Annotated in this window: 42 protein-coding genes; 24 read left to right on the top strand and 18 right to left on the bottom strand. The window is 49.1% G+C overall.

The window, feature by feature from the left end; all coding sequences use genetic code 11:
• From ACKFKF_RS19905 to ACKFKF_RS19895, 3 genes are all read left to right on the top strand, one after another.
• Positions 1-384: tetratricopeptide repeat protein (locus ACKFKF_RS19905; RefSeq protein ID WP_446869305.1), on the top strand; the 384-nt coding region annotated here is incomplete at its 5' end.
• A 202-nt stretch (positions 385-586) separates the two neighbouring features.
• Positions 587-880: a hypothetical protein gene (locus ACKFKF_RS19900; RefSeq protein WP_446869303.1), complete on the top strand. Its 294-nt coding sequence runs from the start codon at positions 587-589 to the stop codon at positions 878-880.
• A gap of 12 nt (positions 881-892) precedes the next feature.
• Positions 893-1,345, top strand: coding sequence for an HNH endonuclease (locus ACKFKF_RS19895; protein ID WP_446869301.1), 453 nt, complete (start codon positions 893-895; stop codon positions 1,343-1,345).
• Positions 1,346-1,370: 25 nt separating this feature from the next.
• On the opposite strand, the gene ACKFKF_RS19890 is transcribed toward ACKFKF_RS19895, so the two are convergent.
• Positions 1,371-1,529, bottom strand: a complete 159-nt coding sequence (locus tag ACKFKF_RS19890; protein ID WP_446869300.1) for a hypothetical protein — start codon at positions 1,527-1,529, stop codon at positions 1,371-1,373.
• A 12-nt stretch (positions 1,530-1,541) separates the two neighbouring features.
• On the opposite strand from ACKFKF_RS19890, the gene ACKFKF_RS19885 reads away from it, so the two are divergent.
• From ACKFKF_RS19885 to ACKFKF_RS19870, 4 genes are all read left to right on the top strand, one after another.
• Positions 1,542-1,808: a BrnT family toxin gene (locus ACKFKF_RS19885; RefSeq protein WP_446856508.1), complete on the top strand. Its 267-nt coding sequence runs from the start codon at positions 1,542-1,544 to the stop codon at positions 1,806-1,808.
• 3 nt (positions 1,809-1,811) lie between these two features.
• Positions 1,812-2,069 carry a BrnA antitoxin family protein gene (locus tag ACKFKF_RS19880; protein WP_446856507.1) on the top strand — a complete coding sequence of 86 codons (258 nt, stop codon included), beginning with the start codon at positions 1,812-1,814 and terminating at the stop codon, positions 2,067-2,069.
• The gene (locus ACKFKF_RS19875; protein WP_446869298.1) at positions 2,050-2,172 is read left to right on the top strand and encodes a hypothetical protein; all 123 of its coding nucleotides are present in this window, start codon (positions 2,050-2,052) and stop codon (positions 2,170-2,172) included. The genes ACKFKF_RS19880 and ACKFKF_RS19875 overlap by 20 nt, the downstream gene beginning before the upstream one ends.
• A gap of 220 nt (positions 2,173-2,392) precedes the next feature.
• Positions 2,393-2,989: a Uma2 family endonuclease gene (locus ACKFKF_RS19870; RefSeq protein ID WP_446869297.1), complete on the top strand. Its 597-nt coding sequence runs from the start codon at positions 2,393-2,395 to the stop codon at positions 2,987-2,989.
• A gap of 4 nt (positions 2,990-2,993) precedes the next feature.
• Here the strand turns inward: ACKFKF_RS19870 and ACKFKF_RS19865 are convergent, their stop codons facing one another.
• Positions 2,994-4,187, bottom strand: coding sequence for a glycosyltransferase (locus ACKFKF_RS19865; RefSeq protein ID WP_446856505.1), 1,194 nt, complete (start codon positions 4,185-4,187; stop codon positions 2,994-2,996).
• A gap of 206 nt (positions 4,188-4,393) precedes the next feature.
• On the opposite strand from ACKFKF_RS19865, the gene ACKFKF_RS19860 reads away from it, so the two are divergent.
• The 6 genes from ACKFKF_RS19860 to ACKFKF_RS19835 all read left to right on the top strand — a co-directional run bounded on the left by ACKFKF_RS19860 (position 4,394) and on the right by ACKFKF_RS19835 (position 12,767).
• Positions 4,394-6,664: a PAS domain S-box protein gene (locus ACKFKF_RS19860; protein ID WP_446869296.1), complete on the top strand. Its 2,271-nt coding sequence runs from the start codon at positions 4,394-4,396 to the stop codon at positions 6,662-6,664.
• A gap of 630 nt (positions 6,665-7,294) precedes the next feature.
• Positions 7,295-9,580, top strand: coding sequence for an NACHT domain-containing protein (locus ACKFKF_RS19855; RefSeq protein WP_446869295.1), 2,286 nt, complete (start codon positions 7,295-7,297; stop codon positions 9,578-9,580).
• 30 nt (positions 9,581-9,610) lie between these two features.
• Positions 9,611-9,895, top strand: a complete 285-nt coding sequence (locus ACKFKF_RS19850; RefSeq protein WP_446869294.1) for a ribbon-helix-helix domain-containing protein — start codon at positions 9,611-9,613, stop codon at positions 9,893-9,895.
• Positions 9,896-9,984: 89 nt separating this feature from the next.
• Positions 9,985-10,896 carry an amino acid ABC transporter permease gene (locus ACKFKF_RS19845; protein WP_446869293.1) on the top strand — a complete coding sequence of 304 codons (912 nt, stop codon included), beginning with the start codon at positions 9,985-9,987 and terminating at the stop codon, positions 10,894-10,896.
• The gene (locus ACKFKF_RS19840) at positions 10,893-11,921 is read left to right on the top strand and encodes an amino acid ABC transporter permease (protein ID WP_446869291.1); all 1,029 of its coding nucleotides are present in this window, start codon (positions 10,893-10,895) and stop codon (positions 11,919-11,921) included. Before ACKFKF_RS19845 ends, ACKFKF_RS19840 begins: the two co-directional genes overlap by 4 nt.
• Before the next feature lie 207 nt (positions 11,922-12,128).
• Positions 12,129-12,767: a fasciclin domain-containing protein gene (locus tag ACKFKF_RS19835; RefSeq protein WP_446869290.1), complete on the top strand. Its 639-nt coding sequence runs from the start codon at positions 12,129-12,131 to the stop codon at positions 12,765-12,767.
• 68 nt (positions 12,768-12,835) lie between these two features.
• Here ACKFKF_RS19835 and ACKFKF_RS19830 read toward each other — a convergent pair whose 3' ends face one another.
• The 3 genes from ACKFKF_RS19830 to ACKFKF_RS19820 all read right to left on the bottom strand — a co-directional run bounded on the left by ACKFKF_RS19830 (position 12,836) and on the right by ACKFKF_RS19820 (position 13,744).
• On the bottom strand, positions 12,836-12,976 hold the full coding sequence (locus ACKFKF_RS19830) for a hypothetical protein (protein ID WP_446856497.1): 141 nt from the start codon (positions 12,974-12,976) through the stop codon (positions 12,836-12,838).
• A 46-nt stretch (positions 12,977-13,022) separates the two neighbouring features.
• Complete coding sequence (locus ACKFKF_RS19825) at positions 13,023-13,292, bottom strand: hypothetical protein (protein ID WP_446856496.1); 270 nt, start codon at positions 13,290-13,292, stop codon at positions 13,023-13,025.
• A 128-nt stretch (positions 13,293-13,420) separates the two neighbouring features.
• Positions 13,421-13,744 carry a nucleotidyltransferase family protein gene (locus tag ACKFKF_RS19820; protein WP_446869289.1) on the bottom strand — a complete coding sequence of 108 codons (324 nt, stop codon included), beginning with the start codon at positions 13,742-13,744 and terminating at the stop codon, positions 13,421-13,423.
• A 384-nt stretch (positions 13,745-14,128) separates the two neighbouring features.
• Here ACKFKF_RS19820 and ACKFKF_RS19815 point away from each other — a divergent pair, with 384 nt between their 5' ends.
• Complete coding sequence (locus ACKFKF_RS19815; RefSeq protein ID WP_446869288.1) at positions 14,129-14,500, top strand: hypothetical protein; 372 nt, start codon at positions 14,129-14,131, stop codon at positions 14,498-14,500.
• A gap of 172 nt (positions 14,501-14,672) precedes the next feature.
• Here the strand turns inward: ACKFKF_RS19815 and ACKFKF_RS19810 are convergent, their stop codons facing one another.
• Together ACKFKF_RS19810 and ACKFKF_RS19805 are read right to left on the bottom strand one after the other, a co-directional pair.
• Entirely contained in the window at positions 14,673-16,823 is a 2,151-nt protein-coding gene (locus ACKFKF_RS19810) for a polyribonucleotide nucleotidyltransferase (RefSeq protein ID WP_446856493.1), read from the bottom strand.
• A 228-nt stretch (positions 16,824-17,051) separates the two neighbouring features.
• Positions 17,052-17,624 carry an N-acetyltransferase family protein gene (locus ACKFKF_RS19805; RefSeq protein WP_446869287.1) on the bottom strand — a complete coding sequence of 191 codons (573 nt, stop codon included), beginning with the start codon at positions 17,622-17,624 and terminating at the stop codon, positions 17,052-17,054.
• A 167-nt stretch (positions 17,625-17,791) separates the two neighbouring features.
• Here ACKFKF_RS19805 and ACKFKF_RS19800 point away from each other — a divergent pair, with 167 nt between their 5' ends.
• Positions 17,792-21,028 (top strand): DEAD/DEAH box helicase, encoded by a 3,237-nt coding sequence (locus ACKFKF_RS19800; protein WP_446869286.1) that lies wholly within the window; start codon positions 17,792-17,794, stop codon positions 21,026-21,028.
• A gap of 195 nt (positions 21,029-21,223) precedes the next feature.
• Here the strand turns inward: ACKFKF_RS19800 and psbA are convergent, their stop codons facing one another.
• The 4 genes from psbA to purS form a co-directional block, all read right to left on the bottom strand.
• Positions 21,224-22,306, bottom strand: coding sequence for a photosystem II q(b) protein (gene psbA / locus ACKFKF_RS19795; RefSeq protein WP_446869285.1), 1,083 nt, complete (start codon positions 22,304-22,306; stop codon positions 21,224-21,226).
• 413 nt (positions 22,307-22,719) lie between these two features.
• Positions 22,720-23,661, bottom strand: a complete 942-nt coding sequence (locus ACKFKF_RS19790; protein ID WP_446869284.1) for a GNAT family N-acetyltransferase — start codon at positions 23,659-23,661, stop codon at positions 22,720-22,722.
• A gap of 146 nt (positions 23,662-23,807) precedes the next feature.
• Positions 23,808-24,503, bottom strand: coding sequence for a phosphoribosylformylglycinamidine synthase subunit PurQ (gene purQ, locus ACKFKF_RS19785; RefSeq protein ID WP_446869283.1), 696 nt, complete (start codon positions 24,501-24,503; stop codon positions 23,808-23,810).
• A gap of 33 nt (positions 24,504-24,536) precedes the next feature.
• The gene (gene purS / locus ACKFKF_RS19780) at positions 24,537-24,824 is read right to left on the bottom strand and encodes a phosphoribosylformylglycinamidine synthase subunit PurS (protein ID WP_446856487.1); all 288 of its coding nucleotides are present in this window, start codon (positions 24,822-24,824) and stop codon (positions 24,537-24,539) included.
• Positions 24,825-24,947: 123 nt separating this feature from the next.
• Between purS and ACKFKF_RS19775 the strand changes: the two genes are divergently transcribed.
• On the top strand, positions 24,948-25,346 hold the full coding sequence (locus ACKFKF_RS19775) for a Fur family transcriptional regulator (RefSeq protein WP_446869282.1): 399 nt from the start codon (positions 24,948-24,950) through the stop codon (positions 25,344-25,346).
• Between the two features lie 67 nt (positions 25,347-25,413).
• Here the strand turns inward: ACKFKF_RS19775 and ACKFKF_RS19770 are convergent, their stop codons facing one another.
• From ACKFKF_RS19770 to ACKFKF_RS19755, 4 genes are all read right to left on the bottom strand, one after another.
• Positions 25,414-26,361, bottom strand: a complete 948-nt coding sequence (locus tag ACKFKF_RS19770) for a tetratricopeptide repeat protein (RefSeq protein WP_446869281.1) — start codon at positions 26,359-26,361, stop codon at positions 25,414-25,416.
• A 136-nt stretch (positions 26,362-26,497) separates the two neighbouring features.
• Complete coding sequence (locus ACKFKF_RS19765; protein WP_446869279.1) at positions 26,498-26,806, bottom strand: hypothetical protein; 309 nt, start codon at positions 26,804-26,806, stop codon at positions 26,498-26,500.
• 285 nt (positions 26,807-27,091) lie between these two features.
• Positions 27,092-27,217 carry a ribbon-helix-helix protein, CopG family gene (locus tag ACKFKF_RS19760; RefSeq protein WP_446869278.1) on the bottom strand — a complete coding sequence of 42 codons (126 nt, stop codon included), beginning with the start codon at positions 27,215-27,217 and terminating at the stop codon, positions 27,092-27,094.
• Positions 27,218-27,566: 349 nt separating this feature from the next.
• Positions 27,567-28,745: a tetratricopeptide repeat protein gene (locus ACKFKF_RS19755; protein ID WP_446869277.1), complete on the bottom strand. Its 1,179-nt coding sequence runs from the start codon at positions 28,743-28,745 to the stop codon at positions 27,567-27,569.
• A gap of 92 nt (positions 28,746-28,837) precedes the next feature.
• Here ACKFKF_RS19755 and rpiA point away from each other — a divergent pair, with 92 nt between their 5' ends.
• On the top strand, positions 28,838-29,548 hold the full coding sequence (gene rpiA / locus ACKFKF_RS19750) for a ribose-5-phosphate isomerase RpiA (RefSeq protein WP_446856482.1): 711 nt from the start codon (positions 28,838-28,840) through the stop codon (positions 29,546-29,548).
• Between the two features lie 106 nt (positions 29,549-29,654).
• Here rpiA and ACKFKF_RS19745 read toward each other — a convergent pair whose 3' ends face one another.
• On the bottom strand, positions 29,655-30,248 hold the full coding sequence (locus ACKFKF_RS19745) for a Uma2 family endonuclease (protein WP_446869276.1): 594 nt from the start codon (positions 30,246-30,248) through the stop codon (positions 29,655-29,657).
• 431 nt (positions 30,249-30,679) lie between these two features.
• On the opposite strand from ACKFKF_RS19745, the gene ACKFKF_RS19740 reads away from it, so the two are divergent.
• From ACKFKF_RS19740 to ACKFKF_RS19715, 6 genes are all read left to right on the top strand, one after another.
• Positions 30,680-31,861, top strand: coding sequence for an aldo/keto reductase (locus tag ACKFKF_RS19740; protein ID WP_446869275.1), 1,182 nt, complete (start codon positions 30,680-30,682; stop codon positions 31,859-31,861).
• A 576-nt stretch (positions 31,862-32,437) separates the two neighbouring features.
• Positions 32,438-32,926 carry a pantetheine-phosphate adenylyltransferase gene (coaD, locus tag ACKFKF_RS19735; protein WP_446856479.1) on the top strand — a complete coding sequence of 163 codons (489 nt, stop codon included), beginning with the start codon at positions 32,438-32,440 and terminating at the stop codon, positions 32,924-32,926.
• Positions 32,899-33,612 (top strand): hypothetical protein, encoded by a 714-nt coding sequence (locus ACKFKF_RS19730; protein ID WP_446869274.1) that lies wholly within the window; start codon positions 32,899-32,901, stop codon positions 33,610-33,612. Before coaD ends, ACKFKF_RS19730 begins: the two co-directional genes overlap by 28 nt.
• Positions 33,613-33,790: 178 nt before the next feature.
• Positions 33,791-34,351, top strand: coding sequence for a hypothetical protein (locus ACKFKF_RS19725; RefSeq protein ID WP_446869273.1), 561 nt, complete (start codon positions 33,791-33,793; stop codon positions 34,349-34,351).
• A gap of 132 nt (positions 34,352-34,483) precedes the next feature.
• Positions 34,484-35,902, top strand: a complete 1,419-nt coding sequence (locus tag ACKFKF_RS19720; protein ID WP_446869272.1) for a DUF2157 domain-containing protein — start codon at positions 34,484-34,486, stop codon at positions 35,900-35,902.
• Positions 35,899-36,561, top strand: coding sequence for a GDYXXLXY domain-containing protein (locus ACKFKF_RS19715; protein ID WP_446869271.1), 663 nt, complete (start codon positions 35,899-35,901; stop codon positions 36,559-36,561). Before ACKFKF_RS19720 ends, ACKFKF_RS19715 begins: the two co-directional genes overlap by 4 nt.
• Before the next feature lie 279 nt (positions 36,562-36,840).
• Here ACKFKF_RS19715 and ACKFKF_RS19710 read toward each other — a convergent pair whose 3' ends face one another.
• Together ACKFKF_RS19710 and sppA are read right to left on the bottom strand one after the other, a co-directional pair.
• Entirely contained in the window at positions 36,841-37,080 is a 240-nt protein-coding gene (locus tag ACKFKF_RS19710; RefSeq protein ID WP_446869270.1) for a hypothetical protein, read from the bottom strand.
• A gap of 348 nt (positions 37,081-37,428) precedes the next feature.
• Positions 37,429-39,228, bottom strand: coding sequence for a signal peptide peptidase SppA (sppA, locus tag ACKFKF_RS19705; protein ID WP_446869269.1), 1,800 nt, complete (start codon positions 39,226-39,228; stop codon positions 37,429-37,431).
• A gap of 308 nt (positions 39,229-39,536) precedes the next feature.
• On the opposite strand from sppA, the gene ACKFKF_RS19700 reads away from it, so the two are divergent.
• On the top strand, positions 39,537-41,750 hold the full coding sequence (locus ACKFKF_RS19700) for a phosphoketolase family protein (RefSeq protein ID WP_446869268.1): 2,214 nt from the start codon (positions 39,537-39,539) through the stop codon (positions 41,748-41,750).
• Positions 41,751-41,992: the final 242 nt, after the last annotated feature.

The raw sequence follows: 41,992 nt of genomic DNA, 5'->3' as shown, positions 1-41,992 counted from the left end.
GCAGCCGAACCCCTCTTTCAACAAGCTTTGCTATTGAGACGATCGCTCTTAGGCGAGACTCATCCCCATGTGGCAACCAGCCTCAATAATTTGGCAGGACTGTACTATTCTCAGGGACGCTACGAAGATGCCGAACCTCTCTATCAACAAGCTTTGCTATTGAGACGATCGCTCTTAGGCGAGAACCATCCCGATGTGGCAACCAGCCTCAACAATTTGGCAGTGCTTTACGCAAATCAGGGACGGTATGTTGAAGCAGCACCTTTGCTGGTGCAGGCGCTAGAAATAAATCAGCAGCTTTTGGGTAATAATCATCCACAAACGATGACCATGCGCGAGAGTTTAGAGGTCTTGCGACAGTGGATGGGAGGGAATGGGGAATAGGAAGTGAGGGGTGGGGAAGCAATGGAAGGCTTTCTCTCCCAAAACATCCAGTGCCGCGATAATTTTGCAGAAGTCAGGGGCAACATTCGGGCGATCGTTCTCCCATTGGCTCCGACAACAACACTCCACTGTGAGCAGACATTCCAGAACGGTCGGCGTTCCTGCACAATAAGAGAAAGAATCTGAGTCATTGAAGCAAAGCATGACCTTACACCTGCCGCCCACACTGCGAAACCTACCTGCCTCACTCCCGATCGAAGGAGCCGTTCGCCTCGAACTTGAAGAAGGCATCCCTATCTTTCGCGCCTCCAGCCTCGTGCAAACCCGCATCGAAGCATTACTCTCCAAACAACAAGCGATCTCTTCGAGTTACCCGCAAGGGGTCGCCCTCAGCTTAGAAGAAGAAATCGAACTCGACGCTTACGAAGAAATGGACGACTATCTCAGCTTCGTCAACCGCACCCTCCGCAACTTATCTCTCAGTTCATCCGAGTGAGCCGCCCTTAGAATGTCAACCCGGCGCAAACTCTCACCAGAGCTGCAACAACAAGTTCGCCAACGAGCCAGTAAACTCTGTGAATATTGCCACGCTTCTGAGCAATGGCAATATGTCCAGTTTACAATCGACCACATTCTCCCCATCGCTCAAGGTGGCACAGACGACCTCAGCAATTTGGCACTTGCTTGCTTCCACTGCAATCGCAGAAAGACCGACAAAACCACTACGATCGACCCTCAAACCGATCGGCAAATTCCTCTATTTAACCCTCGCCAACAGGGTTGGAACGAGCACTTTATCTGGTCTGCGGATGGTCTAACCATCATTGGCTTAACGGATATTGGCGATGCCACGATCGCAGCCTTGACCTTAAATCGAGAACGAATTCTCAATATCCGTGCGGCAGATCGAGCGGTCGGACGACATCCACCCCCAAACGATCCAATCCAGTCATTAGCATAGTGTTCCGCGATTCTTTTTGTAGAAGTCAAGGGCAACCGTCCTGCGATCGTTCTCCCATTGGCTCCGACAACACTCCACTGTGAGCCGACATTCCAGAACGATCGACTTTCCTGCATTCAAGAAAACCGACGAGCGTTGAGGGGCTATCAACCGTTTTTAATCTTCGGTCTTTGTAGATGTACATACAATTAGAAGCATGGCGTATCAATGGGACACCCAAAAAGCAGCGAATAATCTCAGCAAACATGGAATTGATTTTGCCGATGCAGTCTCCGTCTTCTCCGACGATTGCGCCATTACCCTGACAGACCAACGGTATGACGAAGAACGCTACATCACGATCGGACTGGATGCTCTGGGTCGCTTTCTCGTTGTGGTCTACACTTGGCGAGATGATGAAATTCGATTAATTTCTGCGCGATCGGCAACCCGTTCAGAACGAAATCAATACAGTGAGGGATGAGTCATGGAAGCAGAGTACGATTTTAGTCAAGGCAAACGAGGCGCAGTAGAGCCAACCGCAGCAGGAAAAACTCAAATTACCATTCGGTTAGACGACGACATCCTGACCTGGTTTCGAGAACAAGTTCATGCAGCAGGCGGCGGAAACTACCAAAGCTTGATCAACAAGGTACTGCGTCAACACATTCAGCAGAGCCACGAACCTTTAGAAACCACTTTACGCAGAGTTGTCCGAGAAGAACTTGAGCGAATCGAAAAGTGAAAATGCTTGTCCTGAATTCAAAGGGAATCGAGAATTAGAGTGTCCGGGAATTGAGGAAGCGATCGCTCCTCCAAAATTTCCAGTGGCGCGATTCTTTTTGTAGAAGTCAAGGGCAACCGTCCTGCGATCGTTCCTGCATTAGCCCTAGTGACACAGCCAAAGATACAAGAGTCAGCTCGACAAGAGTCAGCTCGGATTGGCAACCGAAGCAAAGAATTTCATCGAATTCAAGTTAATCAAATTCCACAATCGATCGACTCCTCAAGGCAGCCAAGCCCGATCGCTCTACAATAAAAGCAACTTGCTCAACCCAGAAGGCACCCATGACCACGCTATTGATCCAGAGCGTTCCTGTGACGGTTCATCTCCCTTCGCTCAACACCAGCACTCACGAGAAGTTTTACGAATTTTGTCAGGTCAATCCTGATTTGCGAATCGAGCGGACAGCCCAGGGAGAAGTCATCATCATGCCGCCCACTTTTTCGGATACCGGAAATCGAAATTTTGACCTTGCCGTTGAATTAGGAATTTGGGCAAGACAAGACGGGACAGGCATCTGTTTTGACTCTAGTGCAGGCTTTACGCTTCCCAATGGTGCGGTGCGATCGCCCGATGCTTCGTGGATCAGGCTCGATCGCTGGAACGCCCTCACTGACGAACAAAAAGCCTCCTTTGCTCCGATTTGTCCAGACTCGGTAATTGAACTGCGATCGGCAAGTGATTCATTAACCACACTGCAAAACAAAATGCAGGAATATCTCGACAATGGGGCAAGGTTGGGACTGTTGATCGATCGCCAAAATCGTACCGCTCATGTCTACCGTCCTAACGTCACTCCAGACATTTTGAACGATCCAGAATCGGTAAGCGGCGATCCAGAATTACCAAAATTCACGCTACGAATGACCAAAATTTGGTAGCTAATCACACGACAAATCCCATGTCTTGTAGACCTTGACGTAATCGATCGCCTTCGGGGGAGCCTGTCTGTTGGTGGAGGGCGATCGCCGATCGAAAGGCTGCCAAACTTTCGGGAACCTGACCGATTTTGAGTAGGGCGACACCGAGATTTTGATAAGCCTCAGCATATTGGGGTTGGAGTTGAATGGCGATCTGGTAGTGAGCGATCGCTTCGACAAACTGGCCCATTGATTTGAGAGTTATCGCTAGATTGTTGTGCGCGATCGCTAATGTTGGATCAATTTCTAACACCTGTTCATATAACTGTTTTGCTTGAATTAAATTACCTTTCTCTTTGAGCAAATTGCCCCAATTGTTTAAAGCACCTAATTTAAGTTTAGGTAAAATCGGTTGCTCTGCTGCGGTTTGATAGTGGCGCTCGGCTTGAATTGCATTACCTAACTCACTATGAACACTGCCTAAGTGATAATGCAGTTCATATAAAATGGGAATATCAATATTAGCAGCATACAGCCCGCGTTCTAATAAGCTCAGGCCCTTGGGCACTTCACCCATCTCGACATAAAGCGCCCCCAATTTGCTGCATACATACGGATCGCTAGGATGTGTTTTGAGAAAGCCTTCCATAATCGATCGTGCCTTCGCAAACTTATCTCTCGCCGCAATCACATCCGGTTGATATCCATCATGCAAAATAGCAACCTTTGGTAAATAACCAATTTGCCACTGCGATTCGCGCTGCAACAACTCATTTACACTGTCATCCACCATTGCATGATACGGACGACTAAAGTAAAGGTCAGGATGACGACGAAACAACCGAGACACCAGCGAGTAAGGCGATTGGGCTGCGCCGATTTCTTGTCGCACTAGATTAACCAAAAGTCGCTGTTCGTTTTGGATCGCTTGCTTCAAATCAGGCACAATCTCAGGCACCAACACCTCATCGGCATCCAACACCAGCACCCAATCGCCGTGAACGTATTTGAGAGATTCATTACGGGCGGCTGAGAAATCGTCGCACCACTCAAAGCTATAAACAGCGGCACCCCATTGGCGAGCGATCGCCTGCGTCTCATCCGTCGATCCTGTATCTAATACAACCATTTCGTCAACGACATCGCGAACGCTGGCCAGACATTTTGGCAACGCTGCCTCTTCATTTTTAACAATGATGCAAAAACTCAAACTGACCATTTTGTAACTTACTTTATAACTTGTGAGGACGGTTGTCTCATTTCAGTCATTACCCCTTTGTAGCGCATTTGTAGCGCACGATCGCTCCCCTCGTTCATCAACCTGGCTCTGAGTTTGGTGAAAGTGAGTATAAATCGTGAGCATAGTAAAATATTTATGGGAACAGTAGACTATCTTTCTTCTTTCGATGCTTTGGGGATTTGGAGATGCACTCAGAAACAACGCAACCGCAATCAGATTTTGTCGTTGAATCCAATTTGCACCCCAGCGCTCAACTCCCGATCGCAACTCAGCTTTTTCAGCGAGTACTCGATACCCTTCCCCAGTTGATTTTTTGGAAAGACCGCAACTCTGTCTATTTGGGCTGTAACCACAACGGAGCCAAAGTCGCTGGAGTAGCGTCACCAGAGCAGATCATCGGCAAAACAGACTATGACATGCCCTGGAAACTCGAAGAGGCGGAATCGTTTCGGGAGCGCGATCGCCGCGTCATAGAGTCCGGTATTCCCCAACTTCATATTATTGAGCCACAGCAGCAAGCAGACGGCAAACAAGCCTGGTTAGATACCAGCAAGCTTCCACTCAAAAACGATCAGGGCGACGTAATTGGTATTTTGGTAACAATCGAAGACATTACCGATCGCATCACCCTCGACCAGGAAAAACAGCGCTTTCAGACAGACCTCGAAGCCAAAGTCGCCCAGCGCACTCAAGAACTAGAAGCCACGATCGCCCAGCTAGAACAAGAGATTCGCGATCGTCGAGACGCAGAAGCTGCCCTGGCTCAAAGTGAAATCCGATTTCAGAAACTGACGGCCAACGTTCCTGGCATGATTTATCAATTTCGATTAGAGCCGGACGGATCATCCGCTTTCCCCTATGCGTCGTTGGGTTGTCGGGATCTATATGGCATCGAGCCTGAAGAAATCGAGCAAAGCGCTGAACGGCTGATCGACTTGCTGCACCCAGACGATCGTCACAACTTTTTTGAATCGGTTATGCACTCCGCCAAAACCCTGGAAACTTGGCATTGGGAAGGCCGAACGTTTACCGCTTCTGGGCAGGTCAAATGGATTCAAGGAAGCTCTCGACCCGAACGGCAACCCGACGGCGCAGTGGTTTGGGATGGGTTGTTATTAGATATCAGCGATCGCAAACAGATCGAAGCCGAACGTAAACAAACCGCAAAAGAACAGTCCCGATTAGTCGCCATCTTAGAAGCAACCACCGATTTAGTCGTCATCGCCGATGGGCGGGGCAACACCTCCTACATCAATCAAGCCGGACGGCAATTGTTAAATCTGTCTCAAGCTGAAATGGATCAGGGATTTGCGATCGGCACCATGATCGCCCCCTCTGCGCTCGACCAATTTCAACAGGAAGCCCTAAACACCGCTTTACAACAGGGCATCTGGTCAGGTGAAACACTATTGCTCTCGCGAGATGGACGCAAAATTCCCGTGTCTCAGGTGATGATGGCCCATCGCAGCGAACAGGGCGACATCGAATTTTTATCGACCATTGCCCGCGACATCAGTGACTACAAACACGCAGAATTGGCGCTGCGATCGTCTGAGTCTCAACTGCGGCAACAAACCCAAGACTTAGAATCCACTTTGCGTCAACTGCGAATAACTCAATCTCAACTCATTCAAAGTGAGAAAATGTCCAGTCTGGGACAATTAGTTGCGGGCGTGGCCCATGAGATCAACAATCCAGTGAACTTCATCTATGGCAACATTGCTCACACATCTGAATATGCTCAAGATCTCATCGCTTTATTAGAAAGTTATCAGCGATATTATCCCAATCCAAACCCGGCGCTTCAGACCGAAATCGAAGCGATCGACTTAGACTTCTTAATGTCTGATCTGCCCAAAACCCTGAATTCGATGAAGATCGGAGCCGAACGAATTCGTGAAATTGTCTTGTCACTGAGGACGTTTTCTCGACTCGACGAGGCAGACATCAAAGCGATCGACCTCCACGAAAGTCTCGACAGCACCTTGATGATTTTGCAACATCGTCTCAAGCCAAAATCTGATTTTCCAGGGATTCAGGTGATCAAAGACTATGGCAATCTACCGCCTGTGGAATGCTACGCCGGACAGCTAAATCAAGTGTTTATGAACATTTTGAGCAACGCGATCGATGCATTAGAAGAAAGGTTTGAGCGCTCAAAATTCGATCAGTGTGAGATTGCTAAACCAACCATTCGCATTGTGACTCAGCACACGAGAGAGAATACCATCATTCACATTATCGACAGTGGTTCTGGAATGCCTGAAGAAGTCATGAGTCGGCTATTTGATCCGTTTTTTACAACAAAGCCTGTCGGCAAAGGTACTGGACTGGGGCTATCAATCAGCTATCAAATTGTCGTCGAAAAACATCAAGGACAATTGCGCTGTCAATCCACACTTGGAGAAGGCACAGAGTTTACGATCGTCATTCCACAAATCAAAAATAGGAACTAATTGCAGGCTGCCAGGAGATAGGTAGAGCTAATTTCTTATTGTATGACTTAAATTATTGGTTTATGAGTATTTCGGTTTACTGGTCAGTATCGGGGAAAAGTAGCGCATCATAAGGTTACTTAGCTAAGTTTCAAGTTGATTGCTATGCGAGATGATTTTGCTACATCAATCAAAGAGACTCTTGCAAAGCGGGTAGGCTATCGGTGTTCCAATCCTGGCTGTCGTAAGTTAACCAGCGGCCCACACGAAGACCCGTCAAAATTCGTCAATATTGGTGTTGCAGCACACATTACAGCCGCCGCTTCAGGTGGAAAAAGGTACAATCCAACAATTTTATCAGAAGCAAGAAAATCTATAGACAACGGAATGTGGCTTTGTCAAAACTGCGCCAAATTGATTGACAGTGATGAAGTGAAGTATCCTGTTGACTTGTTGATTAAGTGGAAGAAACAGTCTGAGCAGACTGCAAGGTCAGCAATTGAAAAGTCAACAAAAGAGGATTCGTCAAAACTAGATGTTCCAATCGATTGGTATCAGATTAGCCAGATACGACTGGAAGAGCAGCAAAAATTAACGACTAATTTTTTGACAAGAAGCCAGGGGATAAACCATCACTTAGACTCGGTATATGTGCCTTTGGGTTTGGAAGAGCGTAAGCCTCCAAAACCACAAGGTGATGTTGCGCCAGAAGAAGGATCAAAGCTATACCGGGAAGCAAAAATCACCCAAACCTTTGAGCATCAGCAGTTTTTAGATCAAGTGCTTCGACAAAAGCAAAGCCCAAAGAGCCAGGGTCGGCGGATTACGATCGTCGGACAGCCAGGTGCAGGTAAGACAACCCGATTACAGCAGATAGCCCAATGGATCACTCAAGAACTGAAGCAGGCTGTTATTTGGGTTTCGCTCTCTGCACTGGGAGGGAAGACTTTAGAAGAATACCTTTTGGAGACATGGCTCAAGGATAGTTTGAAAGTTGCCAATGTTTCTCCAGAGCAGAAAAATGCTTTTGTTGAGTGGTTTAAAGACTCTCAAACCTGGTTGCTATTGGATGGTGCAGATGAAATGTCTGCTAGAACTCATGCTTCTCCTTTGGAGGCGATCGCAAGTCAGATCACAGGCTGGATTGGTCAAGCCCGGATTATTTTGACTTGTCGGCAAAACCTTTGGGACACTCATGCTCATGGTGTGGAAGTCTTTGATACCTACCGCACATTAGATTTTTCTTACCCAACTCAGGTAGAACAGTTTATCGAAAACTGGTTTGCTCAGGAAGAGGCAACACGAGGACAGCGGTTATGTGTAGCGCTACGAGAACGAGGGCGAGAACGAATTCAAGATTTGGTGAAAAATCCGCTACTGCTCACACTGCTATGTTTGGATTGGCACATCCGAGAGGGCAAACTTCCAGAAACAAGAGTAGCCCTATACGAGCAGTTTACAAAAGGCTTTTATGAATGGAAGAAAACGGAGATTCCGACAACGTTTCAACAGCGTAAACAACTGAATGCCAAACTGAGTGAACTGGCGCTAGAAGCGATCGAGAAAGAAGCTAATCGATTTTGTTTACGCCACGAATTCATATCTCAGTTCATGGGAGAACCAGAAGACGAAGCCTCTTTATTCTGCCTGGCATTAAAGCTAGGTTGGCTAAATAAAGTGGGCATCGATGTAAGCAATCCCAGAGAATCTATCTACGCCTTTCTCCACCCAACATTTGAGGAGTATTTTGCTGCTTTAGAAGCTAAAGAGCGGCTGACCTTTGAGCAGTTACGGGATGAAGTATTTGGGAGGCATTGGCAAAATAAAGCTTGGCGTGAAGTGCTACTGCTAATTTGCGGAATAATTGATGCAGAGTCAGCAGGCAAGTTGATTGAGTTTCTAATGGAGCAGGAACTTGAGCATCATGATAGAGATTTTGGTTGTCTTGAATTATACGAAGATTATGAGCGGTATTGTGCAAATCATGCTCTCAAAAAGCTTTTGATTGCGGCTGACTGCTTTGGGGAAGTAGAACAACCAGAAGTAATTGAATTAATTAGTTCTCAATTGCTGTCAGAGTTAAAGGAATTCTATGAAGACAGTTCTCGTGTGCGTTTGGTGGCTGAGTTTGCTACTAATAAGCTGGATGATTTTTCATTGAATCTAATGAATACCTCAGATGCAATTTGCGATCGAATTGCTAAGTACTTTCAAAATGAGCCAAATACTCTCTCATGGCTAAAAGAACAATTCAAAGCGATTAGATATCCAGATTGGTCTGATGGTCTTCCGTTGATACGGACAGTGACTCATTATTTCCATGACGATGTGCAAACTTTGACATGGTTAGTCCATGATGTTTACCCGTCTGCTGATGAAGTACTTTCACCTTTTGTATTAGATGAGATCGGGCGATCCTTTAGGGACAATCCACAAGCCTTGGTATTGCTACAAACACTGGTCGAGCGTGGAGCATCAGATGCGGTATTTGCGATTGCTAAATATTATGTAGATGAGCCAACAACTCTATCGTTGCTAACCGATTATGCTCAACAAGATAGACATTGGAGTGTTCAAGCATCTGCTTTGGTAGCGATCGTTCGGCACTATGGCTATGACCTGGAAACTCTAGCATGGGTGCAGCAGTTCATCCTTGAATGTGAGTGTTCTGTTCAGGAAGAAGTCGTAGAAGAGATCGTCGAACACTATAGTGACAGTCCAAACATTCTGGTATGGCTACAACAACGTTTCTTTCCACAAGCGCAAGAGTCGCGATGGCGTATCCTAAATAGCTTTCTAATCAATCACCCTAAACACCCACACACTTTTGAGCTATTGCAAGATTGCGCCGCTAATGCTGCCGATCTCGATACACGCCAATGGGCAACCGGAGAGCTTGAGCAATGGGAGAAGGAAAAGTTAGCTTCCTCAGTCTAAAATAGCAAGTAATTTGTATAGCGGACATCAATGAGCATTAGTCTTACTCCCGATCAGGAACGTCTGATTCAAACCAAACTCCAGTCTGGAAAGTATCGCTCTGTCGAAGAAGTGCTTGAGATAGCTTTGCGACTGCTGGATGAATACGATCTCTCCGAGTTACCCGCGAGGGGTCGCGCCGATGCAGAATGGGTCGAGGTAGTCAGAACAAAAATTGACGCAGCTATAGAGGCATCAACTCATACACCTCCAATTGATGGCGAGACGTTTGTAAACCAGATTTTGGAGCGGTTTCGGCAGACAAGCGAGGCGTAAGAGTCGCAAACTCAGCTACATAACATTAGATTATTTGCGCTGCCCAATACTCGGTGTAATCTAGACGCTATACCTTTTCGATTGTCTTCATGACTCCTCTCTGGCGGACTGCTCGATTTTGGCGATTTGCAGGACAGGCGATCGCGGTCGTTCTCATTGTCTCGGCACTGGCATTTTTGGGCACCAATCTCGATCGCAACCTAAAACAATTAGGAATTCGCGTCGGCTTTGGGTTTTTGCGATCGCAGGCCGGCTTTACGATCGGCGAAACTCCCGTCGGTTACGAACCGTCTGACAACTACAGTCAAGCTCTACTGATCGGCTTGCTCAATTCGCTCAAGGTGATTGTGACTGGGATTATTGCCGCGACGATCGTCGGTGTGACCGCGGGAATTGCTCGATTGTCTAACAATTGGCTGGTCAGGCATCTAGCAATGGTCTATGTAGAAGGATTGCGAAACACCCCATTGCTATTACAGCTTTTCTTCTGGTATTTCGCTGTTTTCTTGAGCTTGCCCACCCCAGAGAATGCCATTTCGCTAGGATTCATCAACTTTAGCAATCGAGGCGTTGGGCTACTGGGGACACAGCTTTCACCCGAATTTTCCGCCTTACTTGCCGGATTGACCCTCTACACCGGAACCTTTATCGCAGAAATTGTGCGCGGCGGCATTCAGTCAGTGCCTGGAGGTCAATGGGAAGCCGCCCGATCGCTCGGACTCAAACCCGGACTGGTGATGCGGTTGGTGATTTTGCCCCAGGCATTACGGGCGATCATTCCGTCCCTCTCTAACCAATATTTGAACTTAGCCAAAAATTCTAGTCTGGCGATCGCCGTCGGCTATCCCGATCTCTACGCCATCTCATCGACCACGTTTAATCAAACCGGACGCGCCGTTGAAGTCATGCTGTTGATCTGTGCAACCTATCTGACCATCAGCTTGATCATTTCCCTATCGATGAATTTGTACAACCGTTCCGTACAACTGGTAGAACGATGACCCCAACTCAATCCTCAAAACCCAAAACTCAAGTCTCCATGACCCATTGGCTACACAAAAACTTCTTTAACACCTGGGCGGATAGTCTGCTAACGATCGTTTGTTTTGCGCTGCTGATCTGGATTGGTTACGGGCTGATCAATTGGATTTTTATCAAAGCACAGTGGGCAGTTGTCGCTAGAAATTTGCCTCTGTTTTTTATCGGACGCTATCCCGTTAGCCAATCCTGGCGACTGTGGGCTGCCTTTCTGGTGTTGGTCGGGGCGATCGCCTCTAGCATTCTCAGCCGACAACTCAAACTATCTCAACAGAAGACATCTCTATTCGTTTTACCAATTTCTTTTTTTCTCATCCTATGGTTAATCGGAGGCGGGGGCTTTCTCACTCCCGTTGGTACAAATTTATGGAATGGATTGTTGCTCACATTGTTGTCAGCAATCATCAGCATTCTCTTAGCTTTTCCGCTTAGTATTCTCTTAGCATTAGGTCGTCAGAGTACACTACCTGTTCTTAAAGGATTCTGCACGATATACATTGAGCTAGTCAGAGGACTACCCCTGATTGGAATCCTCTTTATGGCGCAGGTGATGTTGCCGCTAGTGTTGCCCGGTCAGGTGAGATTGGATCGCGTCGTGAGAGCGATCGCCGGACTCGTGTTATTCAACGCTGCTTATCTAGCAGAAAATGTGCGCGGCGGGTTGCAATCTGTGCCATCGGGTCAAATCGAAGCCGCTAAAGCACTGGGGCTAAATACGCCTCTGACGCTCTGGTTGATTGTACTGCCTCAAGCGTTGCGGGCAGTGATTCCAGCGATCGTCGGACAATTTATTTCGCTATTCAAAGATACGTCACTGTTAGCGTTGTTTGCCCTGGTAGAACTCACGGGAATCGCCCGATCGATTTTGGCTCAACCTCAGTTCTTGGGACGCTACGCAGAAGTTTATCTATTTATTGGTCTGATTTACTGGGTTTTTTGCTACTCGATGTCGATCGTCAGTCGTCGTTTAGAACAAAAAAGAGGTTAATTGGAACCAAAAAGCTCGAAGATCGTCTGCACCGAATGGCGACTCTAGCCAAGTTCTTGTAGCGAGGCAGATCGCAACGGTCTGTTTCAACCGATCGCTTTAGTCGATTTGAAACAAGCCATACAGTTGTTGTGATTTGCGAAAAATCGTTATAAGATTTACGCGGCGTTACAAAAGTTCACTTTACGTAATCTGGATACCATTCCCATGCAAACGAAAACGACTGTGATCAAACTATTGAGTCTCGCAGGAGTCTTGAGCTTCGGTGCGCTGGTCAGCCTTCCTAATGCGACCCAAGCAGACATGCACTCGCCCAAGCCCAAGCCCGCGGCACCGATGCCCATGTCTAGCCCGATGACTCAGCCAGTCGAGCCGATGACTCAGCCGATGTCTACCCCGGCTCCGATGGGTTCTCCTAGTGGGATGACATCAAGCGAAACGATCGTAGGCGTTGCCACCGCGAACGGCTCTTTCAAAACGCTGACGGCTGCTCTCAAAGCGGCTGGCCTCGTCGAAACCCTCAACGGGTCTGGCCCGTTCACCGTTTTTGCACCCACGGATGCCGCCTTTGCCAAACTTCCCAAAGGTACGGTTGAGACGCTGCTCAAGCCCGAAAACAAGGCCAAACTCATCCAGGTTCTCACCTACCACGTCGTTCCCGGCGAAGTGCTTTCGACCAGCCTCAAATCGGGCAAGGTCAAAACGGTCGAAGGTAGCCCTGTCAGCGTGATGGTGGGCAAAAGCGGCGTGATGGTCAACAAGTCAAAAGTCACCGGGGCCGATGTCAAAGCCAGCAACGGCGTGATCCATGTGATTGATACAGTTTTGATGCCTCCGGCCAAGTAAGCTCAATCGCTGTTACATTCAAGCTTCTCAATCACTAATGGGGATTGCTCGATCGAGCACCCCTTTTTTTAGCCCGTTGTCCGCCGAACGTGATCGAGAATGCGCTGTCTACGCTCTGCCGATCGAATCGGAAGCGGTTTCGCAAAATCTGCGGTGCTGCGAGCAAGATGCTCTAGAATGCGTTTTTTGCGATCGTCTGCACTGGCCATAGTCTTTAATTTGAACTGTCTAAACTAGCTCTGACGATTCTAACGCTCATGGCTCCGATTGGTTAGAGGCTTGCAGGTAGCCAATAAAGCCTTTGAAATTTCGCTCAATTTTGATCGAGGTGCCGTCTTTGCTGTGAACGTAAGCAACTTCGGCAGGTGCAATGTCTAGTAAATTGGCAACCAGCATGTTGAGAGAAATTGTTTGAAACGCAACGGTTGCGCGATCGCTCAAATGTTTGGTTACAGTAATCGGAATGCCAGCGTGATCAAAAGTGCCAACGCAAACCAAAAGCTCAGTTTTGTCTTCAGATTCCATTAGAGAATATTGTTTAGACGGACAGCTTTAGCATTCCCACAGAGAGCAAAAAGGCTTGAAGATCGACAACACTTCTACTTCAGCTTAGAAATATTCCTGCTTGAGAATTAGCCTGATTTCGTAAATACTCACGAGCCGATGGAGACATACTCGACTTCATCCAAAATGTGTGGGCCAATGTAAGGGCTTAATGACTCGATCGTGACGAGATCGATCGCTCTACCAAAAAGGTCTTCCAGAAAAAAAGAGAGATGCATAAAGTTATCAAACGTTTTCTCATCCGGCTCAAAAGCAACCAAAATATCGACATCGCTTTGATCATGAATTGCACTGTCACGCACAAATGAACCAAAGACACCACAACGACTCACTCCAAACCAATGTAGCTGCTGTTGATTTTCTTGAAGGAGAGACAGCACTTGCGCTTTCATCTGTACAGGCATCATTTGCATAAACTAGTCACCTGATGCTAAATCTATCACACCCTCTGCTTAACAAAATAGACTGCAAAGGACGCTGCATTCAAGTGATGCTTTCGTGCAAGCAGAGCCACTCTCAAAAATTCGGGATTCCAAAAAACGAAAAACTCTTGTAGAATACCTCGCAGATGGATCTAAACGCCCCGAAGCCTGATCTCCACAATCAGAACTCCGAGGACTTCCATCTAAAGTTAAGAGTAGTAACTTCAGAGGCGTATATGATTGTACACCGTCAGCTTTGCGATGGGATCTTGAAAGGCTGGAATCAAGATCCTGCATACATTCCATATCTTGCGGGAACGTTTGAGCCGTCAGCGTTCCCATCCTCTTTGCACTAAACAGAGAGGACAAAACAACATGGCCGTTAGGAGACACCTTCCTGACTCGGTTTCGTTTAGCTTTGAGTTGCAATGCTCATTAGTGAGACGTTACCAAGTCACCGTTACGTTGGATTTGCAAGACCGTTTGATTTTTGTACCCTCTGGCATTCTCTCGGATGTCAGGAATTGTATTGAAGAGTTTGTTGAACAATTGAGTGAAGTTGCCTCAAATCAACTGGCGTATCTCAAATGGGATGGCACGAGCGATTTGACGACTGAATATCAAGTGATTCGCGTGTTAGCGGGCTATCAGATTCAGCGTTCTTTAATGAAGTTCGATATCGTCATAGGTGCGGGTTCATTAATCCATTTGGAGGAATTGCACAACAAAAAGACAATTCAACTGTAGGAGCAACTGTAGGAGATTGAGTGTAGGAAGTTAGGGAGCCATCGATCGACGCAAAGTTTCTCTCAAAAAGCAACCCTTCAGACACTTTGCGGCTCCCTTTACCCACAAAAAATCGCCCCCCAACTCAAAGCTAGAGGACGAATCACTTCTAAATCTTTAACTAAATCAAGCCTCAACTAGCTGTGACAGCCCCACGAGCGGCAGCAGCTTCATCTGGGTGAATGCCCAACCGAGTCAAATTCACGCGACCCCGATTGTCAATTTCACGAATCTTGACGATCACCTCATCGCCCAACGTCACCTCATCTTCGACCTTGCCGACCCGATGATCCGCCAGTTGAGAAATGTGGATCATGCCCTCCTTGCCAGGAAGAAACTCGACAAAGGCTCCGATCGGAATCACCCGCGTCACTTTGCCCACATAGACATCCCCTGCACTCAGCTTGCGCGTCATGCCTTGAATAATACTCCGGGCGCGTTTGGCCTTCTCGCCATCGACTGCGGAAATCGTAATCGTGCCATCATCGTCAATGTCGATTTTGGCTCCCGTTTCCTCAGTGATGCCCTTGATCGTTTTGCCACCAGGGCCAATGATCAGACCAATCAAATCCTGATCAATCTTGAGGGTGAGCAACCGAGGCGCAAAGGGTGACATATCTTGGCGGGGCTTGTCGATCGCCTCCAGCATTTTGTTGAGAATATGAATCCGCGCAGGTTTCGCCTTGTTGATCGCGTCTGCAATCACACTCATGGGCAGGCCTGTGATCTTCATATCCAGTTGCAGAGCGGTAATCCCAGTGTCCGTTCCCGCGACTTTGAAATCCATATCGCCTAAGAAATCTTCGATACCCTGAATGTCGGTGAGGATACGAATTTCTTCGCCTTCTTTGATCAACCCCATCGCAGCACCGCCCACAGGCTTGATCAACGGCACACCCGCATCCATCAGCGCCAGAGTCGAGCCAGAAACCGAACCCATCGAAGTCGAACCATTGGAAGACAGCACTTCGGAAACCACTCGGATCACGTAAGGAAACTGCTCTTTGGGCGGCAAGACGGGAACGATCGCGCGTTCTGCCAGGGCACCGTGACCGATTTCTCGACGACCGGGCGATCGCATGGGGCGCGTTTCACCCACTGAGTAAGGCGGAAAGTTGTAATGGTGCAGATAGCGCTTCTCTTCGTCGGGGTGCAAATCGTCAAGGTCTTGAGCATCTCCCGGACTGCCCAACGTCACCGCCGACATCACCTGAGTCAATCCACGGTTAAACAAACCGCTGCCATGCACCCGACGCGGCAACACGCCAACTCGACAGGAAATCGGGCGAATTTCATCTAGTTTGCGACCATCGACGCGCACACCGTCTTCGACAATTTGACGGCGCATCAGCGTTTTGGTGACATCCTTAAACGTATTGCTCAACGCTTTGGGATTGGCAACCGCCGCGACTTTGACCGGATCTTCTTCAGGAAGTTCGGCGATCGCTTCGACCACCGACTTTTTGACCGCATCTAGCGCCGTTTCTCTAACGTGCTTGTCTTTCTCAAATCTGCCTAAAATCTCTTTGACCGGAGCCGTCACTCGCTCTCGGATAAAGTCTTCTAGCGTGGGGTCGATCGCCGGCGCTTCTTCCTTCACCAGTTCAATACCCAGTTCTTTGATGAGTTCTAGCTGGGCGGCAATCAGATCGCGCACTGCTTCGTAGCCAAAATCGATCGCTTCGATCATGTCTTGCTCAGGCAGTTGATTTGCGCCCGCTTCGACCATGATTACGCCATCGGGCGTGCCTGCGACGACGAGATCCAGATCGCCCGATTCAATCTCTTTGTAGGTGGGATTGATCACAAAATCATCGCCGACTAAGCCAACGCGCACGGCGGCCATCGGCCCATTAAAGGGAATCTTGGCCAAGAGAACGGCGATCGAAGCGCCCGTCACCGCCAACACATCCGGAGGCACCATTTCATCCATCGACAGCGTAGTGGCTACAACCTGAATATCATCGCGTAGCCAGAGGGGAAATAAGGGGCGCAGCGGGCGATCGACTAGCCGACAGGTGAGAATTGCCTTTTCGGGGGGGCGTCCTTCTCGTCTCAGAAAGCCTCCGGGAATCCGACCCGCTGCGTACATTCGTTCTTCATAATCGACAAGGAGCGGTAGAAAATCGATGCCTTCTCGACCTTGGGCACGGGTTGCAGCGACCAAAACTGCCGTATCACCCGACTCGATTAACACCGAACCTCCAGCTTGGGGAGCGAGCAATCCAACTTTGAGTCGAATATCCCTACCATCAAAGGATATTGACTTCTCGAACTCTTGCATGAAGTGTCCTTTCCTTTCTTTGTTCTTTTTTTTCGTCCTGACGCAATCCTAACACTGATACACTTTTGCTGACTTTTTTAATGGTTGCGGCGTTCTAATTCGCGTCCAAAAATCGACAATTTAGGTCAGCATTATTGTTGAATCAGGAAGGAGTTTTGAGGGTTGAGGGTTGAAGATTGAGGGCTGGATTTTGAGGGCTGGATTTTGAGAACTTTACGCTTTTGTGGGTCAAACCAGCGATCGATAGAAAATCAGGGCATCAACCGTCTGATCCTCTAGTTGTACAGCGTTGGGAATGTGACCAATGATCTCAAAGTTGAGTGACTTCCAAAGCTGAATTGAGGCTGTGTTAGTGGCAAAGACGAGATTAAACATGATTGCGCTGTAACCAAGTGTAGGCGCTAACTCCAGCAAAGCTTCTCCCATGAGGCGACCGATCCCCAGACCTCGCATTTCAGGTTGTACAATAAAGCCAGCGTTACAAATATGGCTACAGCGTCCAGGAAAGTTGGGTTTGATGAAGAAGGCCGCTAAAATTTTGGTTTGATTAGTCGGGGAGGAAGGCGAACTGTTGCGAACGACAAAAGCATCTCCAACGAGCCAATAAGCGGCAAACTCAGTTTTAGAAAGGGGATGTTTCTGAGGATAGGTTTCTCCCTCGACGATCACCGCATTAAAAAGCGATCGCACCTTCTCTCCTTCAGCCGCTTGCATTTGGTCTAATCGAACTGTTTCACCGTTTCTTAAAGTTTTATCAAGCGGAAGTTGTACCATCAGTTCAGACGATCGCAATACCATCATTATGTTAGCTAAATCAGGTTGATCGCTAAAATTTGGTGAGTGACAAACGAGACCCGCTACGCTAGAGACCCTGGACATTTACCTAAAATTCTGACTTTCCCCGACGTCCTGCTGCATTCTTTGTCAAGCGTGTCTGACTAAAACAATTTCAGGGATTTTTAACTCGAATGGCAGTTTTACATGGTAGTTGGATCTTCCAGTCGCAAGCGGTTCAAGACGAGCATGAACGTCCTTTGAGCGAGGGCTGTTTGCTGATATGGGGCGAAACCTGGCGCAGATTAGAAGAAGGAAAGCCAGAGCAGGCGCTAATTCCAGCCCATCCTTATGCCATGAGTCGATCGGAGCTAGTCGAGTTTTTAACTTCACTTCAACAAGTCAAAAGTCTCCGGTTGCCGCTTTTAAAAGAGTTAGAAGTGGCCAGTTCTACCAAACGAGGACGAAAATCAGCTTCGACGATCGCGCCCTCTGACCGCTGGAAATCACAAGTTTTGGCACTGCCAACCGGGACACCCGATTCAGAAGAAGGATTAGTTCCGCAACTGTCGGCCGCATCGGGTCTGGGCGAGTCTGTTTTGTTAGCGCCGTGGAAACTTGAAGGACTGGCTTTGAATCCTCTGGAAGCGCTGAGGTTTTTGAATTCGCTGCCGCTGAGTGGCTTGAGTGACGAGGAATCGTTTGTGGGCGGCGATTTGCGCTATTGGTCACATGTGGCCCGCTGGAGTTGGGATTTGCTGGCACGATCAAAGTTTCTCCCCGGACTGACTGAGCAATTTGGCGTTTGGGAAGCGTTGCTTGACAGTTCCACCGATCAGGCGCGATTGGGACATTTTGGCCGTCAGATGCCGTCAGTCTGTCGCACCTATCAGCAAAGTTTGGCAGAAACCTTCTCGATCGAACTGCCCCCAGAACCTCAAGCGCTGCTGTTGGACTTTTTGAATCAGGTCACGGATGCCCAAGTCCGCCTGATGACCAGTCAGCAACCATTGAAACCGTCTCGTGACGCAATCGCCATTGATTCTCCGCTGCAAGAATGGTTACAATCCCTGGGTCAGCCTGCCAGACGGTTAGAGATCAGGGAACTCGATCGCCTCGAATCCGCCCTGACAGCCTGGAAAGCACCGTTACGGAATTATCAAACCGCCCAGTTTCGCACTTGTTTTCAGCTTGAACCGCCTGCCAACAACTATCAAAAAGATTGGACGCTGAACTATTGTTTACAAGCGATCGATGATCCTGATTTTCTGATCAGCGCTCCGATTATTTGGCAAAATCCCGTTGATCGCTTTGCTTATTTGGGACGCACGATCGACCATCCCCAAGAGACGTTATTGATGGGATTGGGATTGGCTTCTCGTGTCTACAATCTGATCGAGCCAAGTCTTGAAGAAGCCCGCCCGCAAGTGTGTCGCCTGAATCCGACTCAAGCCTACGACTTTATTATGAATATGGCTTGGAGATTGCAAGACAGCGGATTGGGAGTGATTTTGCCTGCGAGTTTGGCAAATCGGGGCGGCTGGGCGAATAAGCTGGGACTCAAAATTCGAGCCTCTACGCCGACCAGAAAAAAAGTACGATTGGGATTGCAAAGCCTACTAAATTTTGAATGGGAACTATCTATCGGCGGACACAGTTTATCGAAAGCAGAATTCGATCGCCTGGTCGCGATGAACACTCCCTTAGTTGAAATCAATGGGGAATGGGTGGAGTTGCGATCGCAGGACATTCGATCAGCCCAATCATTTTTTGCGGCTCGAAAAGATCAAACGACGCTTTCGCTTGAAGATGCGCTGCGGATTAGTAGTGGAGATACGCAGACGATCGAGAAGCTGCCCGTGGTCAGTTTTGAAGCGTCCGGTGCCCTGCAAGAATTGGTGACGACTCTGACCGGAAACCAGCCCGTCGAAGAAATAGAGACCCCAAAGGATTTTCAAGGCGAACTGCGTCCCTATCAATCGCGCGGCGTAGCGTGGCTGACCTTTCTGGAACGGTGGGGCTTGGGAGCCTGTCTCGCCGACGATATGGGTTTGGGCAAAACGATTCAATTCATCGCCTTTTTGTTGCATCTTCAGCAGCAGGGCAATTTGGAGCAGCCAATTTTATTAGTGTGTCCGACTTCGGTGCTGGGAAACTGGGAGCGAGAGGTGAAAAAGTTTGCCCCCACGCTCAAAGCGATCGTTCATCATGGCGAGAAACGTCCCCAGGGAGCAACTTTCACCAAAGAAGCGAAGAAATACAATCTGGTGATCACAAGCTATACTCTGGTGCAGCGAGATCTCAAAGCGTTGACGACCGTTCCTTGGCAGGGCGTGGTCTTAGACGAAGCGCAAAATATCAAGAATGTCGAGTCAAAACAATCGCAAGCCGTTCGGCAGTTAGAAACTCAGTTTCGCATCGCCCTAACCGGAACGCCCGTCGAAAATCGGCTATCTGAACTGTGGTCAATTCTGGACTTTTTGAATCCGGGCTATCTAGGGCCTAAAAACTTTTTTCAGCGGCGATTTGCCATTCCGATCGAGCGATACGGCGACACGACTTCTCTACAAACGTTGCGATCGCTGGCTCAACCTTTTATTTTGCGGCGACTGAAGACCGATCGTGACATCATTCAAGACCTGCCCGACAAACAAGAGATGACCGTCTTTTGTGGACTGTCGGCCGAGCAGGCGGCACTCTATCAAGGCGTGGTCGATCGTTCTCTCAAAGACATCGAAGCCGCTGAAGGCATCCAGCGTAAGGGAATTATTCTGGCACTGCTCACCAAACTTAAGCAAATCTGCAACCATCCAGGACTGCTTAAAACAGAAGAAACCGATCAGCCCATTCCTGACCCTGACAGTTCAATCTTTCAATCTCGATCGGGTAAACTGCAACGCTTAGAAGAAATGCTCGAAGAAGCGGTGGCGGAGGGCGATCGGGCCTTAATTTTCACGCAGTTTGCAGAATGGGGAAAACTTCTCAAAGCCCATCTCGAAAAGCAACTGGGGCGAGAAACGCTCTTTCTGTATGGCGGCAGTTCCAAAAAGCAGCGAGAAGAAATGATCGATCGCTTCCAACAAGATCCTCAAGGGCCGCGCATTTTCATTCTGTCGCTCAAAGCGGGAGGTGTCGGGTTAAATCTAACTCGCGCCAATCACGTCTTTCACTTCGATCGCTGGTGGAATCCGGCTGTCGAAAACCAGGCAACCGATCGTGTCTTTCGCATCGGACAAACTCGCAACGTTCAGGTTCACAAATTTGTTTGCACTGGCACCTTAGAAGAGCGCATTCACGAGATGATCGAAAGCAAAAAAGCGCTTGCAGAACAGGTAATTGGCGCTGGTGAAAGCTGGCTCACAGACCTCGACACCGACCAACTACGGAATTTGCTGCTGCTCGATCGCAGTGCTGTGATCGGAGAAGAATAGCCTACTAAGTTTGCGTGAATTCGACCCCTTGGGGGTAACTCGATTTCGAGTTTTTTGCTTCGTTTTAGTCGGCTTCTGCCCCCTAAATCCCCCAATTCTGGGAGACTTTGAGACAAGATATTGTTCGGTTCAAATAGCAAAAGTCCCCGAAACGATGAACGATCGAGGACTTTGATAGAGATTTAACCGACTAGATTAGCCGTTGATTGCAGGAGCTTGTAGAGCAATTGGAGTTGCCTCTTCACAAGCCAGATCCAGCGGGAAGTTGTGAGCATTGCGCTCGTGCATCACTTCCATCCCCAAGTTGGCACGATTGATCATGTCAGCCCAAGTATTAATGACTCGACCCTGAGAATCGAGAACCGACTGGTTAAAGTTAAAGCCGTTCAGGTTAAATGCCATCGTGCTGACACCTAAAGCGGTAAACCAGATCCCAACGACGGGCCACGCACCCAAGAAGAAGTGCAGCGATCGCGAGTTGTTAAACGACGCATATTGGAAGATCAACCGACCAAAGTAGCCGTGAGCCGCCACAATGTTGTAGGTTTCTTCTTCTTGACCGAACTTGTAGCCCGCGTTCTGCGTTTCGTTTTCGGTGGTTTCCCGCACCAGAGAAGAGGTGACGAGTGAGCCGTGCATTGCCGAAAACAAGCTGCCACCAAACACACCCGCGACACCCAACATGTGGAAGGGGTGCATCAAAATGTTGTGTTCAGCTTGAAACACGATCATAAAGTTAAAGGTGCCAGAGATTCCCAGAGGCATTCCATCTGAGAAGCTGCCTTGACCGATCGGGTAGATCAACAAAACAGCCAGCGCAGCCGACAAAGGAGCAGAATATGCAACGCAAATCCAGGGACGCATTCCCAGACGGTAGCTGAGTTCCCATTGACGACCCATATAGCAAAAAATGCCAATCAGGAAGTGGAGAACAACCAGTTGGTAAGGGCCACCGTTGTACAGCCATTCATCCAGAGAAGCGGCTTCCCAGATGGGGTAAAAGTGCAAGCCGATCGCGTTGGAGGAAGGAACGACTGCACCCGAAATAATGTTGTTGCCAAACATCAGGGAGCCAGCTACAGGCTCACGAATGCCGTCAATATCAACGGGGGGCGCAGCGATGAATGCAATGATGAAGCAGATCGTTGCAGACAGCAAAGTGGGGATCATGAGAACCCCAAACCAGCCGACATAAATCCGGTTATCGGTGCTGGTAACCCAGTCACAAAACCGATCCCACAGATTGCCGCCGTCGCGTCTTTCTAATGTTGTGGTCATAGTGGTGATAATTGCGTGAAACGACAAAAAATATAGCCGTAACGAATGAATCGGCAAATAATTTACCTGCATTCATCTTACGGATATTTATCTTCATTTTTCTAGGGTAGTTTTGTTAATTTTCTTGAGCGATCGTGCTTGCACTTTTACGAGTTTTCAAGACTTTTCGGCACTAGTTCTTTTACAAAAGTTCATTAACAAAAATCTTGTTTCTTTATAAAAACTTAGAGAATGAATTCAGGTTGTTTCAAGCATTCCTAAGTCAAACTTTCTTAATTTATAAACATCTTTTGCAATCTAAAAGTTACAATTCCTTACATCAAAAAAGCGCTCTTGTCAGGAACGCTCAATCATTTAGACAACAGTACTAGAATCCTTCTATAGTCTGCTGCGATCGGATTATTAAACAGCTGCTAGCGCCAATCGTCTAATACAAAAACGTCTGATCGACTGTAACCAGCCTCATTTGGCTTGTGCATCACGACACCAATGATTTCAGTGCGAAAACGTCGAGCAACCATTCTGGTATAGGCTGCATCATGACTAGTATTCACTCCAGCCACGAGGCGCAACATTTTTTGAGCCGCTCCGTAGCCTTCACATCGATCGAGCAACTGTTCAAACTGTTCTCCTGCTCGTATTCCTGGGCGCACTGCCCCAAACTTGATCGAGCAGACATCACTACCCGCTTCGCTACCTGCACCACAATGACAAATTGCAAATCCTGCTAGACCTGTCTCACCCCACAGCAAAACGGTATCACCTAAATTTTGAGCATGGACGGCTAGAATCTCACGCGATAGATCTAGCCCAGAATAAATTGCATCTGTAAGTTGAAAACACTCTTTGAGACAATCAGATTGCTGCTGCGGGTCGAGTTTAGAGTAGTTCGTTGTAACTAAGTTTTGCTGACCTGCCTGAATCGGTTTCGCCATAATAAAGGTCAGAAAGCGTGGGTAAAATCCAAACTTCTGATAGAGTGCATGGTGCTTTGGGCTATTTGGAAAAGTAAACAGCCCAGCCTGTCGCGTTCCCCATTGAGCAAATTGAGCCATCACAGGTTCTATTAGACGTTGAGCAATGCCTTGATCCCAATAGTCAGGATGAACACTAAGCGGCCCAACAATACCAACGCTCCCCCAAGAAATAGCGATATTGGAGCCAGCTAGTTTCCCATCAATCTCGGCAGCAAATGCCGCTGTCGGATCAACGTTCCATCGGGATTTAATGTAGTCTGCGTCACCGCCAAAATCGGTGGGTTGAGGCAATCCAACAAATGTGCCAAAGGCAAGTCGAAAGATATGTTCAGCGGTCGATAGTTCATCTTCCTGAAGGAGCCGAATTAAGATGTTCATAACGGCGCTCTCCGTTGTTGGTGTGAAGAGTTTAGCAATAAATTCTTGCAGACCTAGAACAACGGGTTTTAATCTTTACCAAGGGCCAGCAACCTCTGCGAGGGAGAAGGTCTAACAATAGAATTTAGCCGACGATCGCTCAACTTCTAACCAACACCCGCGATCGTCAGCAATCCCTTAAACAAACGCATTCCATCGACACCGCCCAGGGCTGGGTCAGCCGATCGCTCCGGGTGAGGCATCATTCCCAACACATTACCCGATCGATTACAAATGCCCGCAATGTGGTTCAGCGATCCGTTGGGGTTGCTAACTGGATCAGATTCACCAGAGGAATTGCAGTAGCGAAACAAAACTTGCTGATTGTCTTCGAGCGCCTTGAGCGTGTCCGCATCCGCGTAATAGCTGCCTTCTCCATGCGCGATCGGCAACGTAATCACTTCTCCAGTTTGATAAGCCTGCGTCCAGGGTAAATCGGTACGCTCAACTTTTAGCGGGACGCGATCGCAGACGAAATGCAAATCTCGATTTCTCACCAGCGCCCCCGGCAACAAACCCGCCTCCGTCAGCACTTGAAACCCATTACAAATGCCCAGCACCCGTTTGCCCTGTTCTGCATGTTGAATCGTGGACTGCATCGCCGGAGAAAATCGAGCGATCGCCCCACAGCGCAAATAATCGCCATAGCTAAACCCCCCCGGAACGACCACCACATCAATATCCGAAAGATCACTTTCCTCGTGCCAAATCATGCGCGTCGGCTGATCAAGTAACCCCTGCGTCACCCAAACCACATCGCGATCGCAATTCGACCCCGGAAAAACCAAAACCCCAAATTTCATCCTTCCTCCCTCATCCCTTCCAAAATCCCTGATCTATGAACCTATGTTCAATGGTGTAGACAATTGCTTGAGATCAAACCGATAATTTTCAATAACGGGGTTGGCGAGAAGCTGATCACAGACGCGATCGAGTTGTTCACGCGCGGCCACTTCATTTTCTGCGTTCAGCGTTAGCTCAATGTACTTACCAATTCTGATTTGCTCAACATTGTCGTATCCCATGTGAGTTAAGCCCGATCGCACCGCCGTCCCCGCCGGATCTAAGACCGAAGGGCGAAGAGTAACATAGATTTGAGCTTGATATTTCTGAGTCACAGCCATGTCCTGATTGCTACAAAGACCGTCTTGAATGCTAACAGCTTTATCATTCTAAGACTGCACCACCCCAAAGCTGTGGTTCTCAATCAGAAAGCGCAGAATTTCGATTTTATTTTGGACGCACCCATGAAAGCACAACGCACCCGCAGTCAAGAACGAATCCTGGACATCTTAAAGACCTTAAACAAAGCGATTTCTGCTCAAGATCTCTATGTCGAACTGCGGAATCGAGACCTGAGCATGGGGCTGGCAACGGTATATCGTGCCCTGGAGTCACTCAAGCTAGAAGGTATGGTGCAAGTGCGAACGTTGGCTAATGGAGAAGCGCTTTATAGTCTGGTGCAAGAAGACAAACACCATCTCACCTGCGTTCAGTGTGGTAGCTCAGTGGCGATCGACCAGTGCCCCGTCCACGCTTTAGAATCTCAACTGCACGACTCTTACCAGTTCAAAATCTACTATCACATGCTGGAGTTTTTTGGTCTTTGCACCCAATGTCAGACCACAAATGCAGCTAAAGGATAAAAGGGAACGATCGATTCAGTCAGGGAATGGAAGCAGCGTAGCTCGTCAGGCAACCATCCCCCACACGCTAGTTCTTCTCGCTCTTTTCCTCTTCGCTCTTGGGAGCCGGAGCCTCAACAGCAGGACTGCCCTGAACTTGCGGAGACGCTTCAGATTGAGGAGCCACCGGAGCCGGACTGGTCGCACCAGGCATCGTCACTTTAGGAGGCGCATCACTCGCAGCCTGTTGAATCTGATCCTTATATTGAGCAGGAGCCAACGAAGCAGCCGTCTCAAACAAAGGTTTCGCCTCGTCTTTTTTGCCCTGTTCTTTTAGCACCAAAGCTTTGTAAAACACGGGCTGAAAATCTTGCTTGTTGGTTTTGATGGCTTCGTCAAAGACATTGAGAGCTTCATCAAATCGCTTCTGAGATGCAAAAACCTTACCCAACAAAACTTGAATCGCCGTCGTATCCACGCTGCCCGTTTGAGCTTTATTCGCTTGAGGCGCATTCTTTAGCGTGTCTTGTAGAAGCCCGATCGCCGCTTCTGGTCGTTTTTGCTCAATCAACAATCCGGCTAACCCTTGCAGGGCATTCAAATCGCCAGGTTTGGTATTGAGAATATTGCGGTAAGCCTGAGCAGATCCTTCGAGGTCACCCGTCTGCTGTCTTGCCTGAGCCAACAGAACGCCATATTCCGTCTGAGTTGGGTTTGCTTTAGACAGTCTTTCTAACGGATCGATCGCGCCCTTGACATCATTCAATCGCAGTTTGGCTTCTAGCAATCCTCGCAGCGCTGTTTGATTGTCAGGTTCACGCTTAAGAACTTCTTCGTACCCTCTGGCTTGCGCCTCAACGTCTGCCTTTTTGGCCTCGATCGACTGGGCTGGACTGGGAACCGCCTTTGCCTGTTGGGTCGGACTATTAAACGTCGAGGCAATGAGAGGAATAATGGACACTCCTAACAAGCCCACCGTGGCGATGATTAGCACCACATTTAGCAGCCACCGATTTTTCCGCTTTTCTTCAGCCACAAGATTGCCTCAAACTCAACAGGATACAATATAGTCCCTGAATGACTGGATCGACAGGCCACGATCGACAACTCTCAGCGCCTAAAAGCGGTCGATCGTTCACGCTTCAAAAATTACTCTTAAAGGTTGACCGAAATTAGCCTGCTGCTTGCGCCGTTCGCTGACCCGTCGGAGACGCTGCTGAAGTTTGAGGTTGAGGGGCAGGATCAACGGCCGTAAATTCAATATGGTTGAGCAGCGTTGTCACAAAGGCAAACAGCAAAAATGGCAGAGACAACACCAGCACCAATCCAACCGTAGCCAACGCATACACAGGACGACTCGCACCCATCAGAGCCATTGCTGCCGCCAAACTAATAAACAGCACGATCAGCCAAACAATAATTTGACCGTAAATATCGCCAAACGAAAGGGTACATGTAACGCGGTATTTTTCGATATTCATGAATTTTCCTCTCAACGCCTGTCTCAAAGGTTTGACCTAGAGGTTGACTTCTTGAAGTTTGTTTAGAAAGCAAGATTGGTCTGCTGCAATGCGAAAACCAACCTCAAACAAGAGGTCTCGTCTGTTCTTAGCGTAAAGGCCCCATCAGGTTTTGGGCAATTTCTCAACGTTACTGCAAGGTTCTTAATTTTTCTTTACAAATAGTTAAGCTTACCGAAATTGAGCGGAAAGCCCCTCGCCTTTGGGCATGGGGATGAATAGCGACAGCGCGGTAGCGCCAATCTCTCACGGCAAAGAACGCAGAAATTCACGTACAACGTCTGTCTTGGTTCGCTTTGACTTTTTAGCATAGCGCTCAAGCTTTTTCATTTCCTCCTCGGAGACTCTAACGTGAAGTTGTTTTTCAGTCATGCTGTGTACTCAGGTGGTACACTCATTCTAGTGGCAAGGTAATCAACCACTTAAAAAACCTGGTTGTCGAAAGACACGCTGCACCTTGACAATTAAATCTATGCGGTTCTACTGCATTGTTCTAGTTCCCTCCTCGCAGTCGGTAAAAGATTTAGAGGAGCTAGACGACCAGCCTTTTGAAGCGAATTTGCTTCAGAATTAAACAGGACTCGCACTCCTGCGAATAGGGTAGGGCATACCCGAATTAACGCTTGGGGAGAATCCCACCTCTGGGCTAGAGACTGCAAGGAATCTAGGTTAAGTGGTTTCGTTGAGCCAAGAATCCCCTCGCCTTTAGGCATGGGGAGTGTCAATTGCGCCCTTCTTCGATCCACTCCCCCATATAAGAGATGAGTAAGAAGATCAGAGCCACGCTGATCGCAGTGAGTCGAGTCGTCACTCCATTTAAGAAAATTCCATTTAGGAAAAGACTGTAGAACCCACCTAGGCTAAAAAATGTGGTGAGAGCAATGACGATCGCTCCTGGCACTTTTGTTTTGATCGCGGTTGAGAGAACGTTTTGCAGATCACGGGAGGCTTTTTCTTGATCGATCGGGTTTTTGCTAAAAAGGTATTTCCTCAACTGTCGAGTTTTGAAAAGCGTGAACAGCTTGCTGCGGGTGGCGGCGTAGAGGTCTGGTTTGAGAGAAAGTGCTTTGTCAAAGTTGGCGATCGCGCCTTCATATCGCTCCATGCTTCTCAGGGTCAGGCCTCTTTTGTGCCAGAGGGTTGAGTCGTCGGGTCGGAGTTTGAGAGCTTGGTCGTAGCTGGCGATCGCTTCGTCAAAGAGCGCCACTTTTTTTAAGGCGGCCCCTCGACTTCCCCAGACATCCGCATCCAATTTGAGTGCGAGAGATTGGTCGTAGCATTCTGCTGCTTCTTCGTAATGATTGAGCCAGTAGAGTGCGTTGCCCTGTTGACTCCAGGCGGCTGCATCCTGGGGATTGAGGCGGGTGAGTTGTTTGTAGCTGTCTAAAGCGTCTTCTCGGCGATTGAGAAACCAGAGAATGTTTGCCCGATCGCTCCAGGCTTCTTTGAGGTCTTCACAGTTAACGGCTTTGTTGTAATAGATCAGCGCTTCTTTATAACGATGCATCAGGGCGGCAAGCTTGCCTTTCTCTAACCAGGCCTGGGCGCTGTCTGGCTGAAGGATTAACGCTTGATCAAAACTGGCGATCGCGGCTTTGTACTTCGACTTCTGTGTCTGAATCTTGCCGCGACCGATCCAGGCTTCGGGGTAGTGAGGATTGAGTTCTAACGCTCGATCAAAGCTGACGAGAGCCGGATCAAGTCGGGCGATCGCGCTTAAAGCCATTCCTCGCTGATACCAGGCTTCTTCACACTCTGGATGTTGATCTAATGCCTGGTCGTAGTAAGTCAGCGCGTCTGAATAATGTTCCTCCTGAGCCGCTTGATTGCCTTTTTGCAGCAGATCGGGCAGTGATAGCGCGGTGGATTCTTCGGGTAAAAAATCTTCGTCTCGACTCATCGGCGGAACCCTCGTAAATAGTAGACTGACTGTTGCAGCTTGGAGCGTTTGGAATGCCCGCTGCTGAATTTGCTAACCAATAGGATTTGATTATGAGCGCAGAAACTGACCCCGCAAAAATTATGAAACAGCAGGTGGGAGTCGCCGCCGCCGCCAGGGTGCAGTCTGGTTCTATTGTAGGGCTGGGCACTGGGTCAACGACTGCTTATGCCATTCAAGCGTTGGGCGATCGCCTCAAGTCGGGTGACCTCAAAGATATCAAAGGGGTGCCGACCTCGTTTCAGGCGATCGTTCTCGCACGGCAATATGGAATTCCGCTGGTGTCGCTGGATGAGATTGATGGCATTGATATCGCGATCGATGGAGCGGATGAAGTTGACCCTCAGAAGAATTTGATCAAAGGGGGCGGTGCGGCTCACACTCAGGAGAAGATTGTCGATAGTTTAGCGGCTCAGTTTATTGTCGTAGTAGATGGCGGCAAACTGGTGGATCAGTTGGGTTCAACCTTTCTGTTGCCTGTGGAAGTGATTCCGATGGCGGTGACTCCGGTGATGAAAGCGATCGCTAAACTCGGTGGCAAACCCGAACTGCGGATGGGCATCAAAAAAGCCGGGCCGGTTGTCACCGATCAAGGCAATCTGGTGGTAGACGTGAAGTTCGATCGCATCGATAACCCTGCCGAACTCGAAAAAACGTTGAACAACATTCCCGGCGTTCTCGAAAACGGCTTGTTTGTCAATGTTGCCGATGTGGTGCTGATTGGCGAGATTAAGGATGGACAGCCGATCGTTCGTGAAATGTAAAACAGGGCGAGGGATGAGTTTTTATGGTCTCTCAAGCTTGGAAGCGATCTCTTCAAGTTACCTGCAAGGGGTCGTCTTCCTCAAAGGCTGGAGTAGATTCACCGATTTATTGCACCGATCGCAGCATTTGCCCAACCGAAATCACACAGTCTGGAAATGCCAGGGGTGCAATTTGGCTCTCTTCTGCCAAAGCGATCTCGGATTGATAGCCATTTTGACTGGGCGATCGATAGACGTAAAGCACTCGCTGATTCACATCTAAGATCCAATACTCTACGATTCCTGATCGGGCATAACTGGGGGCTTTTACCTCGCGATCGTATTTCAGCGTCGTGTCTGACACCTCAATTAGCCAAAAAACTTCTGAGGGAATGGGGTGATGGTTCTCGTAATAGCCTGGATCAGGGAGGACGATCGCAATATCGGGTTCTGGTTCGGAGTAATCATTTAATCGGATCGGATCTTGCAGCCTCAGCAGCACTCGATTTCTCAAACAGCTTCTCAACAATGCCTCAACCCGACTTACGGCTGCACTGTGTGCTGTCCCTTTGGCTGCCATTTTGATCAGTTGCCCCTCCAGTAACTCAACCCGCTCCTCTGGTCGAAAAATTCCAGCTTCTGCCATGCGGTGATAGTCCTGGACAGAAATGCGGCGTAGAGCGATCGCGCTATCCATAGGTCGCTTGAGCAAAAGTTTCACGGGGATGTCCCTATCTTAAGGCGGCGATGTCATCCCTGAAGGAGTTCGTTTTGCATCGTTTTGATTGAAGGGTCGATGCGATCGCGCCAACACAATAAAGGCTGCAACAAAACCTGTAAACGTCCAAGCATTTGCCGCAAACGTCTTGGCGAAACTTAGAAATGTTCAAGCCTTTGCTGTAAATGTCTCAACAAAACCTGTAAACGTCTCAACAAAACCTGTAAACGCCTCAACAAAGCCTGTAAACCTTTTAACAAAATCTGTAGAGGTCAGTGCCAACTCTGAGTTTTTGGCTTCGATCGCCGCAACCTAAATCGCCAGAATCCCACATGAACTCGTTAGGATAGTCTCTAGAGTTTTTTCCCTGCCCAATGCTGAATTAAAAACTCACAGCGCAAATCCCTTCATCCCTCATCCCTCATCCCTTTCCTATGCTCTATCGCCGCTTTGGACGCACCAATCTACAAATCCCCGTCTTCTCTTGTGGGGGAATGCGCTATCAGTACAAGTGGCAAGATGTCTCCGAGCGTGAGATTCCTGCTGATGGCCAAGAAAACTTAGAGAATACGATTCGGCGATCGCTCAATGTGGGCATCAATCACATTGAGACGGCTCGCGGCTACGGCACTTCAGAAATGCAGTTGGGCCAAATCTTGCCAAAGTTGCCTCGCGAAAAGCTAATTGTGCAAACCAAGATCGAACCCTCAGCCGACCCCAAAGCGTTTCTCAAAACCTTTGAACAATCGCTGCGCTATCTGAAGCTAGATTACGTCGATTTATTGGGATTCCACGGAGTCAATTTAGAGAGTCATTTAGACGAGTCGATCCGTCCGGGTGGCTGCCTCGAAGTGGCGCGAAAGCTTCAAGAACAGGGCAAAGTCCGGTTTGTTGGCTTCTCAACTCACGGATCAACCGATCTGATTGTGAAAACCATTCAGACCAATCAATTTGATTACGTCAATCTGCACTGGTATTACATCAACCAGCAAAACTGGGAAGCGATCGCCGCCGCCAATCAGCACGATATGGGCGTGTTTATCATCAGTCCGTCTAACAAAGGTGGCTTGCTCTATCAGCCGTCACCGCGATTATTGGATCTGTGTGCGCCATTGAGTCCGATCGTCTTCAACAATTTATTTTGCCTGAGCCATCCACAAGTTCACACGCTGAGCGTTGGGGCTGCCCGTCCCCAAGATTTTGACGAACATCTGAAAACGTTGGACTTGTTGGATCGCGCCGCTGAAATTTTGCCCCCGATTATTGAACGGTTAGAAAAGGCTGCGATCGAACGCCTGGGCGAAGACTGGCTCAACACCTGGCGAATAGGTCTCCCGACTCACGAACAAACCCCCGGCGGCTTAAATATTCCCGTGGTGCTGTGGCTGCGAAATCTGGCGATCGCCTACGACATGACCGACTACGCCAAAATGCGCTACAACCTGCTGGGTCAGGCAAATCATTGGTTTCCAGGCGTACGAGCAGAGGCGATCGATTCCTCAGCCTTAAAAGAATGCCTGTCCAACAGTCCCCACGCCGACAAAATTCCCGATCTGCTGACCGAAACTCATCAACTTTTGGCAGGTGAAGTGGTCAAGCGTCTCAGAAGCGATTGAATCGTGAAGCAGAATCTCATCCTTTCACAATCAGGCTTTAGATAAGAGGCTTTTGGGAAGAGTCTACGTTTCAAAGTCCCCCAAAAAGGGGGATTGGGGGGCAGAAGCCGTGAACAACGAAGCGAAAATCGCGATCTCTTCGAGTTACCCGCAAGGGGTCGCTTCAAGTTACCCGCAGGGGGTTGCGTTGAGTTAACCCAACGTCAGTTCGATGAGAGTGACTCGCTTCGTTTCGATCGGCTTCTGCCCCCTAAATCCCCCAAAATTGGGGGACTTTGAACGAGAGATCTTGTCCAAAAGTCCCCCAGAATTGGGGGGTTGGGGGGCAGAAGTGCTGAATAACGGAGCGGAAAAACTCCATCGAATTCACGTTAACCCATAGACGATCAGGCCCACTCCCAAGCAGATTCTCTGACCACAAATATTCTTTCCAAACATCAAAACGGATTGCAGATTTGTGAGATCCAGGTATGCTGATCTGAGTGCATTTGCTCAATAGAAAGCCTTCCTCAAATCATTCGATTCTGTTCGCCCTTCTGCTTCTACAATTTCTGTTAATTCATCAAAATTTTTTCTGTGATTGCCATTTATCCTGGTAGCTTTGATCCCATCACCCTTGGGCACCTCGACATCATCACACGGGGGACTCGGCTGTGCGATCGCGTGATTGTGGCAGTCCTGCGAAACCCCAACAAAGTGCCTTTATTTACCGTCCAACAACGGATGGAGCAGATTAGCCATGCCACCCGTCATCTTGATAACGTAGAAGTAGATAGTTTTGAAGGGCTAACGGTGACCTATGCCCAGATGCGAGGCGCTACTGCTCTCCTACGAGGGTTGCGCGCCGTCTCAGACTTTGAAATGGAGTTGCAGATGGCGCATACTAACAAAACCCTGTTTGACCAAATCGAGACCATATTTCTGGCCACCTCGAATGAGTACAGCTTTCTCAGTAGTAGCGTGGTCAAAGAAGTTGCCAAATTTGGCGGCCCGATCGACCATCTCGTTCCCCAACATGTCGCTCTAGATATTTACCAATGCTACGCCAAGAATCATCCAGCATAAGTCCCGATAACTCTGCAAACGGAGCTTCTCAAGGTCGAGCCGCTTACGCAGAGGGCGCACGAGTGGGCAACCTCGACATTCAGCAAGAACTCAATCGGCTGGAGGAGATGATTCTCGACAGTCCTCGCTTGCTATGGAGTCGGCGCACCCTTGTCGATGAAGATCAGTTTCTCGATCAGCTTGATTTGGTGCGGTTGAGCCTGCCAGAAGCGTTTCACGAAGCTGAGGAGATTGTTCGCCAAAAAGACGAGATTCTCATTCAGGCAGAGCAGTATGCCCAAGACATGATCGAGGCGGCCGAGCGGCGAGCGGCTCAGATTCTAAACGAGACGGGGATCATTCGTCAGGCAGAGTTAGAGGCTCAACAAATTCGTGTTCAGGTGCAAGAAGAGTGTGAAGTCATCCAACAGCAAACCCTTGCTGAAATTGAGCATAAGCGTCGTCAGGCTCAACAAGATTTAGACGAGTTGCGGCGGCTGGCGATCGAAGAATGTGAAGACATTCAAAATGGTGCTGACCAATACGCCGATAAAGTACTTCGCGATATGGAAGCTCAGATGGCAGAGATGACGCGCATCATTCGCAACGGTCGCCAACAATTGCAGATCAATCAACCCGAAGCGCAGCGTGCCAAAGAGAGCGGAGTGAGTCGAGCGGGGCAAAAGGGGAGCGATCGTAAGAGCTAAAATATTCAAAACTTCTGATTCTTTTTCAGCATGGTTAAAGCCTCAGTGAATTGGACTCCGCCGTAAAGTCAGCCGAACATGCAGCGTTTTTGCAACGATCATCTCAGCGCTAATTCGCAGACTTGAACGAGTCATCCGGGACGGTTAACAATCAATCTGCGAAGAAAAGACGTGAATTATGTCCCGACGAAGACTTTCACTGAGCTTGAGTTTGTCGATCGCCCTCAATTTTCTCTTCTGGACTCTGCTGACTCTGTACTATTGGTTTCCTGGCTACGAATTAAGAGGTCGCTATAGTGGGCTGATCCTCTTGTTGCTGACGTTGGCAGCTTCGCTGTGGGCCGTCTTGCAAACCGTCACTTCGTCTAAGTCTCGCGCTTTGAGGGCGATCGTGCTCATTCCTTCAGCGCTGTCAATTCCTCTACTGGCATTCTTGACCCTGTGGCTTTTATTCGTTTTACAGTTTCGAGAACCCTGCTTGACGGTTTCTACTTCGCCCAGCGGTCGGCACTCTGTCACGGTTGAAAGCTGGTGTTTTCCATTAGATGGCGGCTGCCACACTTACGTCTATCTCAATCAAGCCATTTTTAGCAAAGAAATTAAGGGAATCTATACCAGCGAACGGGTTTGTCAGCTTAAAGATGCGACGATCGTCCAATGGAGCGCCGACGAATCCAGGATCGATCTGTCAAATAGTTTGATCAAGCAAACGATCGAATTGCCATCCAGTCGATCGTAGAAAAACCTCTGGCGATTGCCGCAATTACGAAGGTTCGATCGCCAATTAAATAGGTGGCATAAATCAGTAGTTTCGCCCATTGACTTGTGAGAATTTGGGAGTACGCCACATTTACCCACAGGAGCGTATCTCATGCCCTCCGAGAATTTTCGCCGTCAGCTTCGTCAAGAAGTGCAAACCTGGCAAACTGACGGCTTGATCAATCCGACACAACTTCAGCAATTGTCCGATCGCTATCAGCTCGATCGCCTCGACCTCCAGGACAAAAATCGCTTTACTCGCATCCTTATCGGCTTGGGCTGCATTTTAATTGGTCTGGGCGTGATCACCTTTGTCGCCGCAAATTGGCAAGATATCCCGCGCGGGGCCAGAGTTGCGATGTTGTTGTCACTGTTTGTCAGCATCAATTTTGCGGGATTTTGGCTCTGGAAAGGTTCGCGTGACCAATGGCAAAGTCGGCTTGGTGAAGGCTTTTTGCTGCTGGGATCGCTCGTTTTGGGCGCAAACATGGCCCTGATGGCTCAAATGTTTCACATCGGCGGGTCACCTCACGAACTTTTTCTCACCTGGGGAATTGGCGTTTTGCTGATGGCCTATAGTCTGCGGCTGACTTCGCTAGGCGGGTTGGCGATCATGCTGATTGGGATTGGCTACTGGTGGGGCTGGTGGCAGGCGAGTCGGACAGATGAATTTTCGGTCTTGAATCTAATCATCTATCAAATGCCCTTAGTCGCTGGGTTAATGTATCTGCCGTTAGCGTACTGGTGTCGATCGCGCGTCCTGTTTCTCTTTACGGCGATCGCAGTCGGGTCTTCTCTGTCCAATGCGATTTCTACCAATGCTTTGCAGTCTGGGCTGGGATTGGCGATGGTGGCCATTTTGCCTGCCGCTTTGCTCTGGGGCTATGACGATAGTTTGTGGAATGACCTTTTGCGGCGATCATCCTCCCGGATTAGCCGACCGTTTCAGAAGCTGGCGCGCGGGGTTGCCGTTTTGCTTTTGGGTAGTTTGCTCTATTGGCTGTCCTTTAAGGGTGCGTGGAGTCTGACGCATTCGACCTCACCCAATTTTGAGCTTCCAGAATGGCGATCGCTGCCCAGCATTTTGATTTTGACGGTGCTGATGGTGGTGGAATGGGTCTATCTGGTGCGATCAGGCAGAACGCGATCGGGCAGGCTTCGCGTCAATTTGAACACGGTGATTGTGGGCAGCTTTTTAGTAATCTTGGGGCTGTTGATCTACTGGGACACAGAAATCAGCCAGATTCAAATTCTCGCCACCTTTGTCTCAAACGTGCTGCTGGCAATGTTGGGAATTGGCACGATTCGCGAAAGTCTGGGAACGGGCGATCGTCGCCTTTTCTGGTTTGGCATCGTTCTGTTAGCCCTGCAAATTTACAGCCGTCTACTTGAATATCAGACAGGCTTGCTGCTCAAATCGCTGGTGTTTGTTCTCTGTGGAGTGGGCATTATCGCCGCCGGACTCTGGTTTGAGCGCTACGTGAGAACGATCGCCCCCTCTCCCCAAATTCTCCCAGAGGAATCACTATGAACCCCACATCTGAAAATATAACCCCTGCAAATCCAACCCCTGCAAACCCAACCGTCGAGACAGCGCACCCCCTTCCTCAATGGCGATTTTGGCTACCATTGGTGCTGCAAACGGTCTTAATCGCGTCGGTGCCAGCCCAGGCAGTCTACACCCACCTCACCGGAAGAACGGCTGTTCTGCAAACGGCTCCTGTCGATCCCTACGATTTGATGCGCGGCTACTCGGTCACCCTTAACTACGACATTTCGCGAACCGACAATCTCAAGTCACTCCCCGGCTGGAAGTCTCTGCCCAAAAACAGCAACTATTCTAGGACTCAAGACTATTTAGCTGAAGACACGATCGTTTATGTGACTTTGCAAGCCCCGGCTGACAATTCCGCTAACCGCCCCAAGCCCTGGAAACCTGTCGCTGTGAGTGGCGATCGTCCTGCTAATCTTAAGCCCAACCAGATCGCGCTCAAAGGGCGAAGTCAGTATGGCTCGCTTCAATTTGGGCTAGAAACCTACTACATGCCAGAAAGCCGACGCGATGAGGTTAACGACAATATTCAGCAAAATCAGCACAAAAATCCCGGCGTTGTTGAGGTGAAGATTGATGCTCAAGGCAATGCGGTGCCGCTGACAATTTGGGTGGGCGATCGTCGTTACAGTTTTTAGCGTGAATTTGGTCGAGTTTTTTCACGTTAACGTGAATTCGATGAAATCCTTCGCTGCGGTGATCGCTCCGGGCAGCCCCCTAAATCCCCCACGAGTGAGGGACTTTGAGCAAAAAATCCCGGCCGGAAGTCCCCCAGATTGGGGGGTTGGGGGGCGAAAGTGCTGAATCACGAAGCGAAAAAACACCATCGAATTCACGTTAAGTCTGTCTCAAAAACAAAGACGCGGAGAAGTCGATCGACCTACCCGCGTCCTAAATCGTTGAATGAAAACTTGAATCTACCCTTGTCGTTTGTGTTGCCAAGCTGCGCCGACAGCAGCCCCAGCCCCAGCAACTAACCCCGTTGCCATGCCTTCGATCGTTTTAACAGTAGGGCTTTGGGTCAAACACTGATTCGTCACGACATTAGCTTGCATACATTGATTGCTTTCTGCCCAACTTGCTGTTCCTCCGACGATCACGCCCGTAGCACTACAGAGCAAGACGAACAGGAGAAAGCGCTGATTTTTTATACCCATAGACTGATGACAACAACACTAAAGAGAAGTACACCCTACTCTACCCAAATCCCGGACGAGTACGATCGCGCTTCTATGAATTTTTAGTGTTGAATCACGCCAAACTCTAGTCTTTCAGAAACAGAAAACAACGTCTGCCTTCCTGAGTTTAGAGAAGCTTTTCCATCTTTCTTAACGTGAATTGGATGAGTTTTTTGCTTCGTTCTTCAGCGCTTCTGCCCCCCAACCCCCCAAAAATGGGGGACTTTAAGACAAGATTTTGGGTTCAAAGTCTCTCACTCGTGGGGGATTTAGGGGGCTGCCTAGATTCACAACCGCAGCGAAAGATTTCATCGAATTCACGTTTTCTTAATCAATGCGAACGTCAAAAGGTAAGCGTACATACACGCCTCTCGGATCGTTCATCTTGTTGAGCGAAGTCAAGTCACCCTGAAGCTGGTTAAATTGTTGAGAGAACGGACTTTTGGCAGTAGTCTTAGCCTCAAGACTCGCCCCAAACAGCCGTTGCAAAATGCGTTCCTCAAACGTGCTGGATTTGGGATATTCCTCGATCTGCCAGTCGTCGCCTAATTTGGCTCGTTTTGCAGCGTCCTTGATAGCATCGTCGAGTCCGCCCAGTTCATCGACCAGACCTAGCGACTTTGCCTGAATGCCTGACCAGACGCGACCTTGAGCAATCTCTGCCACTTTATTTTTTTGCAGCTTGCGCGAGTCAGAAACTTTTGTCAGGAATTGGTCATAAATTTTGTTGACCGATCGCTGTACCAACTGCAATTCTTCTGGGCTTTTGGGACGAGTGATTGTTTGACTATCTGCAAAGCGTCCAGTTTTGACAACATCCCACGTCAGTCCGTTTTGATTCGCGATTTTCTGAATGTTGGGCTGCAACCCAAACACGCCGATCGACCCTGTGATCGTATTCGCCTCCGCAAAGATGCGATCGCCGTAAGTCGCAATCCAGTAGCCCCCAGAGGCCGCCACGCTGCCCATTGAGACAACCAGCGGTTTTACCTTTTTGGTCAAAATGACTTCTCGCTGAATAATCTCTGAAGCGGTCGCGCTGCCCCCCGGACTGTTAACACGCAGCACCACGGCTTTTACATCGTCGTCTTGCCTCAGTTGGCGCAATTGTCGAGCCAGACGATCGCCGCCCACATCTCCGCTGCCGCCTTGACCGTTGACGATATCCCCTTCAGCGTAAATAATTGCAATCTGATTTTTGCCACCTCGCTTTTGCACGGCCTCTTCGGCAACTCTGGCGTAGGTTCTCAAACTGATTTGTCGGAAAGATTTATTTTCGTCGTCTTCGCCCGTAATTTTTTTGAGTTCTGATACCATTTCGTCAGAATAAGCCACCTTGTCTGCCAGCTTGGATTTAAGCGCTTCGTCGGCGGTGAGCGTGCCTTTACTGTCGGCGATCGCCTGCATTTGCTGCACGGTCATTTTGCGATCTTTACTGGTGGTGGTTAGAAATTCGCCCCACAGATCGCCCAGCAGTTTTTGGGTTTGCTCTCGGTTGGCCTGACTGCGCTTGGTTAACAGAAACGGTTCGACCGCCGACTTATATTTGCCGACCCGCGTCACTTGCACGCCCACCCCATATTTTTGCAACGCTCCCGCAAAAAACATGCTTTCTGAGCTAAGACCGTTGATCTCCATTTGCCCGATCGGGTTCACCGCCAGCGTGTTGGCCACCGAGGCTAGATAATATTCTCGCTCTGCCCAATCCACATCGTAGGCATAGATTTTTTTACCCGCCGCCTTAAATCGCTCCAGCGCCTCACGCACTTCTTTGAGTGTGGCAAACCCAGAACTGCTGGCCCCGCTTCCCCCGTGTAAAAAGAGGGCAACAATGCGTTTGTCTCGAGTCGCCTCGTCGATCGTATCCAGCACCGTTTTTAACGTAATACTCTCACTTTCATCTCCAGCCAGCGCTTCGTTGAGAACTTCGCGAGTGCTGGAATTGGGCTTAGAGTCCGTAATCGTCTGAGACAAGTCAAACACCAAAACTGACTTATCTTTAACCCGTGGCTCCGGGTCTCTAGACGCTGTAGCAATGACCAAAAGCAGCAGGCCGCCAAAGCTAAGACCCATAAAGATCAGAATGCCAAGCAGGGTCGCAAAAGTGTGTTTGAGAAAGTCACGCATAGGGGGAGGGAGAAGAGGGGAGGGAGAAGAGGGGAGAGAGGAGGGAGGAGCTAGGAGTGTGAAGTTAGTTCTTAGCAAGCCCCAAAAGGTGGAAGCGATCGTTACTCCATGCTAATCGCTATTCTCAAAGTTCTGGTGACTAAACTCTCAACTACCCAACTCAAACGCTCAATCACACCTTTCATCCCTCTTCCCTCCTCCCTCATCCCTTTTTCTAATCCCTTCCATCAGCGACACGATTTCTTTTTTGCACACCCCTCTATGTAGTATGAGTAAGAGTTAACTCACTCATCACAGGTATCTGAAGCATGACCGCAGTCACCCCAAACCCTCAGTCAACCGCTCCCTTCTTTTGTGAAGGCATTCAGTATTTTGGTGAAGCGCTCCCTGGTTTTGAAACGCACGGTAAAGCTGCGGCGATCGTATCCGGCAAAGGGGCGATCGCTGACCCCACTGATCCGACTGCGGCTTATCAAACGTTGTTAGCGGCGGATGCGTTGCGCTATTTGATTTTGCAAGTGACGGCGAGCAAGGCATCGGGGCACCCTGGCGGATTTGCAAGTCAGGTCGAGGCGTACGCAGCCCTGGTCATGCTTGGCTACAAAAATATCATGACCGAAGTGGGCCACCATGCTCCCGGTTTCTACAGTGCGATGTTTTTGGATCGATCGCTTGAAGATATGGGCATTCAAACCGTACAGCAGTTGCGCGATCGCTTTCGAGAAAAGCACGGGCTGTTAGGACATTTGTCGGGCTTTATTCCAGGCATTTTGGCCCCGGCCGGCCCGTTGGGTCAGGGTCAACACTTTGCGATGGCGGCGGCTCTGTTGCATCGTGACAAGCTATTTCCCTTTACGGTGGGCGATGGGGGATTGGGCGAGCCGTATATCGTCAGCGCGATGGCGCATTTTCACACGGCTTATCCGACGGTGACCAATTTCTTGCCCGTTTTGGTGTGGAATGGTTTTTCGCAAGAGCATCACAGTATGGTTTCGACCAAATCCAACGAGGAAATGCTGACTTACTGGCGCGGCAATGGGTTTGAAGAGGTAGTTCTAATTGACGCAAAGGACTATGACGATCGCAATCAGCCCGGAGCCTATGTAGACAGTACGGCGTTTTCGTTCGATCGCCGATTGGAATTCACCCAGGCAGTTTTGGTAGCCACCGATCGCGCAGCAAAATCGGCTCTCGGCGGCAAGCTCACCGTTCTGATTATTAAACAACTCAAAGGTGCGGGCGTTCATGCTAGAGGCGCAAAATCCCATAACCTGTATGCTCAACATACGTTAGAGAATGCCGACATTATTTCGGCGCTCAAAGCTCGGGCCCTCTCACCCGCCGCCTGGGATATTGTGCGAACCAACTGCGAACGATCGGGGGGCGGGCCAGCCAGCAAAACGGTCGTCACCGAATCGATCTTACCGTTGCCAGATTTGGGACAACTGCCGCTCGAAGAATTCGCAACTGGAGACTCCAAAGTTTCGACGACAGCAATGGGCTTGTTAGTGGGAGCGGTGGGACAGCGCGATCGTGCGTTTGTCGTCACGAATGCGGATGGTAATGAAGCGTCTGGAATCGCCAACATCAACCAGGCTTTACGAATCATTCACCCTGTCGAAGATGCGCTGTATAACCAGGCTCCCAAAGGACAGGTTTATGAACCATTGAGTGAAGATGCCTGTGCGGGATTGGCGGCCGGTTTGGCACTGATGGGGGGGCGATCGCTCTGGTGTTCGTATGAATCGTTTGCGATCAATGGCGTTCCGATTTGGCAAACGGTGACCCAGGCGATGGCCGAATTGCGCCGTCCGACTCCTTCGACAATTACGCTATTCACGGCTGGGGCCCTCGAACAAGGTCGTAATGGTTGGACTCACCAACGTCCTGAAATCGAAGCCTATTTTGCCAGCATGATGCGAAATGGCAATGTGTTTCCGCTGTTTCCACCGGATGCTAATAGTATTCAGGTGTGCTATGAGTGGGCGCTGTCTACCCAAAATAAGGGCGTTGTGATTACGGCGAGTAAGTCTCCGTTGCCGATTCGCACGACCTTTGAGCAGGCGCGTCAGGCTTTGAAAGAGGGCGCGATCGTCCTTCACGAAACGCCAAATGCGGGTAAAAAAGTCGTGTTTGCGGCGATCGGCGATATGACGCTGCTGCCTGTTTTAGAAGCCGCTTCTCAGCTAGAGGCACAAGGACTGTCGGTGCGAGTCGTTTCGATCGTCAATCCTCGTCGGCTGTACCGTTCTCACGATGTCGCGTGGGATCTGTGTTCTCAACCAGATGGCGAATTTTTGGATGACGCTAAGTTTGAGGCGATGTTTGGTGGAGACGCGCTGATTGGGGTGACGGGAGGCGCAAGTGGAATGCTAGAACCTTTGATGTTGCGGAGTTCTGCCAATCGTGACACCTTTGCTTGGAAGCGGGGCGAAACGACTGCCAGTGCCGGGGAATTGATGGCTGTGAATGGCATTACCGCTGATGCTTTGACCAAACGCGCCCTGGCCCTCGTCCAGTAGTCGGTGAAGGGGAGCCATTTGAAGCAGTTGTAATAAGCAGAACGGGTTCGATCAGCCGTATTAGATTCAGCCCTTCTGCTCCAACTTCAAAAATGACGGGTGGCGCGTTCCCTATTTGAGACCCGTTGAGCAAGTTAACGTGAATTCGATGAAATCTCTCGCTGTGGCAATCACTCCAGGCAGCCCCCTAAGTGCCTATCCGAAAACTTGAATTGCCCTGACGACAATACAAGCACAGGATA

It is taken from the genome of Phormidesmis sp. 146-12 (assembly GCF_052939495.1).
This window is presented reverse-complemented; position numbering and strand designations above follow the sequence as displayed.

Coding starts and splice junctions, on each gene's coding strand:
- ACKFKF_RS19900 (WP_446869303.1), top strand. CDS start 587: ATGACCTTACACCTGCCGCCCACACTGCGAAACCTACCTGCCTCACTC.
- ACKFKF_RS19895 (WP_446869301.1), top strand. CDS start 893: ATGTCAACCCGGCGCAAACTCTCACCAGAGCTGCAACAACAAGTTCGC.
- ACKFKF_RS19890 (WP_446869300.1), bottom strand. CDS start 1,529: ATGTACATCTACAAAGACCGAAGATTAAAAACGGTTGATAGCCCCTCA.
- ACKFKF_RS19885 (WP_446856508.1), top strand. CDS start 1,542: ATGGCGTATCAATGGGACACCCAAAAAGCAGCGAATAATCTCAGCAAA.
- ACKFKF_RS19880 (WP_446856507.1), top strand. CDS start 1,812: ATGGAAGCAGAGTACGATTTTAGTCAAGGCAAACGAGGCGCAGTAGAG.
- ACKFKF_RS19870 (WP_446869297.1), top strand. CDS start 2,393: ATGACCACGCTATTGATCCAGAGCGTTCCTGTGACGGTTCATCTCCCT.
- ACKFKF_RS19865 (WP_446856505.1), bottom strand. CDS start 4,187: ATGGTCAGTTTGAGTTTTTGCATCATTGTTAAAAATGAAGAGGCAGCG.
- ACKFKF_RS19860 (WP_446869296.1), top strand. CDS start 4,394: ATGCACTCAGAAACAACGCAACCGCAATCAGATTTTGTCGTTGAATCC.
- ACKFKF_RS19850 (WP_446869294.1), top strand. CDS start 9,611: ATGAGCATTAGTCTTACTCCCGATCAGGAACGTCTGATTCAAACCAAA.
- ACKFKF_RS19845 (WP_446869293.1), top strand. CDS start 9,985: ATGACTCCTCTCTGGCGGACTGCTCGATTTTGGCGATTTGCAGGACAG.
- ACKFKF_RS19840 (WP_446869291.1), top strand. CDS start 10,893: ATGACCCCAACTCAATCCTCAAAACCCAAAACTCAAGTCTCCATGACC.
- ACKFKF_RS19835 (WP_446869290.1), top strand. CDS start 12,129: ATGCAAACGAAAACGACTGTGATCAAACTATTGAGTCTCGCAGGAGTC.
- ACKFKF_RS19830 (WP_446856497.1), bottom strand. CDS start 12,976: ATGGCCAGTGCAGACGATCGCAAAAAACGCATTCTAGAGCATCTTGCT.
- ACKFKF_RS19825 (WP_446856496.1), bottom strand. CDS start 13,292: ATGGAATCTGAAGACAAAACTGAGCTTTTGGTTTGCGTTGGCACTTTT.
- ACKFKF_RS19820 (WP_446869289.1), bottom strand. CDS start 13,744: ATGCAAATGATGCCTGTACAGATGAAAGCGCAAGTGCTGTCTCTCCTT.
- ACKFKF_RS19815 (WP_446869288.1), top strand. CDS start 14,129: ATGGCCGTTAGGAGACACCTTCCTGACTCGGTTTCGTTTAGCTTTGAG.
- ACKFKF_RS19810 (WP_446856493.1), bottom strand. CDS start 16,823: ATGCAAGAGTTCGAGAAGTCAATATCCTTTGATGGTAGGGATATTCGA.
- ACKFKF_RS19805 (WP_446869287.1), bottom strand. CDS start 17,624: ATGATGGTATTGCGATCGTCTGAACTGATGGTACAACTTCCGCTTGAT.
- ACKFKF_RS19800 (WP_446869286.1), top strand. CDS start 17,792: ATGGCAGTTTTACATGGTAGTTGGATCTTCCAGTCGCAAGCGGTTCAA.
- psbA (WP_446869285.1), bottom strand. CDS start 22,306: ATGACCACAACATTAGAAAGACGCGACGGCGGCAATCTGTGGGATCGG.
- ACKFKF_RS19790 (WP_446869284.1), bottom strand. CDS start 23,661: ATGAACATCTTAATTCGGCTCCTTCAGGAAGATGAACTATCGACCGCT.
- purQ (WP_446869283.1), bottom strand. CDS start 24,503: ATGAAATTTGGGGTTTTGGTTTTTCCGGGGTCGAATTGCGATCGCGAT.
- purS (WP_446856487.1), bottom strand. CDS start 24,824: ATGGCTGTGACTCAGAAATATCAAGCTCAAATCTATGTTACTCTTCGC.
- ACKFKF_RS19775 (WP_446869282.1), top strand. CDS start 24,948: ATGAAAGCACAACGCACCCGCAGTCAAGAACGAATCCTGGACATCTTA.
- ACKFKF_RS19765 (WP_446869279.1), bottom strand. CDS start 26,806: ATGAATATCGAAAAATACCGCGTTACATGTACCCTTTCGTTTGGCGAT.
- ACKFKF_RS19760 (WP_446869278.1), bottom strand. CDS start 27,217: ATGACTGAAAAACAACTTCACGTTAGAGTCTCCGAGGAGGAAATGAAA.
- ACKFKF_RS19755 (WP_446869277.1), bottom strand. CDS start 28,745: ATGAGTCGAGACGAAGATTTTTTACCCGAAGAATCCACCGCGCTATCA.
- rpiA (WP_446856482.1), top strand. CDS start 28,838: ATGAGCGCAGAAACTGACCCCGCAAAAATTATGAAACAGCAGGTGGGA.
- ACKFKF_RS19740 (WP_446869275.1), top strand. CDS start 30,680: ATGCTCTATCGCCGCTTTGGACGCACCAATCTACAAATCCCCGTCTTC.
- ACKFKF_RS19730 (WP_446869274.1), top strand. CDS start 32,899: ATGCTACGCCAAGAATCATCCAGCATAAGTCCCGATAACTCTGCAAAC.
- ACKFKF_RS19725 (WP_446869273.1), top strand. CDS start 33,791: ATGTCCCGACGAAGACTTTCACTGAGCTTGAGTTTGTCGATCGCCCTC.
- ACKFKF_RS19720 (WP_446869272.1), top strand. CDS start 34,484: ATGCCCTCCGAGAATTTTCGCCGTCAGCTTCGTCAAGAAGTGCAAACC.
- ACKFKF_RS19715 (WP_446869271.1), top strand. CDS start 35,899: ATGAACCCCACATCTGAAAATATAACCCCTGCAAATCCAACCCCTGCA.
- ACKFKF_RS19710 (WP_446869270.1), bottom strand. CDS start 37,080: ATGGGTATAAAAAATCAGCGCTTTCTCCTGTTCGTCTTGCTCTGTAGT.
- sppA (WP_446869269.1), bottom strand. CDS start 39,228: ATGCGTGACTTTCTCAAACACACTTTTGCGACCCTGCTTGGCATTCTG.
- ACKFKF_RS19700 (WP_446869268.1), top strand. CDS start 39,537: ATGACCGCAGTCACCCCAAACCCTCAGTCAACCGCTCCCTTCTTTTGT.